Source organism: Bradyrhizobium sp. HKCCYLS3070, from assembly GCF_051167575.1.
In the GTDB taxonomy this organism is placed as follows: Bacteria; Pseudomonadota; Alphaproteobacteria; order Rhizobiales; family Xanthobacteraceae; genus Bradyrhizobium.
The window spans coordinates 1-57671 of the sequence record NZ_JBNPTI010000013.1 but is presented as its reverse complement, the minus strand read 5'-3'; the positions used below and the strand labels follow the sequence as shown (position 1 = coordinate 57671).

Sequence of the window (57671 nt, the reverse complement as noted above, 5' to 3'; positions counted from 1 at the left end):
AGGTCGATCCGAGGCGACACGATTAACCCAAAGCCGACGTTTGCGGCCGCATCAGCGGATTATCCGCTTTTGACCCAAAGCCGATCAGCGGCAGCATCCCCGGCGAAAGACTGGTTTTGGTCCAGAGACATCCGCACTTTGTTCAACGGCTCCTTAGCCCACGCGGACGGTATAGAGAAATTTTGGCGAATTAGACCAGCAATCGGTTACTATCACCAGACGATACTGAGCAGCTGCTTCCACACGCTATAGCCGCAACTCGCGAAGGCACTCTGCCAGCGAATGACGCACCCCAGCCTGTTCTAATCAATCCAGTTGCTGAATGTATTTGCAGCGCTGGGCCGAGCATATGCGCGATCAGAATTGCGATCTGTCTGGGCATCGCTGAGAGGACAAACAACCTGCGCCCGCGCTTCGTTGGTTGCGGATAGACGAGCTGTACGACGGGCTTGGCGTACGAAGGCCATAATCCTTCGCGCGCCCCGAGGTTGATGCATCCTGCGCTGACCCATCAGCACACAACCCGCCGTCTTCATTAGCGTCGCTAGGCCTCGAATAAGTTGATCCGTTTTGCGTCGATTACCGGTCGGCAGACTCGATAAACGCGGCCACCTCCCGCGGATGAGACAGCATCACTGCGTGGCTGCTATTTATTTCTTCCACTCGCGCACCGCTTCGCTTAGCCATCTTTCTCTGTGAACTGGGGGTTATCATGCGGTCCTGAGACGGGATCAGGAAGGAACTCGGCTTTGCCTTCCAGCCCACTTTTGTGGTCTTGGCTTCGACGGCTTTCAGTCCCCATGGCACTTGCGCGGCCGCCATGAACTCAGTCAGCGCCGCAGGGGAATCCGCCGCAAAGGAAGTCGGGAACTTCACGGGATCGACCAGCAGGTAACCGTCTTGCGGCGGCAGCAGGGGCGCCTTCGCCTCGCCAGGCTCTGCCGGCCAGTCATTCAGGGATGCGGCAGATTCGCCAGCGTCCGGCGCAAAGGCCGCGATGTAAGCCAGGCTCTTGACCTTCGGATTGTCGCCAGCCTGTGTGATCACCATGCCGCCATACGAGTGGCCAACCAGCACAACAGGGTATTTGGCTGCTGCGATCACGGCTTCCGTGGCGGCGACGTCACCCTCGAGCGTGATGGTCGGATTCTGGACCACCAGCACTTCGTATCCGCCCTTTTTAAGGAGATCGTATACCGCTTGCCAGCCTGAGCCATCGACAAACGCGCCGTGCACAAGGACGACCGATGTCGTTTTCTGTTGCTGAGCTCCCGCGGAGTTCGACGTGATAGCGAGCGCGCACATTGCCAGCAGAGATGCCAAATAGTTCACAGGAATTCCTTTCGTGTTGTGGGGCGTCGTGATAGATCGGCTACCTTTAAGTTCGTGCGAAAGTCTTGCGTCAGGGCCGTTCATTCGTTCGGTCGAGGAAGTCGCTGATCAGCGGCGCCATCACGTCGAGTTGGTCCTCAAGTGCGAAGTGACCGGTGTCGAGGATGTGTAACTCGGCGTCTGGCAAGTCGCGCAAATAGGAATGTGCGCCGGCTTCAGCGAAGACCTTGTCGTTCTTGCCCCAGAGGATTAGAGCGGGCGGCTTCCTTTCGCGGAAAAACGCTTGGAACGCCGGATAAAGCGGGATATTGGTCGCGTGGTCGTAGAGCAGGTCGAGCTGAATGTCCTTATTGCCGGGACGATCCAGCAGCGCTTGGTCTTGCACCCAATTGTCAGGACTTATGCGCGTCAGATCGCGGACGCCATCGGTGTATAGGAATTTAGTCGCGCGGAGAGAGACGAGGGATGAAAGCGCATTCCTCCGCTCCTCCGTTCCTTCCCTCCAATACGCCTTGATCGGGTCCCAAGCTTCCCGCAATCCTTCTTCGTAAGCGTTGCCGTTCTGGATGATGAGGGCAGTCACGCGCTCCGGATGCTTGAGGGCGAGGCGATAGCCGACCGGTGCGCCGTAATCCATGACGTACATGGTGTAGCGTTTCGCTCCGAGTTGATTCAGCAAGGCGTCGATCATCTCGGCATAGTTCGCAAAACTATAGGAAAAGCGGTTGCGATCCGGCGCATCGCTTTGCCCGAAGCCGGGGTAATCCGGCGCGATGATACGGTATCGGTGGGCTAGATTCGGAATCAGATTGCGGAACATGTGTGAGGACGTCGGAAAGCCGTGCAGAAGGAGAACGACGGGCCCATCTGCTGGCCCAGCTTCGCGGTAGAACACGTTCACGCCGCTGATGGCGGCCGTGCGGTAATGAACGGTTAAATCGCCTACGCTGCCGCCGGGCATTGGCCCGCAACGATGAGCGGGCGTTGCCCCCGGTCCACATGCAGAAGCCGTGGACCTCCCGAGCGATGGATGTGCGCTTACAATGGTTAAGGCGATGAGAGTCGCGCAAGAAAGGCGCATGGCAACTCCTTTATACGGTACGTCGTTCCTCAAACCCGATTATCTCACGTCTACGGATTCCGCGATTACTGCCGTACGTTCGGCAAGTTCGGGAACCCTGGCCAAGTAGGCCTGGTAATGTTGCGAGGCGCGATGTGCTTCGACCGCAGTGATATCTCGGTAGAGCTCATCAAGGACGTAACGATGATCGTTCGAAGTGTCGCGCCAAACGTCCCAACGCAGATTACCGGGCTCTGCCCTGCAATGCGGCGCAAGGCCGACCAGAAGTTCTCTCAGCTCATCGCTTTTGCCGGGGTGAGCAACCAGAAGAGCAGTAATCTTCGACGGCATCGCGATCGACCAAAACTTTTCAGAGTGACTGCTGGCTTCAGTTCAGCCAGGCGATGTTCGGCTGCCTATCTTATAATTTTCTCAGTGCTGCCAGCAGCTCTTTTGCCAGGCGCCCGGCTGAGGCGGGATTCTGGCCGGTGATGAGACGTCCATCGACGACAACGTGAGGTTCCCAGTTTGCCACGGACGTATATTCGGCGCCCTCTGCCCGCAGGGCGTCCTCAAGTTCGTAGGGAACATCTTCGCGCGCGTAGTCGTACTCTTCCTTCTTCGAGAACGAAGTCAGCTTCTTGCCCTGCACGAATGGCTTGCCATCGCCAAGGTCCACCCCGAGAAGCGCGCACGGACCGTGACAAACGGCCGTCACGAATTTTCCCGTGCTCCAGGCGCGCACGACTGCATTTTGAACGATGGGGTTACGCTGGATGTCGACCATCGGCCCGAGCCCGCCGGGCACGAGAATGGCATCAAAATCCGCAGCATCCACCTCGGCAAGTTTGCGGCTGCGATTGAGGCGGCGAAAAGCCTTGCTTTCAAGAAAGGCCTTTTCCGCAGGATCTTTCTCGTCGTAGGCATCGTAGGGCGTCCATCCGCCTCTCAAGGAAGCGAACTCAACGGCGATGCCTGCCTTGTCAAGAACATCGAACGGATGCGCGACCTCGGCGAAAAAGAAGCCCGTCTTACGATTTTGCGGGCCGATCACCGCTGCGTTGCTGACGATAAACAGGACGTGTTGAGTCATGATTCGTTTCCTGGAGGTATCCATAAAGTCGAAGAGCGCCGCAACGACACTACCCGCGCGGCCCAGAACCGTATTTCCGAATCCTGCGGGATCATGAGCAATCCCTGCGGTACTCCGCATCGGAACGATCGGCATTCACCTCGATCTGGCCGCAGCACAACTCGCGATACTGCCCCGGCGTAAGGCTTGCGGCCTTGCGGAAGACGCGCGTGAAGTTTGCTTGCGAGCCAAAACCGAACTCCAGGGCGATTTCGACCAGCGACAGTCGGTTGCGCGCGAGCTCGTGCCGCGCAGCCTGGACGCGCCGATCGGTCACGTATCGGTGCGGTGACAATCCCGTCGCCTCGCGAAACAGCCGGGAGAAATGATAGGGGCTGAGACAGGCCTGAGCCGCCAGATCCTCGAGTCTGATTTCGTCTCCCAGAGACGACTCGATATAATCGAGCACGCGCTGCAGGCGCCGTGGATCGAGCGACGGAGACCTGTCGGGCGCACGCCAGCGGTCGATCGTATAGTTGCCCAGGAGATGCGCTGCAAGCGCGACTTGAATTCCCTCCACGAACAGCGCGTCAGTCGACTGGCGCGGACGATGAAGCAGATCCCGAAGCGGCGAGCAGATGTGGAAGAGCACCTGGTCCGTCAGACCGTGGGCGTAGGCGATCTCGATCCTTGCCGGATCGATATTGAAGTCCGCAAGCGCGCTCTGGTCCAGCAGCGCCGGCGGGAGGTAGAGGTGAAGACACTCCATCCGGTCCGAAAGCTCGAGATGGCTCTCCTGCGTCCCGACCGGAACGAGGTAGCTCATGCCGGGGCGCGCGAGGCTTTTCTGGACTTCACCGTTGCCGGTGCGACACACCATCCCGCCGCCGGACAGTAGCATTACCAGTTCGGTGCAGATAGGCACCGGCGTCGCCTGGCGCCCCGCTTCGAACTTGCGATGTTCGATGCTCAGCCCTGGCCAATCGTTGGCCGCCGCGAGCTTCTCGCTGTTCTGGTACTTCTGATCTCCATGAGTCACGAGTGCCATCACGACCTCCGCAAGTTGCGGCGAATCCCGGCCCCGTATCGCAAGAGAGCGATCATTCCATCCGGTAAATGAGTGCAGCCCCGGCCCGCTGCCACGCCGATCCTGAATTTCTCACAAGGACCGATAGCGAAGTCCAGAGGCGGCACGGTTAAAAGAAGTAAAAGGCAAGCAAAGCAAAAGGTTGGAGCACGCGCACCGCCGCTTCGAAAGCTGCTCTCATCGAAGATGAGCAAGATGCGTCCATCGTCGCGCAGGAATCGGGAATACCGCAACTTCTCAGCTGCGCTAATGAAGCTCATCAAACGGCAATGTCGCCGTATCAAGGATCGGAGCCTGCTATGAAGCCGCTTATTTCCGCGCTTGTTGCAATGTCGATCGCAACGGCCGTCCCCGCGGTGGCCGCCGAGAAGACCGTTTCCATCGTCCTTGTCCACGGCGCTTTCGTCGACGGCTCGGGCTGGAAGGACACCTACGACATTCTCTCGAATGCGGGCTATGAAGTGCTCGTCGTCCAGCAGCCGACGATCTCGCTTCGTGACGATGTCGCGGAGACCGAACGCGTGATCGCCAAGGCGCGGCATCCGGTCATCCTCGTCGGACATTCCTATGGTGGCATGGTCATCACGGAGGCCGGCGACAATCCGAAGGTTCAGAGCCTTGTCTATCTCGCGGCATATGCTCCCGACGCCGGAGAGTCTGTCAGCACGCTGTCGGAAGGCTCAGTGCCCGCCGGCGAGCAAAAGGGTCCGCTCGTCGTCGAAGGCAACTTTATCTTCGTCGACCGCGACAAATTCCCGACCTCTTTCGCCGGCGGCGTCGACGCTGCGACCGCGCGCTTCATGGCTGCGGCGCAATTGCCGTTTGGATTGCAGGCGGTGCAGTCCAAGGTCGACCGCGTGGCCTGGAAGACCAAGCCGACCTATTACATGGTCACGATGGAGGATCACATTATCCCGCCGACCTGGCTGCGCACCATGGCCAAGCGCTCGGGCGCGAAGGTGACGGAGATCAAAAGCGGCCACGCGGTGATGCTGTCGCATCCGCGCGAGGTCGCGGCCTTCATCAGAAGCGCGGATACCTCCGCGACCGAATGAGACGGGCGGCGCCGCGCACGGGCGGACTTGCCTGTCGCAGACGAGGACACGCAACATGGCCCTCAAGAATATTCTGCCGGGAAGATTGGGCTTCGGCGCGGCGCCGCTCGGCAACATGTTTCGCGACATCCCGGAGCAGGAAGCGCTCGCGACGGTGAGTGCGGCCTGGGACGACGGCATCCGCTATTTCGACACCGCGCCCTTCTATGGCGCGGGTCTTGCCGAGATCCGCATGGGCGCCGCGCTCGCCGACCGGCCGCGAAGCGATTATGTCGTCAGCACCAAGGTCGGAAGATTGATCCTGGACGAGATCGAGGATGTCGGCGCCCGCGACCTCGGCGAGAAGGGGGATGTGTTCAAATACGGGCGTCCGAACAAGATTGTGAACGACTATTCCGAAGACGCGACGCTGCGCTCGATCGAAGACAGTCTGAAGCGGCTCGCGACCTCCCACATCGACATCGCCTTCGTGCATGACGTGGCGCAGGACTTCTACGGCGACGAATGGCTTTCGGTGTTCGAAAGCGCACGCAAGGGGGCGTTCAAGGCGCTCGACCGGCTACGCGACGAAGGCGTGATCAAGGCGTGGGGCCTCGGCGTCAACCGGGTCGAGCCGATCGAACTGCTGCTGGCGCTGGAAGAGCCGCGCCCCGACGGCTTCCTTCTCGCGGGCCGCTACACGCTGCTCGACCATGCGAGGGCGCTTCAGCGTGTGATCCCGATGGTTGCGGAGCATGAGCTCGCGATTGTCGTCGGCGGCCCCTACAGTTCGGGCGCGTTCGTCGGCGGCCCGAATTTTGAATATGCGCCGGCGCCCCCGGAAATCATCGACAAGGTGGGGAGGATCAAGGCAATCGCCGACCGCTACGGCATCAGCATGAAGGCGGCGGGCCTCCAGTTCGTGCTGGCTAACCCGGTGGTGGCTGCCGTCATTCCCGGCGCGAGCCGTCCAGGCCGCATTGCCGAGGATCGCGCCGCGCTCGAGGAAGTCGTCCCCGTCGATTTCTGGCGCGAGCTGCGCTCGCAGGCGCTCGTCAACTCCGCAGCTCCGCTCCCCGGTTGAAGTGGGTGTGAGAGGGTGGTTCGCCGAGGTTCCGACCAATGAAGCGTCGAGATTGTGAGCACAGCGGTTCTTCGCAAGCCAAAAAAATAGCCACACCCGCGTGGTTTTGCGCAGCGGTCGTGAAAGTCAGAACGGCTCACTTCAACAAGTTTGCAGTGCATGATAATACCAAGCGATCTCTTCGATCGATTGGCAATGCGAAATGCGGACGGCCAGACGGCAACGGGGCGCACCTCGACAGAAGCTGACATTCAGCTTCGGCCCGTTTCGACTGGTCCCCGGCCGTCAGTTGCTTCTTCTAGACGAGCGCCCCGTCAAGATTGGCGGACGCGCCTTCGAGCTCTTGCGGCTGCTGGTGCAGCGCCGCGGCGAGCTGGTCAGCAAGAACGAGCTGATGGCGGCAGCCTGGCCGGGCACGTTCGTCCACGACAGCAATCTTAAGGTCAATATGTGGAGCTTGCGGCGCTCGCTGGGAGATACCCAGATCGAGCCCATCTACATCGCGACCGTGGCGCGGCGTGGGTACAAGTTCATCGCCGATGTCCGGGTCGGCATCGGCGAGATCGAGGGGGAGCCTGCGCTGGCCGATCCGCTCCCGCTTTCGCATGCGCCATCGCCGCGCGGCATCGTCGGCCGCGAAGCCGATATCGTTGAAATCGCCGATCTGCTCGCCGAGGACAGGCACGTGACCCTGACCGGCGCAGGAGGGATCGGTAAGACGACCGTAGCCCTGGCCGTCGCCCAGGCGTTCGTGTCAAGGTATCGCGACGGCGTCTGCTTCATCGATCTCGCGACAATCTCCGATCCTACTCTGTTCGGCGCGGCGCTCGTGACGGCACTCGGTATCCGAGGCAATACGGACATGGGGCTGGCTGCTGTCCTCGACTATCTGAGGCCGCGGCAGATGCTGCTCATCCTCGACAATTGCGAGCATGTGCTGCCAGCCGCCACGATCTTTGCCAGCAAGTTCATGACGGACACATCGCCATCCCGGCTGCTTGCCACGAGTCGCGAGCCGCTCGGCACCACCACTGAGCACGTCGTGCGGCTTGGCTCTCTATCTGCTCCGAGTTCAGGCCTTGGGCTGTCGGTGGATCAGGCCGTCAGATTCCCGGCGGTGGAGTTGTTCGTTCGACGCGCCGCCGAATGGTCGGATTACGAGTTCGTCGACGAGGATTGCGACGCCATCGCAGCGGTCTGTCATTCGCTGGACGGGCTTCCCCTAGCCATCGAATTGGCTGCCGCCCAGATCGGCAGGTTCACCCCGCGGGAGCTGTTGGTCGTCCTCGATCAGAGGCTTGGCTTTAGCGCGACCGGGGCCGCCGCCGGGCCGCCGCGCCATGAAACCCTGATGGCAACGATCGATTGGAGCTACCGGCTGCTGTCGCAGACGGAAGCCAGGCTCTTCGCCCTGCTGTCAGTGTTCAGTGACGGGTTCGAGCACGAGGATGCGGTCTTCGTCGCGGAAGCGGCAGGTCTCACGCCGATCGACGTCGCGACCGCACTCGGCAGTCTCGTCGCCAAATCACTGTTGAGCGCGCAGGCGCGGGGCGCGAGCCTGCGCTACCGGCTGCTCGATAGCACGCGTCGCTATGCCGCCGAGCGGCGTCGGGGCGATCCGGCGTGCAGCGGGGCGATGCGCCGCCATGCGGAGCGCATGGCTGCGCTGTTCGAGCAATCCGAGGAGGATTGGAAATGGCGCGAGCCGACCGATTGGACCGAGCGCTACCTTGGCCGCATTGCCGATTTGAGAAGTGCGCTTTCATGGTCGTTCGGCGAGCAGGGCGATGACATCCTCGGAATCAGGCTTGCGGTTGCTGCGATCACCCTGTGGTCGGAGACCTCCATCCTGTCGGAGGCGCAAGCGCGGTTGGAGGTCGCACTCGCGTTGGCCAAGCGCGTTCCATGCGACGATCTGTCCAAGGCAAAGCTCGCCTGTGCCCTCGGATGGAGCCTCTTCTACGCCCGCAAGAGTTCGAACGAGAACGAAGTCACCTGGCTTGACGCAATCGCATTCGCAAGGCGTGCTGACAGTGTCGACCTTCAGCAGCGCGCGCTGACGGGTTTTGCGTTCTATCTGCTCCAGATCGGCGAGATCGCACGTGCCATCACTTATCTCGAGGAGGCCACCTCGCTGGCCGACCGAGACCCCGATTCGACGGCGACATCCGAAGCCGACAAGGCCCTGGCCTGGGCCCACGCCTTCGCCGGCGAATTAAGCAAAAGCCGGCCGGTTCTCGATCGTCTCGCGTCAACCCATTCGCTAGTCCGGGGGCGTTCGCGCAAGGATGCGAATGAGGTCTACCGCTTCATCACCGTCCGCACCAACATGCCTTTTGTAGTGTGGATGCAGGGGCAGGCCGACTACGCCGCTCGACTGGCGCGTGAGGCCGTTGATGCTGCGGACCGCGGTGGCCATTGGGTGTCGCAGTCGAACGCACTTGGGCTCGCCGCACTTCCTATCTCGCTTGAAATCGGCGATCTTGACGCGCTCGATATGTTCACGGAACGCCTGCGTCGCAATCTGGAACGCGAGCGCATCTGGCGCTGGGTTTCGGTCGAGCGCTATTTCTCCGCCTGCCTGCGCGAATTGCGCAGCGATCCGCGCGCGGTGGAGGATATTCGGGCCGCGATTGACGAACTGATCGAATGCCGCTTTCTGATGCGGATCGGCAGCTATCTGGCTTTCCTCGCTCGTGCTTATCTGCGGCAAGGGCGGATCGCGCAAGCGCGTGACGCCGTCACGCGCGCCATCGACTATCAGGAAAGGCAGGGCGAGCGCTGGTGCCGCTCGGAACTTCAGCGAGTCAATGCATCTATCCTTCTTGAGGATGGCGAAACAGTCCGCGCTGAAAAGCTATTAAAGGAGGCGCTGGCTGAAGCTCGCGCTATCGGCGCGTTAACTTTCGCGCTTCGGATCGCCACCGACCTCGCCGCTCATTGGGCGGCGACAAACCGCGAGATAGACGCGGTTCAATTGCTCGCTCCGATTTTTGGCGAATTCACCGAAGGGTTTGGTACGCAAGACCTTGTTCGTGCCTCCCGATTGTTGGCTCAGATAGAGAACCGTACAAGTGGCGTAGGACTCTAAAAACATGCCCCCGAGCACAAGTTGGTGCAACTGGCAAGCCATCGGTCAGAAGGGCTACGAGTTCTGATTGGATTTTTACTCGACTTCTGGAGCGCGGCAAATGCCTCGGGCATCCGCTACTCTCGCGGATACTTCCGCTTCTGGTCCATCTCTGACCTTGCCACCGACGCCGGCTGCGTCCGGTGTTGGAGGGAAAGCGGACCAAAACGCGATTGCGCTGTGACGGTCGCTTTTGACCCTAACTCTGTGAAAACGCCGCGGGTCCGAGTTCCGAGCTCGATCCGGGCTGACGAGAAGGATCTTCCGGAGGTCCTTCGGCTCGAGCATGTCCTTCGTGATTTTCACGTGCTCGATCTCGTCGAAATATTCGGCTCGATCTCGGGTTGACGTGGACGATACGCCTTTGCGTGGCCGTTAGCCTTCTCTTTCACTATCGACAATGCATCCAGCTTCCGAGAGCGGTCAGGACCGTGAATTACTGAATTCATGGTCGCGTGATCGGGAGTGCGGCAATGGACGATCGAAAATATCTGACGCCAGAGGAAGTCTCGGAGCGCTACCGTGGCGCGGTCAGCGTCGGGACCCTTCGCAACTGGCGAGCGATGCGCGTCGGACCCGCCTTCGTCAAAATCGGGAAAGCGGTCCTATATCCGGTTGGCGAACTCGATGCTTGGGACAAGAGAAACATGGTGTCCTGCCGTGCGCCAGGACGATCACCGATGACTGGGCCTGATCAGGCGTGATGATCACGATTTGGCGTGCACTACCGTCCCCACTCTCCGTCCCCCGCTTGATGGTCGGCCTGCTAAATCCGTTATTCTTCAATTACATAGCTGCGGCGCTACGCTCATGCACAATCACCCTTCGGGCGATCCGACGCCGTCGCAGGCCGACATCCGGATGACCAAGACGATCGTGGAGATCGCCAAGCCGCTGGGCATCACGGTTCACGACCACATCATCGTCGGAAGGAATGGCCACACCAGCCTGAAGAGCATCGGGGTGATGTGAAGGCGCGACGCCGACGAGACGACGCATGCAGCGTGCTGCGGTCGGAGCTGCCAAAAGATCGCCGCGGGATGGACGAAACGTCGGGCCGGTTTGAACCGGACGTCTTCCCGCGCCGGCTAATGCGGGCGAAGCGTGGAGAGGAATGACGGATGCGCGCGCCCTTCATCGGACTGATCCTGAGCGTCCTGACCGTCACGGCGGCGGCTGCCTACGACGCCAACGATCCCGCCAATTGCAATGGCATCGGCTGGGACGATGCGCGGCCGCTCGTCGTCGCCAAAGTGAGCGGCCAGCCACGCGTGAACTTCGTCAAGAGCCCCTATGACGATGACTTCAAGGCCGCAGGCTGTCCCGCTGCGACCGACGCCTGCCGGAAGAAGGCTTACCTCGTCCGCGACGACCTCGTGCTGATCGGAAGGACCCGCGGCGATTTCGTCTGCGTCAGCTACCAGCAGCCGCATGCGAAGGCCCAGATCTGGACCACCGGCTGGTTGCCGCGCGCAGCCCTCACCGCTGTCGAGCCGATGGCCGCGCCGGCGACGGCCGACTGGTCCGGAAGCTGGGAGCACCCTGGAGGGGGACTGACGATCAGGAAGGAGGCCGGCAACCGGCTCAGGATCGAAGGCGATCAGGTGTTGCCGGCCGGGCGCGAGTTGCGCAACGGATCGCTCGGCGCGACGGCAGAGCCCAAGGGCGGCCTGATCGCCTTCGTCGACGACGGCAGCACACCGTTCGAGCGGCCGAATGCCGGCGACGAGTGCCGCGTGCGCCTGCAGCGAATCGGCGCGCTTCTGCTGGTCGAGGACAACAATGATTGCGGCGGTGCCGGCGTCAGCTTCACTGGACTCTATCATCGCAAATAGCCGCCGACGGCTCATGCCCAGCGGCGCGCCATTGCCACACAGAGGACGACGATTCCGGCTGCGGCAATCATCGTTGCCGACACCGGCTCATGCAGCAGCAGGCTCGCGAAACCGAGGCCGAGGAAGGGCTGCAGCAGTTGCAGTTGGCCCACCGTCGCAGTGCCGCCGCGCGCGAGCCCGCGGTACCAGAAGGCGAAGCCGACGAACATGCTGAAGACGGAGACGTAGGCGAGGCCCAGCCACGCCGCGGCCGTGATGTCGTGTGACGCGCCGGGCAGCGTCAGCACCGCCATCGACAGCATCAGCGGTGCAGACAACAGCAGCGCCCACGAGATCACCTGCCAGCCGCCGAGCCGGCGCGTGAGCATGGCGCCCTCGGCATAGCCCAGGCCGCAGACGACGATCGCAGCGATCATCGCGAGATCGCCGATCGGCGCCGCGACGCCGTCCCGCGACAGGGCGAAGCCCGAGACCGCCGCAGCGCCAAGTGCTGCGAACAGCCAGAACAACGGCCGCGGCCGCTCGCCGCCGCGCAGCACGCCGAACAAGGCGGTCGACAACGGCAGCAGACCGACGAACACGATCGCATGGGCCGAGGTGATGTGCTGGAGCGCCAGGGCGGTGAGCAGCGGAAAGCCGATGACGACACCGAGCGACACGACCGCCAGCGACATCAGGTCGCGCCGGCCGGGAAGCGGCTGCCGCAACAGCGTGAGACAAAGCGCGCCCAGCACGGCCGCGAGTGTCGCGCGTGCGCCCGTCAGGAACAGCGGCGAAAAACCCTCCAGTGCCGCCCGCGTCGCCGGCAGCGAGCCGCTGAAGATCGTCATGCCGATGATGCCGCTCCCCCAGCCTTCGATCGATCCCTTCATGCACGGCTCCTCCTTGCAGATCCCATAGCCCGATCGGGCTTGTTGCGGCAGCGACAGACCGATACAATTTTGACAATCTGTACTGATGCAAAGGGCAACACACTTGGGACCAGGGACGCCCGATTCCCGCCGAGGCGGCTCGCGGACCATCGCCGTGGTCGATGCGATCCGGCAGCGTCTGGCGACGCGCGCGCTCAGCGCCGGCCAGCGCCTGCCCTCGATCCGCGCCTTCGCCGCGGCGATGGGCGTGTCGCCGGCCACGGTGGTCGAGGCCTATGACCGGCTCGCCGCCGAGGGCGTGATCCGTGCCCGGCGCGGCTCCGGCTTCTATGTCGCCGACACGGCGCTGCCGCCGCTGGCCCTCGCCGATCGCGAGCCGCGCCGTCCGCGCGCGGTCGACCCGTTCTGGGTGTCGCGGCAGTCGCTCGACGCCGGACCGGGAACGCTGACGCCCGGCTGCGGCTGGCTGCCGGCCGAGTGGATGCCGCAGGACGCGCTGCGGCGCGCGGTCCGCGCGCTGGCGCGCAGCGCCGGCCCTGTTCTGAGCGATTATGGCGGAGCGCGAGGATCGCCGGCGCTACGACGGCTGCTGCAGGGCCGCCTTGCCGGCATCGGCATCGACGCGTTCAGCGAGCAGTTGGTGCTGACCTCGTCCGGCACGCAGGCGATCGACCTGATCTGCCGCATGCTGCTGCGTGCCGGCGACGCCGTGCTGGTCGACGATCCCTGCTATTTCAACTTCCTCGCGCTGCTGCGCGCGCATCAGGCGCGGATCATCAGCGTGCCGATGACGCCGGGCGGACCCGACATCGCGCAGTTCGAGGCGATACTCGCGGCCGAGCGCCCGCGGCTCTACATCACCAATTCCGGCCTGCACAATCCGACCGGGGCGACGCTGTCGCTGCAGACGGCGCACCGGCTGCTCAACGCCGCGTCGGCGCATGACACGATCATCGTCGAGGACGACATCTACGGCGATTTCGAACCCGAGCCGTCGCCGCGGCTCGCCGCACTCGACGGGCTGACGCGGGTGATCCTGGTCGGCAGCTTCTCCAAGACACTGTCGGCCTCGGTGCGCTGCGGATACATCGCGGCGCGCGCGGACTGGATCGAACCGCTGATCGACCTGCAGATCGCGACCGGCTTCGGCGGTCCCGGACAATTCGCCGCGGAGACCCTGACCCAGGTGCTGACCAGCGGCAGCTACCGCAAGCACGTCGAGGAACTGCGCGCACGGCTTGGGCGAGCACGGCCGCGCGTGGCGGCACGGCTGCAGCGCATCGGTATCGCCCCATGGCTGATGCCGCGCGGCGGCTTTCATCTGTGGTGCAGGTTGCCGGACGGCTGTACGGCAATCGAGGTGGCCCAGGCCGCGCTCGATGAACACGTGGTGCTCGCGCCCGGCGACGTCTTCAGCGCGGCGCAATCCGCCGCGACGATGATGCGCTTCAACGTCGCGCATTGCGAGGATCCGCGCGTCATCAACGCGCTGGAGCGCGCGACAAAGCCACCGGCCGCGCGTTCGTCGCGCCACCAGGCGGTCAATTCAGCCGACCGATAAGACTTAGTAGCAGTAGCGCGGGTGTGCGCGGACCCATGAGCCGTCGCCGCGCTGCAAATAGCAGCCATTGCGATAGGAATAATAGCCGCCACGACGGCGCTCGCCATCGGCCGCGATTGCAGCTCCGGTACCGGCCCCGATCACGGCGCCGATCGCAGCGCCCCGGCCGCCGCCGATCGCGCCGCCCAGGATCGCTCCGCCGGCGCCGCCGAGGATCGCTCCGCCGAGTACGTCCTGCGCGGCAGCCTGATGCACCGGCGCGACGACGGCGAGCGTGAGCAGCGCCGCAGCGCCGAGGCGGGTAGCAAAGGGAATCCCCAGACGTCGGATCATGGACAGGCCTCCGTTCCGGGCACGCTAGTCCGCCCGGCGTGGCCGTTCTTGATGCAGATCAAGGCGACGTCAAGGCAGGGCAATCCACGGCCTTGCCACGTGACGCATCATGCCGCCACGCGCTGATCCTGGGTGCGGTCCTCGATGATGCTGAGGAGATATTTCGGCTCGCCCTCGCCGATCGAGACCGGCAGCCGGCGCACGACGATGTCGCGCGGACCGTTCCCGGGTGTGAGGATGCTATGGGCTCGCGGCTCATCGTCGCCGCGCCCTGCGAGCTGGTCGCGGGCGGCTTCCTCGAGGATTGCGCCGGTCGGCGCGGAGAACAGTTCGCCCGGCGTGCGGCCGATGATGTCGGTGCGTGGCACGCCGAACAGGCGCTCGGCGGCGCGATTGACGAACATGTAGCGCAGCGACTGCGCATCCTTGGCCAGCACCGCCTGCGGGATGTTCTCCAGCAATGCGGCGAGGAAATATTCGGCGCGCGCGAGCTTGCGCTCGGCACGGCGCTGCGCGGTGAAATCCTCATGAGTGGCGATCCAGCCGCCGCCGTCCATCGGACGCTCCGAGATGCGGATGATGCGGCCGTCGGCGAGCTCGACCTCGACGATCTCGGCCCGTCGCTCCTTCATGCGCTCCCGTAGCGCGGCGAGGAACTCCGACGGCTTCTCGCGCAGCAGGCCCAGCTTGGCGCGATGTGCGAGAATCTCGCGTACATGCGCACCGGGCTTCGCAACCGAGGCAGGAAGGCCGTAGAGCATGCGGTACTGCTCGTTGACGATCAGCACGTAGCCGAAGCTGTCGAGCATGATCAGGCCCTGGGCCATGTTGGCGACCGCGGCATCCAGACGCTGCTGGTTGCTGAGCGCGCCCTGCTCCAGCCGCTCGTGCTCGCGCAGGATGTCGGCGTGCTGGCGCTCGATCTCGACCTCGTGCTGCTCGAGCTCCTGAATCCGGAAGGCGCCGTTCTGGAAAGTCTCCACCGCATGGGCGACCCGTCCGATCTCGTCATGGCGCCGCGCATGGGGAATCTTGAGCTTGATGCGGCCGGCGGCGATGCGGTCGGTGACGCGGGCGATGTCCAGCAGCGGCATCAGCACGCCCCAGCGCAGCGCCAGCGCCGCGGCCGCGATCAGCACGATGATCACCGCCCCGAGCGCGCCCAGATAGAACGCGGCCATGCCGCGCGCGTCGGCCGCCTCGCCGAGCTCGCGGGTGCGGTCGGCATAGAGCCGCGACAATTTCTCGAGGTCCTCGTTGAGCGCGGTGCGCACCGCGCGATTCTCGTCATTGTCGCCGAGCTCGCGCGCCGCCGACGATCCGACCGAGATCGTCTGCCGCGCCATCTCGGTGCGGAATGCGACGAACTGATCGATCCGCTTCCTGAACGGGGCGAACAGCGCGGCGTCGTCATCTGTGACCCGGCTTTCCCATTCGTCGACCACCTTGCTCAGCTGCGCGATCTTCGCAAGCTGCGAATCGGCGTAGCGCCGCGCGACGGTGCGGTCCAACGACATGTAGATGCCGCGCGATTCCATCACGACCGCGTAGATCAGCGCGTTGGTGCGCTCGATGTTGCGGGCTGCAATGGAAAGCGCTTCGAGCCGATCGTAGAACAGGCGCTGCTCGCGCAGCGCCGACAGCGCGCCCAGTGTCGACAGCATCACCAGGACGGCGAACGCGGCCGCAGCCGCAGAGATCTTGTCGTTGAGGCTGAACGACGGCAGCGACCTGTTGAACCGGCGCAACAACTCACGCATGGCGGTCCCCCTCGATGGAGTACAACCATCAGACGCAAGATGCGTAAACAACAAGTTCCAATCAGTGGAACAGGCGTGTAACCGGCCGTTAACCAAATCCGATGCCGGAAGAAGCTTGCCCGCCGCGCGGCAAGGGCGCTCAACGGCGCGCGTCTCGTCCTACTGCCTGAGCATGATCAGCGGATTGGCGCTGTCGGGCACCAGCCGCCACTGCGCATTGTCGTCCGCCTCGAACCGCCAGGTCTCGCCGCGGTCCGACATCAGCATCATCTGGCCGTGCTCGAGCCGCCACTGGCTCGGCGCGAACGCTGCGATCATGGGGTCGCATTTCGGCTTCACGAACACTTGGAAATTGTCGTGGCCGGCGTCGTTGTTGGTCAGCACCAGGCTGCAGATCGTGGCGCCATTGCCGCGGACCATCGCCCAGTCGCCGATCATCTGGTCCATCGATTTCGCCAGCGACCGCGCCGCCGCCAGGTTCTGCAGGATGTAGACGCCTTCGCCCTGGCGCAGTCCCTCGAAGATGCCGGCCTCGACCTCGGTGAAGTCGATCACCGCTTCGCCATTGGCGGCCTGGAGACTGACGATGTCGAGGCCCTTCACGTTCCAGCCGGCGATGTCCTTGGTGAAGGGCAGCGCGGCGGCGCAGCTCGGCTCCAGCTCGAGCTTCTGCCCGCGCGGCGCCGCGTCCGGCTTCAGGGTCACGACACAGGTCTTGCTGCGCTCGGTGGTCGCAAGCTCCCACTGCCCGATCATCGCTTTCTTCAGGCCGGCGGCGTCCTGCGCGACGGCAGGGACGCTCGCCACTGACGACAGCAGCGCGATCAGCATTGGGAGCGAGCGTTTCATCAGCGGCCTTTCACCGGCGTTTCCGGAACGGGCGTCAGCGGCGGCTTGCCGGCAAACCAGACCTTGAGATTGTCGACCACCAGCTGATCCATCGCGTTGCGGGTTACGATGGCAGCCGAGCCGATGTGTGGCAGCAGCACGACATTGTCCATCGCCTTGAGCTCGTCGGGTACCGCCGGCTCCTTCTCGAACACGTCGAGGCCGGCCCCGAGAATCGTGCCGGACTTCAGCGCCGCGACCAAAGCCTGCTCGTCGATCACCGAGCCGCGGGCGACGTTGACGACGACGCCCCGCGGCCCCAGCGCCTTCAGCACCTCGGCGTTGACGATTTTGTTGGTGCCGGCGCCGCCGGGCACGATCACGATGAGCGTGTCGACGTCCCTGGCCATCGCGAGCAGGTCGGGATAGTGCTTGTTGGTGACGCCCGCCGCCGGGTTGCGCGAGTGATAGACCACCGGCACCAGCGAGGCTTCGAGCCGGCGCGCGATCGCCTGGCCGATGCGGCCCATGCCGACCATGCCGACGGTGCGGTCGCGCAGCGAGCCGACGCTCAGCGGATAGGGCTTCGACGTCCACTCGCCGGAGCGCACGAAGCGGTCGGCCTTGATGAACTCGCGGCAGGTGGCGATCAGCAGACCGAGCGCGACGTCGGCGACCTCCTCGGTCAGCACGTCCGGCGTGTTGGTGACAATGATGCCGTGCTGGCCGGCATGGGCGGCCGCGATATGGTCATAGCCGACGCCGAAGCTTGCGATCATCTCCAGCTTCGGCAGCATCGCCATCACGGCGGCATCGGTCTTCACGGTGTGGAAGGTCACGGCGACGCCGCGGATCCGCCCTTTCACGTCCGCCGGCAGCGCTTCGAGATCGGCCTGCGTCGTCGCATGGTGCACGGTGAAGCCGTCCGGGAACCCTTTCTCCAGGATCGGCCGCAGCGGCCCATAGATCAGAACATCGATCTTGTCAGACGAAGTAGCCGCCATCAGTTGTCCTTTCCAAGCGCGCTCTCGTGCCAGCGCCGCAAAACGAGGTGCGAAACTAGCGCCAGCAAGCCATAGATGACAATCCCGGCGACCGACAGCAGCACCAGCGCTGCGAACATGCGGGGTATGTTGAGACGATAGCCGGATTCGGCGATGCGATAGGCGAGCCCTGAGCCCGCGCCGGCGCTGCCCGCGGCGATCTCGGCGACGACGGCGCCGATCAGCGACAGGCCGCCGGCGATGCGCAGACCGCCCAGAATGTAGGGCAGAGCGGCGGGCAATTTCAGATAGCGCAAGGTCTGCCAGCGCGAGGCGCCGTAGAGCTGGAACAGGCCGGCGAGATTGCGATCGACCGAGTTGAGCCCGAGCGCGGTGTTGGACAGCACCGGGAAGAAGCCGACGATCCAGGCGCATACGACCACCGCGGTCTGCTGCGGCAGATAGATCAGGAGCAGCGGCGCGACCGCGATCACGGGGGTGACCTGCAGCACCACGGCATAGGGAAACAGCGCCCATTCCAGCCATCTCGACTGGTTGAACAACAGCGCCAGCGCGATGCCGCCGAGCGCGGCAGCGATGAAGCCTTCGAGCGTGGTGACCAGTGTCGTCAGCAGCGACTGCGCCAGAATGTCCCAGTCGGCAACCAACGTCTTCAGGATGAGCAGCGGGCCCGGCAGCACATAGGGCTGGATGCCGTTGACGCGCACCACCAACTCCCACGCCGTCATCGCTGCGACGAAAACCAAGGCCGGAAAGGCGAGGCTCGCCAGCCGCTCGCCCGCAACGGATGTCGCTCGCTCGGAGGCACCGCTCACAGCGCATGCACTCCGGTGTAGGCCGGCGCCAACGCGTCGGAGACGCGACGGCAGTATGCGGCGTAGTCCGGCGAGGCCCGGAACGCATCATCGCGCGAGTCGACGTCGATCCGGATTTCGGCACTGAGCCGGCCGGGCCGCGCCGTCATCACCAGCACGCGCTGCGACAGGTAGACCGACTCGAACACCGAATGGGTGACGAACAGGACGGTCATGTTCAGGCTGCGCCACAGCGCCAGCAGGTCGTTGTTGAGGCGAAAGCGCGTGATCTCGTCGAGGGCCGCGAACGGCTCGTCCATCAGCAGGATGTCGGGCCGCGTCACCAGCGCCCGCGCCAGCGAGGCGCGCATCTTCATGCCGCCGGACAATTCGCGCGGGAAAGCATCGGCAAAATCCGACAGGCCGACCTGCGCCAAGGCCGCATCGATCCGCGGCCGCGCCTCCATGGCCGGGACGTGCGCAAGCTTCAACGGCAATCCGACATTGTCGCGCACGCTCGTCCAGGGCATCAATGTCGGCTCCTGGAACACGAAGCCGATGCGATGGCCCGGATGCGTCTCGGACGCGGACGCCGCGACGTCGACCGCACCGCCGCTCGGGCGCGCGAGGCCTGCGATCAGCCGCAGCGCCGTCGACTTGCCGCAGCCGGAGGGGCCGAGCAGCGAGACGAACTCGCCTTTGGCGATGGTCAGATCGATCGGCCCCAGCGCGGCGACGCCGGACTCGTACACCTTGGTGACGCCGCGCAGGCTTACCGCGGTCGCGACGGCGCGCTCGGACGAAAGGGGGGAGCTCATTTGCTGAAAGTGCCGCTCAAGCGTCCTACTTCTTCGGCCGGAGATCGATGCCGACGCTCTTGTTGACGAAACGCAACGTGTAGGACTTGCGATAGTCGATCGTCGACTTGACCACGCCGGCCCGCACCATCTTGTCGAAGAAGCTGGCGATGCGCTCCTCCGTCATGGCGCCGATGCCCTTCTCCACGCTGTCGCCGGAATCGACGATGCCGTACTCCTTCATCTTGGCGACCGAATAGGCCAGCAGGTCGTCTGTCATCTCCGGGTTCATCTTCTTGATCAGCGCATTGCCCGCGGAATTGTCGCCGTAGATGTAGTTGTACCAGCCGATGATCGAGGCATCGACGAAACGCTGCACCAGGTCCGGCTTGCTCTCGATCAAGTCGCGGCGCGTCTCGATCAGGGTCGAATAGGTGTTGAAGCCGTTGTCTGCGAGCAGGATCACGCCGGGCTTGAAGCCGGCGGCGCGCTCGACCGCGAACGGCTCCGACGTGACATAGCCCTGCATTGCGCTCTGCGGCGTGGCGATGAAGGGCTGCGGATTGAACGTGTAGGGGCGGACGTTCTTCTCGGAGAAACCGTATTCCGATTTCAGCCATTGATAGTAGCTGGAGATGCCTTCCTTGGAGACGAACAGGGTGAGCGGCTTCAGCTCGTCGAGCTTGGTGATCCTGGACTCCGGGTGGGTCAGGAACACCTGCGGGTCCTTCTGGAACATCGCCGCGATCGACACCACCGGCACGTTGTTGGCGACCGCGTCGAACGACATCAGCGTGTTCGCGGCCATGAAGAACTCGATCTTGCCCGAGATCAGCAGCATGCGGTTGTTCTCGTTCGGACCGCCCGGCACGATCGTCACGTCCAGACCGTAGCGCTTGTAGGTGCCGTCGGCGACCGCCTGGAAGAAGCCGCCGTGCTCGGCCTCGGCAACCCAGTTGGTGCCGAACGAGACCTTGTCCAGGGTCTGGGCATGGGCCGCCGAAATCATCCCGCCCAAAGTCCCGCCGAGGACCAGCAATGCCGCCATTAACGTTCGCGGCAGAAGCGCCTGCGCCATGTCTGGTCTCCCCGGTTCTTTCTGGCTGAACATGTTAAGATCGTTCGGGTGATACCTACCCTGCCCCACGGACGAAGGAAACTGCCCGCGCGATGACCCTGCCGCCCCGCGACTGGACCGAGCTGCACTGGCCCGCTTTGGCAACGCCCGACGCGGGAACGCCCGAGAGCGCGCGCTGGATCGCAGTGCTGCCGCTCGCCGCCACCGAGCAGCACGGCCCGCACCTGCCTCTCGGCACCGACGTCTACATCGCCGAGGCCTATCTCGCCCAGGTGCGCGCGCTGCTGCCGCCGGCGCTGCCGGTGACGGTCCTGCCGGTGCAGCCAGTGGGGATCTCGACCGAGCATATCGACTATCCGGGCACGCTGACCATGCCGACCGAGGTCGCGCTGCGGAGCTGGCGTGCGCTCGGCGACAGCGTCGCGCGCGCCGGGATCAGGAAGCTCGTGATCGTCTCCAGCCATGGCGGCAACAGTGCCGCGATGACCCTGGTCGCACAGGATCTGCGCGCTGATCACCGCATGCTGGTGGTGACGACGTCGTGGTCGCGCTTCGGTGCGCCCGACGGCCTGTTCTCGCCCGATGAGCTGCGGCACGGCATTCACGGCGGCGCCGTCGAGACCTCGATCATGCTGGCCCGCCATCCCACGCTGGTGCGCAGCGATGCCATCGCCGCTTTTCCCTCGCGGGGCGCTGAGATGGAAACGACCTACAAGGTGCTCTCGACGCAGCGGCCGGCGCCGATGGCCTGGCAGACGCAGGACCTGAATGCGGGCGGCGCGGTCGGCGATGCCACGCAGGCGTCGGCGGAGAAGGGCGAGCGCGTGCTCGACCACGGCGCGCGGGCGTTCTGTGCGCTGCTGGAGGACGTCGATAACTTCGACGTGAATACGCTTCGCCGCGGCCCCCTGCCGGGCGGCTGAGCCAAAGATAACACTCTGGATCTTCTGATGAATCTTCGAACGGCGTCGATCGCGATCAGGCGGTTCGAACCGGTTTCGAAAAGGCTCCGTCCAATTTGGCAAGCGGCCGACGCCGGCTGCCGCAACAACAAACAGGAGCCTTCACCATGTCGATCAAGACCAAGATTGCCGCCCTCGCGCTGACCGCTCTCGCCGTGACCGGCAGCATCGCCGCAACGTCGACGCCTGCCGCGGCCAACGGCTTCCATCATCACCATTGGGGCTGGGGCGTCGGTGCCGGCCTCGTCGGCGCCGCCGTCGTCGGCAGCGCCATCGCCGCCAGCAACGACGGCTACTACTATGGCGGTGGCTATCGGTACTGCCGCTGGGTGCCGCAGTACAACGTCTACGGCCAGTATGTCGGCCGCGTCAGGGCCTGCGGCTATTGATGCTGGGCTTTCGTCGCGCCCCGCCCAGCCGCGGCCACGGCTCGCCTCGCCAAATTCGCCAAGGCCGGGCGTCTACCTGCCCCGATCTGCGATCTCGACAGCCCGGCCGCCCGGGCGGGCTGATTGTTGCATGGACGCCACACCCTCGATCAGAAACCAGGTGAGATCGCCCGACGCTTGCTGTTGCGAATTAATCGCAATATAAATCATCCCTAAATTGCCGCGCGTCATCCACACTTCCGATCGAACATCGACGACTCCGTAATCTTCTCGTGACTGTGCGCGGGCAATCAGTTGTGACGTTGCCTGTGTCGTTTGCCTTGCCTTGGGAATCCGCCGCCATGATCCGTTCGAACTGCACCCGGGAAATGATCGCGGCCGGCGCCATGATCGCCGCGCTCGCTGCCCCCGCCGCTGCCGCCGACCTGCCGGTCAAGGCCCGGATGACGCAGACGGTGTTCGACTGGACCGGCGTCTATGTCGGCGTCCATGCCGGCTATACACGTGACCACGGCCGGGCGACCCTGACCGACCCGAGCGGCACGGTCAGCACCGGCAGCCCGTTCAGCGGTCTCACTGGCGGCGTGCAGGCCGGCTACAACTGGGTCAGCCGCTCCGGGCTGTTGCTCGGGCTCGAGGGCGATTTCAGCTTTCCGAACTATCTCACCTCCAACCACACCGTCGCGATGCTCGGCACGCCCATCTCGAACGTCTCGGAGCTGTGGGACTATGTCGCCACCGCCCGCGGCCGCGTCGGCTACGTCAAGGGCGACTGGCTGGTCTACGCCACCGGCGGCCTCGCCTGGACCGGCGGCCGCTTCATCAACACCAATGCGGCCGGCGACACCGAGAAGCTGCTGACGACGCGGCTCGGCTGGGCCGCCGGCGCCGGCATCGAGCGCAGCTTTGCGCCGCATTGGAGCTGGCGCCTCGAATATCTCTACAGCCATTTCGAGAACGGCGGCGTCCGCTTCTCCAACGGTGCCAGCTACAATTCGCAACTCGACTTCCAGACCTTGCGGGTCGGGCTCAACCGGAAGCTCGACTTCGCCAGCGGTCCTGACCTGAAGCTCAAGAGCGATCCGTCCGATCCCGAATCCGACCGCTGGGAGATCCACGGCCAGGCGACCGTGATCGGCCAGGGCTATCCGGCGTTCCGCGCCGCCTACACCGGCGCCAACAGCCTGACACCCGCGCGCCAATTCCAGGAGACCTGGAGCAACAGCCTGTACATCAACGCGCGGCTGTGGGACGGCGGCGAGGTCTACTACAATCCCGAGCTGCTGCAGGGCTTCGGCCTCAGCAACACCGTCGGACTCGGCGGCTTCCCCAATGGCGAAGCGCAGAAGTCCGACTTCCCCTATCCGCACTACAACACCTCGCGGCTGTTCCTGCGCCAGACCTTCGGCTTCGGCGGCGAGCAGGAGCAGCTCGGCAGCGGCCAGCTGCAGCTCTCCGGCAAGCAGGACATCTCGCGTCTCACGATTCAGATCGGCAAATTTCCGGTGCTCGACGTGTTCGACGGCAACGCCTACGCCAAGGATGCGCGCAAGGACTTCATGAACTGGTCGATCTGGGCGCCCGGCGCCTTCGACTACGCCGCCGACAAGCTCGGCCTGACCTATGGCGCCACCGCCGAGCTGAACCAGAAGAACTGGGCGCTGCGCGCCGGCTATTTCCTGGTCGACGCCACCTCGAACTCCAACAATTTCGACACGAACGTGTTCAGGCGCGGCAGCTATGTCGTCGAGCTGGAGACGCGCTATCAGCTGTTCTCGCAGCCGGGCCACCTGCGCACCATCGGCTTCTTCAACAACACCTTCTCCGGCAGCTACCGCGAGACGCTGGACAATCCCGCGCTCAATGCCGACATCACCCAGACCCGCCGCGGCCGCCCCAAATACGGCTACGTTGTCTCTTTCGACCAGGCGCTGTCGGACGAGCTCGGCCTTTTCGGCCGCTGGAGCTGGAACGACGGCAAGACCGAGATCATGGCCTTCACCGACATCGACAACAGCCTGTCGTTCGGCACCTCGATCAAGGGCACGCGCTGGGGCCGTCCCGATGATACGATCGGCCTCGCCGGCGTGACCAACGGGCTGTCGCGCGACCACCGCGCCTTCCTCGCCGCCGGTGGCCTCGGCCCGCTGATCGGCGATGGTGCGCTGAACTATCGGCGCGAGAACATCATCGAGGCCTACTACGCCTACTCGATCAACAAATACCTGACCTTCACGGCGGACTACCAGTTCGTCAGCAACCCCGCCTACAACGCCGACCGCGGCCCGGTGTCGATCTTCTCCGGGCGGTTGCACGGGGATTTCTGAGGGCGACAGGCTGCGCCGCCGTCGAGGCCTGCAGTCGAGCGCCGATGAGAGCCGCAACGCGCGCCACAAATGGGTGTCGTCCCGGCTCAAGGCCGGGACGACAGCGGAGGATGATGCGCCCGTCGGTGCGCCAAGCTGACCTGCCGCCAGGGTGCAGTCCCCCATGCGCTTACCGCAATGCGGCATTGGGCGCTTGCCGTCCCCATATGCTAGGACCTGTCTCCATTCCCCGCCCCTTCGGGCGCTCACAGGTCGAAATGCTCTCAGTCGAACTCGCCATCATCGTCGTCCTCATCGTCGTCAACGGGCTGTTGTCGATGTCCGAACTCGCGATCGTCTCGTCGCGGCCGGCCCGGCTGGCCATGCTGGCCGAGAAAGGCGTGTCCGGCGCGCGGCGGGCGCTGACGCTGGCGTCCGACCCGGGGCGATTCCTGTCGACGGTGCAGATCGGCATCACCCTGGTCGGCGTGCTCTCCGGCGCGTTCTCCGGCGCCACGCTCGGCCAGCGTCTGACGCAATCGCTGCTGGAGCTCGGCCTGTCGGCTTCCGTCGCCGACATCGTCGGCGTCGGCCTGGTCGTCACCATCATCACCTATGCCACGCTGATCGTCGGCGAGCTGGTGCCGAAGCAACTCGCGCTGCGTGATCCCGAGGCGATTGCCGTCCGCGTCGCGCCGGCCATGCAGGTACTCGCCAAGGTCTCGCTGCCGCTGGTCGTGCTGCTCGACCTTTCCGGCAAGCTGATCCTGACGCTGCTCGGCCGTTCCGGCGAGGCCGAGGAGAAAGTCTCGGAGGCCGAGATCCATCATCTGGTGCGCGAGGCCGAGACTGCCGGCGTGCTAGAGCCGGGCGAGAAGGAGATGATCGCGGGCGTGATGCGGCTCGGCGACCGCCCGGTCGGCGCCATCATGACGCCGCGCCCCGAGGTCGACGTCGTCGACCTCAACGACGATCCCAAGACCATTCGCGAGCTGCTCGCCAAGAGCCCGCATTCGCGCCTGCCGGTGTCGGACGGCGAGCGCGACCGTCCGATCGGCGTGCTCCAGGCCAAGGACCTGCTGGCGGCCTATCTGCGCGACGAGACGCCGGACCTGCGCAGTCTGGTGCGCGAGGTGCCGATCATTCCCTCCACCGTCGATGCGCGCGACGTGATCGCGATTCTCAAGGTGGCGCCCGTGCATATGGGGCTGGTCCACGACGAATACGGCGCGTTCGAAGGCGTCGTGACCGCGGCGGATATCCTGGAGTCGATCGTCGGCGCGTTCTCCTCGGAGGAAGGTCCGCCGGAGCCCGCCTGCGTCCGCCGCGACGACGGCTCGCTGCTGGTCTCCGGCTGGATGCCGCTCGACGAGTTCGCCGACGTCCTCGCCATCGAGGTGCCGCCACATCGCGGCTATCACACCGTCGCCGGCCTGGTGCTGCAGCACTTCGGCAGCGTGCCCGAGGTCGGCCAGAGCTTCGAGCTGCAAGGGTGGCGCTTCGAGATCATCGATCTCGACGGCCGCCGCATCGACAAGATCCTGGCGACCAGGCTCGCCCCGGAGGGCGGCGAGCCGAATGTGGGGTAGTTGAGCCCGTGCTGTCGCCGCAACGACAGTGCGCCCCGCCCCCGCCGGCGGCGGAGGGCCGGGGTGGGGCGCACACGAGCCGTCCCGCCGGAGCATTCTCCCACCCGCACCGCATCTGCCATGCGATGCGACCTCCCTCGCACGCGGCCGAGGCGCAGATCGAGCGAGCGGCGCGCGATCAGGCATACCCCGGACAGCCGATGTCGCGGGAACGTGAAGACGCGGCCTGCGTATCCTTTGATAGGCCGGGCCAAGAGGCCGGATCCCCGGCCGCCACTTGAAATCAAATCATCACACAGCGCACCTAGGGTGCGGATTCGGCCGGCCGCCCTGCCGGCGCGAGCCAGCCCCAGCGCCACGACGAGGACACGTCCGCAGCCATGACCGAGGGCTGCGGACGACGAGACGAGACACGCGGATGATGCTTCAGGACCTCCGGACCACCGTTCTGCGCGACGCCGTGCGCCCCAATGTCTGGGACGTCGTTGCGCTGATCATCGTGGTCGGGACGATGGTCCTGATCGTCTATGGCGGCGAGCAGACCACGCTGCCGCTGTCGGCCCTGGACACGGCGCCGGTCTCGCTCGATCCGTCCAACCTGCCGCTCTACGCGCTGCGCACCACCTTGCGCATGCTGCTCGCAATCGTGTGCTCGCTCGTCTTCACGTTCGTCTATGCGGCGCTCGCGGCCAAGAGCCGGCGCGCCGAGATCGTGCTGATCCCGCTGCTCGACATCCTGCAATCGGTGCCGATCCTCGGCTTCCTGACGTTCACCGTCGTGTTCTTCATGAACCTGTTCCCGGGCAAGGTGCTCGGCGCCGAGCTCGCCTGCGTGTTCGCGATCTTCACCAGCCAGGCCTGGAACATGACCTTCAGCATGTACCAGTCGATGCGCAACGTGCCGAAGGATCTGGAGGAGGCGACGCGCAGCTTCCACCTCTCCGGCTGGCAGCGCTTCTGGCGGCTCGACGTCCCCTATGCGATGCCCGGCCTGATCTGGAATGCGATGATGTCGATGTCCGGCGGCTGGTTCTTCGTCGTGGCCTCCGAGGCGATCACGGTCGGCAACACCACCGTCACCCTGCCCGGCATCGGCTCCTACGTCGCGCTGGCAATTCAGCAGAAGGATCTCGCCGCGATCGGCGCCGCGCTGCTGACCATGCTGCTGGTCATCACCGCCTACGATCAGCTGCTGTTCCGTCCGATCGTGGCCTGGGCCGACAAATTCCGCTTCGAGCAGACCGCCTCGGGCAATCCGCCGAGCTCGTGGATGCTCGACCTGTTCCGGCGCACCCGTGCGCTGCGCTCGCTGTCCGTCCCGTTCGCCGCGGTCAATCGCGCCGTCTCGAACCTGCGGATCAACTGGCCTAAAACCTGGAGCGGCCCGGTGCGGCACGCGCCACCGTCGCAGCTCGTCGACGGCCTCTGGCTCGCCGTCGTCGTTCTCGGTTGCGCCTATGCCGGCTGGAAGACGTACCTCTACCTCTCGGCCACGCTGGCGCCCGCCGATGTCCTCTCCGCCATCGGCTATGGCCTGATCACGCTGATCCGCGTGGTGGTGCTGATCGGGCTGGCGTCGCTGATCTGGGTCCCCGTCGGCGTCTGGATCGGGCTGCGGCCCAAGCTCGCTGAGCGCATCCAGCCGCTGGCGCAGTTCCTCGCCGCCTTCCCGGCCAACCTCGCCTTCCCGGTGTTCGTCGTGCTGATCGTGCGCTTTCGCCTCGACGCCAATGTCTGGCTGAGCCCGCTGATGATCCTGGGCACGCAATGGTACATCCTATTCAACGTCATCGCCGGTGCCAGCGCCTTCCCGACCGACCTGCGCGAGGCGGCCGCGAGCCTGCACCTGACCGGCTGGCGCTGGTGGTTCAAGGTCGTGCTGCCCGGAATCTTCCCCTATTACATCACCGGCGCCATCACCGCCTCGGGCGGCTCATGGAACGCGGCGATCGTCGCCGAGGTCGCGAGCTGGGGCGACACGCATCTGACGGCGTCGGGGCTCGGCGCCTACATCGCCGCGGCGACGGAGCGCGGCGACTTTCCGCGCGTGGTACTCGGCATTGCCGTGATGTGCATCCTCGTCACTCTGTTCAACCGGCTGCTGTGGCGGCCGCTGTATGCCTTCGGCGAGCGCCGGCTGCGGCTCGGCTGACCGGGAGAGATCATCATGCGCGACCAGGTCAAGGACACATCGCTGATCGAGATCAAGAGCGTCAGCCGGCTCTTCCCAAAGGGCAGCGGCGAGGATCTCGTCGTGCTGGAGAAGGTCGACCTCACGATCCGAGCCGGCGAAATCGTCGGCCTGCTCGGACGCTCCGGCTCGGGCAAGTCGACCCTGCTGCGGATCATCGCCGGCCTGGTGTCGCCATCCTCAGGCGAAGCACGATGCCGCGGCGAGATCATCGCCGGCCCCCCTGTTGGCGTCGCCATGGTGTTCCAGTCGTTCGCGCTGTTTCCCTGGCTCACCGTGCTGCAAAACGTCGAACTCGGCCTGGAGGCGCTCGGTGTCGACAGTGCCGAGCGGCGCAAACGCGCGCTGGCCGCGATCGACCTGATAGGTCTCGACGGTTTCGAATCGGCTTTTCCGAAGGAGCTGTCCGGCGGCATGCGCCAGCGCGTCGGCTTTGCCCGCGCGCTCGTCGTGCATCCTGACCTCCTGCTGATGGACGAGCCATTCTCCGCGCTCGACGTGCTCACCGCCGAGACGCTGCGCACCGACCTCGTCGATCTCTGGACCGACGGCCGGCTGCCGATCAAGTCGGTGCTGATGGTGACGCATAACATCGAGGAAGCGGTGCTGATGTGCGACCGCGTCCTGGTGTTCTCGTCCAATCCCGGCCGCGTCGCCGCCGAGTTCAGGATCGACCTGCCGCATCCGCGCAACCGGCTCGATCCCGCGTTCCGCCAGCTCGTCGACAGTCTCTATGCCCGCATGACGCAGCGGCCCGAGCCGAAGCTGCCGAGCACCGCCAGCGCCGGCGTGGGCATGGTGCTCAACCACGTGTCGTCGAACTCGATCTCCGGCCTGATCGAGACGCTAGCCGGCGAACCCTATAATGGGCATGCCGACCTGCCGGTGCTGGCGGGCCATCTGCAGCTCGAGGTCGACGAGATCTTTCCGCTGGCCGAAGCGCTTCAGCTCTTGCGCTTCGCCCAGCTCAGTGAAGGCGACCTGACCTTGACCGAGGACGGACGGCGGTTCGCCCATCAGGAGACCGACGAGCGCAAGAAGCTGTTCGCGAAGCATTTGATGGAGAACGTGCCGCTGATGGGGTTGATCCGCCGCGTGCTCGACGACCGCCCCTCGCACGCCGCTCCGGCTGCGCGCTTCCGCATCGAGCTCGAGGACTACATGTCCGAGCACTACGCCGACGAGACCTTGCACACCATCGTGTCATGGGGCCGCTATGCCGAGCTGTTCGCCTATGACGAGCAGTCCGAGACCTTCAGCCTGGAGAACCCGCATTGAGGCCAACGGCGTCACGGCGCGATGGTCAGTGTCGCCTTCATGTTGGGATGAAAGCGGCAGTAGTAGTCGACCGTGCCCGCCTTCTTGAGGACCGAGCTCACCGTCTTGCTCGGCGGCAAAGTGACATCGAAGGCGCCATCCCGCGCCGTGGCCGTATGAGCCAGCGCATCCTTGTTGACCCATTCGACGGTATCGCCGACCTTGGCCGAAGCCGCGGCCGGCGAGAATTCGAGCTTGTCCACCAAGATCCGGATCGTGGCAGCGCGCGCCGGAACGCTCATGGCGGCGAGCACAACCACACTCACGAGAGTGATGCGTCCTAACAGCATCGGATCGTCCTACTTCAGATCCGCCGCGACATGCTCGGCGTGCTGCTCGTGGCCCTGGAAGAGCTTCAAGCCGGTCTGCAGCAACTCCTTCAGCTCGGCGTTGGTTGCGGACGGAATGAGCTGCGTCTCCAGCGCGCCGTTCACCGTCTTGTGGTAGGCGACCTCGTTGGCGATATAGGCCTTGTCGAATGCCGCGCCCTTGAGCTTGCTGAGCTCGTCGAGCTTCTCGCTCGCCTGCTTCGACAGCGCGCGGCTGGTGTCGTTGTCTTCCGGCGTCACTTTCAGCTTCTTGACCAGGGCGAGCGCCTGCTTGTTGACCGCCTCGTGGTCCCGCACCATGCCTTGCGCGAACTCCTTGACCTGCTTGCTGCCGGACTTGTCCAAGGCCTGCTTCGCCGCCTTGATGTCGATTTCGCCGGCGGTGTAGGCGATATGCGCGATCTGCGGATCGCTGAGCTTGGCGCCCTGCGACAGGGCGACGCTGCTCGTGAGGCAGAGCGCGAGGGCGATCGTACCGATATGCTTGAACATGGTTCTCATCTCCTGTGCCGCCGGACCTCGTGGCCGGCGGGTGAATGACTGCACAGGGATTGGATGAAAAGCGGGAGCCGACGTTCCCGAGAATCTTCAGGTCGGACGTCGAAGACGATCGAGCACGGCCTCGGTCAGCCGCTCGCAACGCGGGCCGGCGAAGGGAAACGCGTCCAGAAGGACGGGACCGATCTCTTTTTCGACGTTCTCGCGCAGCATGCCGCGGGCGCGATGCAGGCGCGTCTTCACGGTCTCGGGCTTCAATCCGAGCAAGTCCGCCGTCTCGTCGATGCTCATCTCCTCGATCACGCGGGCGATGAACACCAGGCGAAACGGCTCGGACAGGTCATCGATCGCCCGCTCGACGACGGCCTGGATCTGGCGCTGTGCCACCGACTTCTCCGGATCGCTCGACGTGGCGGGAAATTGGATCACCTCGGCCCGAGGCTTGTTCTCTCGCTCTGCATCCAGTTGCAGTGCCGGTCGCCGCCCGCGCAGCCGCCCCATCGCCTCGTTCATCGCGATGCGAACCAGCCACGTCGACAGGCTGGACTGGCCGCGAAACGCGTCCAGGTGGGTGAGTGCGCGGACATAGGTTTCCTGCACGACGTCCTCCGCCTCGCTGTCGTTGCGCAGGATGCCGCGGGCGATCCGGAACAGGCGGCGGTTGTTGGCCTGCAGGATGGCCCGAATGGCCGCCTCGTCGCGGGCCTTCGCCCGTCGGATCAGGTCATCCTCGCCGCTCGTCGCCGCGGAGACTGTGGTCGCTGTGGTCCAAGGCATTGTCGATCATCCAAGCTGAGTACACGTGGCTTAGATGGAATTGGAGCCGGAAGGTTCCCAAGAACGATCTCGCAAGGCGTTTCACTGCACCGCCGCAAACGTATCGGCTCGCGCCATCGCCCAGGCGTCGCGGAAGCGGACGTCCTGGGTGCCCTCGAGCAGTTCGCCCGGCCGCAGCGATGGATACAGCTTGGCAAAGGAGGAGACATCGGTGGTCGACGTCCGCTGTGAGAAGTGGATGGGCCGCAGATCCTGCGGATGCTCGAGGCCGGCTGCGGCGAGCAGTTCGGCCAGCGCATGCAGGGTCGCGTGATGATAGTTGTAGACGCGATCGATCTTGTGCGGAACGACCAGCGCGCGGGCGCGCGTCGGATCCTGCGTCGCGACGCCCGTCGGACAGCGGTCGGTGTGGCAGCTCAGCGACTGGATGCAGCCGAGCGCGAACATGAAGCCGCGCGCCGAGTTGCACCAGTCGGCGCCGATCGACATCGCGCGCGCCATGTCGAAGGCGGTGGCGATCTTGCCGGAGGCGCCGATCTTGATACGATCGCGGACGTTCAGCCCGACCAGCGCATTGTGCACGAAATTGACGCCCTCGCGCATCGGCATGCCGAGGTGGTCCATGAACTCCAGCGGCGCCGCGCCGGTGCCGCCCTCATTGCCGTCGACCACGATGAAGTCGGGATAGATGCCGGTCTCCAGCATCGCCTTGCAGATCGCAAGGAACTCCCAGGGATGGCCAATGCACAGCTTGAAGCCGGCCGGCTTGCCGCCCGACAGCCGCCGCATCTCGCCGATGAACTGCATCATCCCGATTGGCGTCGAGAACGCGCGGTGCGCCGCCGGCGAGATGCAGTCCTCGCCCATCGCGACGCCGCGGATCTTGGAGATCTCCTCGGACACCTTCGCCGCCGGCAGCACGCCGCCATGGCCGGGCTTGGCGCCCTGGCTGATCTTGAGCTCGACCATCTTGATCTGCTCGGCGGCTGCGACCCGCGCGAACGCGTCGGGGTCGAACGTGCCGTCATGGCGGCGGCAGCCGAAATAGCCGGATCCGATCTCCCATATGATGTCGCCGCCCATCTCGGCATGGTACGGGCTGAAGCCGCCCTCGCCGGTGTCGTGCGCGAAGCCGCCGCGCTTGGCGCCACCATTGAGTGCGCGCACCGCATTCGGGCTCAGGGCGCCAAAGCTCATCGCCGAGATGTTGAACACCGAGGCGGAATAGGGTTTTGCGCAGTCGGGGCCGCCGATGGTGATGCGGTATTTTTCCTCCGCACGCGGCTTGGGCGACATCGAATGGTGCATCCATTCATAGCCCTCGCGGTAGACGTCTTCCTGGGTGCCGAACGGGCGCTTGTCGAGCACCATCTTGGCGCGCTGATAGACCACCGCACGGGTGTCGCGCGAGAACGGCATGCCGTCCTTCTCGCTCTCGAAGAAATACTGCCGCATCTCAGGCCGCATCTCCTCGAGCAGGAAACGCAGGTGTGCCGCGATCGGGTAGTTGCGCAGCACCGCGTGGCTCTTCTGCATGAGGTCGCGCACGCCGAGCAGGGTGAGCGCGCCGAAGATCAACAGCGGGATCAGGACGAGATCGAAGATCTTGCGGTCGTAGATGCCGAGGATCAGCAGCAAAGCGGTCGCCGTGGCGCAGATCGTCAGGACGATGAAGCGCGGCGAAAACGGGAGCAGCAGCGTATCCATGGAAGGCCTCGGGGCGGCGCGTGGGAGGTCTGGTGTCACCATACTACGCGTATCGCGAAGCAATCGTTACACAAGCGCGCGCAATCGGCCATCGATCATATCACAACGTCGATAGCCGCCTTCTATCGACTGCCGCGCTGCGGGATCGAGCCGCAGCGCCGGGCCGGCCTCCGGGACTCCCGGCGCCGCTACGCGTTGCTCGACGACGGCAGCCGCTTACCCCTGCGCAAACAGCCCCGAATGCGTCTCGCGCAACTGCCGCTTCAGCAGCTTGCCACTGGGGTTCTTGGGCAGCGCATCGACGAACACGATCCGCTTCGGCGTCTTGAACGAGGCCAGCCTGGCCGAAGCCTGCTCAAGCACGGCCTCCTCGGTCAGCTCACAGCCGGACTTGACCACGACCATCGCCACAACGGCCTCGACCCAGCGCGGATGCGGCAGGCCGACGACGGCGACCTCCGACACTTCCGGGATCAGATAGAGCGCCTCCTCGACCTCGCGGCTGGCGACGTTCTCACCGCCGGTCTTGATCATGTCCTTCTTGCGATCGACGATGGTGATGTAGCCCTCGTCGTCGATGGTCGCGAGATCGCCGGAGTGAAACCAGTCGCCCTGGAAGGCGGCGGCGGTACGCTCGTCGTCATGGAAGTAGCCGAGCATCAGATGTGGCGAGCGGTGCACGACCTCGCCGACCTCGCCTGGTGCTACATCATTCATGTCGTCATCGACGACCCGGGTCTCGACGTTGAGCACGGCGCGGCCGCAAGAGCCCGGCTTGCGCAGTTGATCCTCGGGTCCGAGCATCGTCGCCAGCGGAGCGATCTCCGTCTGGCCGTAGAGATTCCACAGCCGCACCTTGGGCAGCCGCTGCGCCAGCTCGCGCAGCACCTCGACCGGCATGATCGAGGCGCCGTAATAGCCCTTGCGCAAAGTGGATACGTCGGTGGTCTCGAACAGCGGCGAGCGCAGGATCGAGATCCAGACGGTGGGCGGCGCGAAGAACGATGTGATCCGATATTTCGCGATCAGCGGCAGCAGATTGTCGGGCGTCGGAAACGCCGTGATGATGTTGGTCGCGCCGACATAGATCGAAGGGCCGAAGAACACGTCGAGCTGCGCGCAATGATACAGCGGCAGCGCGTGCAGGGTGACGTCATCGGCGGCGATGCCAGCATCGACGATACAGCTCACATACTGCCAAATGACGGCGTCATGGGTGAGCATGGCGCCCTTCGGCAGCGACTCCGTACCAGAGGTGTAGACGATCTGCGCGACGTCGCTTCCGGCGATCTCGACGGCAGGCATCGTCGCCGTCGACGCCGCGAGCTCCGCAAAGTCGATCATGTCGCTTTGCCGCTCGCTCGGACCTTCCGACGGCAGCCAGATCATCTGCTCGACCGCCGGCACCAGCGTCTTGGCGGCGCGGGCCACGCCGGCAAAGCCGCTGTCGGTCGCCAGCAGCCGCGCGCCGGCATGCTTGAGGATGTAGGCAACCTCCTCGGGCTTGAGCATGAAGTTGATCGGCACCAGCACGGCGCCGAGCCGCGCCAGCGCGAAGCGCAAGGCCGCGAAGGCATGCGAATTGCGGGCGAGGATGGCCACGCGCTCGCCCTTGCCGACACCGCGGATGGCGAGGCCGGCCGCGAGGCGGTCGACGATGGCATTGAACTCGGCGTAGGTCCAGCTGACCTCGCCGCAGATCACGGCCGTCTTTCCCGGCGTGCGCGCCGCGCTCCGCCGCAGGAGGTCACCGAGCGTCTGTCTGCGAACGGTGGAATCCATGGCCGTACCCCTTATTGTATCGGGGATGGCCGCCGCTCAGGCAATCCAAGTCCCCTCCCTGTGTCGCGCCGGACGTCTGCAGGTCCGGTCTTGCTGCCGAAAATCGCACAGCCGCTTCGAAACGCGCAAGGAGGATATTGCCAACGAAAAGAGCGCCCCGATTGCGTCGAGGCGCTCTTTCAGAAAAGTCGGAGACGAAGGGGCGATGGCTCAGCGCTCGACGAAGGCCTTCTCGATCACGAAATGGCCCGGCTCGTTGCCGCTGCCTTCGAGGAAGCCGCGCGACTCGAACATGGTCTTGAGCTCCTCCAGCATCGCCGGGCTGCCGCACATCATGATACGGTCCTTGGCGATATCGAGCTCATGCTGGCCGATATCGTTGAACAGCTGCTGCGACGAGATCAGGTCGGTGATGCGGCCACGGTTGCGGAACGGCTCGCGTGTGACGGTCGGATAATACTGCAGCTTGCCGTCGAGCAGTTCTCCGAACAACTCGTCCTCGCGCAGCTTCGCGACGACGCTCTCGCCATAGGCGAGCTCGGCGACCTGGCGGCAGCCGTGGACCAGCACGATGCTCTCGAACCGCTCGTAGACGTCGGGGTCCTTGATCAGGCTGACGAACGGGGCGAGGCCGGTGCCGGTCGACAGCAGCAGCAGCCGGCTGCCGGGCAGCAAATTGTCGGGGATCAGCGTGCCGGTCGCCTTGCGGCCGACCAGGATGGTGTCGCCTTCCTTGATCTTCTGCAGCCGGGAGGTCAGCGGACCGTCCTGCACCTTGATGCTGAAGAACTCGAGTTCCTCCTCATGATTGGCGCTGGCCATGCTGTAGGCGCGCAGCAGCGGGCGGCCCTCGACCTCAAGGCCGATCATCGCGAACTGACCATTCTGGAAGCGGAAGCCCGCATCGCGGGTGGCTCGGAAGGAGAACAGGGTGTCCGTCCAGTGGTGAACGGAAAGAACTTTCTCTTTATAGAACGCGCTCATGTCGTTTGTTTTTTCACGTGGGCTGAAGTTGGAAGAAACAAGTCGTGACGGAGGCAGGACCGCAAAACCCCTATAGATCCAGCGATTTCGGCGCCTGATGTACGTGAAAACAGCGAATAATCAACCCGCATGGACGCACCATTGATCACGATCAAATGCATGCCGGCTGATGTCCGGATTCGCCTCGATCGGCTGTTCGTTCGTACACAAACGATATGGGTAATTTACTTGCCGATATTCCGATTTTCCAGCACTTTAATTCCGCATCCCTGGCCCAATCCTTGAGCAATGATTAACCATCCGCAGGCCCAGCTCGCCGCCATCACCCGCTACTGCGCTGAACGAGGCATCGCGCTCGACGTGCGGGAGGACGGCTGGCTGCTGGTGCTCGAGGACGCCACCCGGCGTCACCTGATCTTCGGCTATGATCTCGGCCTGAACAGTGCGGTGGCGCACAGACTGGCCTGCGACAAGGCGGCGACCTCGGCGCTGCTGAGAGCCGACGGGATTGCCGCGGTTCCACACGCATTCTTTCTGGCGCCGGCCCTTGGCGGCCAGCCCGGGCGGACGGCCGAGGCCGCGCTGGCGCTGCTCGAAACGCATCCGCGCGGGCTGGTGGTCAAGCCCAACGAGGGTACCTCGGGACGGTCGGTGGTCCGCGTCGCGGGAAAGGATGACCTGCTGCGCGCAGTGAACAGCATCTTCGAGACCGGCGCGAATGTCGCGATCGCGCCGCTCATGGACATCGTCGACGAAGTCCGTGTCGTGCAGCTCGATGACGCGTCCCTGATCGTCTACCGCAAGCAGCGGCCCATCGTGACCGGCGACGGCGTGCAGCCGCTGCTCGCCCTCGCGCTGGCGGCCACTCCGGCCACGGGGCACGCCCAGCTCCTGCGGCGCCTCGATGCGGAATTTGACGCGTCGGCCTTGCGCGCCGTCGTGCCGCGCGGCGCACAGCGCCTGCTGAGCTGGCGGCACAATCTCGAATTCGGAGCTCAGCCCGTGCTGCTCGAACCAGGCGCGCAGCGGGACCTCTGTGCCGCACTCGCCACCGCGGCGGCGCGCGTCATCGGCATCCGCTACGCATCGGTCGACCTCGTGCTGGCCGATGGACGCTGGCAGGTGCTCGAGATCAATTCGGGCGTGAAGATGGAGGCGCTCGGCCAGCATGCGCCGGAGCTGGTCGAAAGCACATATTTCGCCGCGCTCGACGCGATCTTCGGCAGAGGCCGGTCGGGATGACTTGCGGCCGCCGGCCCGATTTCCAGCAATAAGATTTCCCTGGCCTCGATCGAGATGAGGGATTATTCTCCGATCCAAAATAAACAGTATACTGTCAATGTGGAGGACGCCCTTGCGCATCGCCGTGCTCGGCGGCGGCCCTGGCGGGCTGTATTTCGCCTATCTCTGGAAGAAGCGGCACCCCGCCGCCGTGGTCGATCTGTTCGAGCAGAATCCGGCCGGGGCGACCTGGGGCTTTGGCGTCGTGTTCTCCGATCAGGCGCTCGAATTCCTGCGCGCCGACGATCCCGACACCGTGGACGCGATCGCGCCGCACATGGAGAGCTGGCGCAACATCACGCTCAATCTGCGCGGCGAGACTGTCGAGATCGACGGCGTCGGCTTTTCCGCGATCGGCCGGCTCGAGCTGTTGAAGCTGCTGCAGGCCCGCGCCGAGAGCGTGGGCGTCGTCGCCCGCTACGGCACGACCATCCAGTCGCTGGACCAGCTCGCAGGCTACGACCTCATCGTCGCTGCCGACGGGCTGAACTCGCTGGTTCGCCGCAGCTTCGAAGGCGATTTCGGCTTCTCCGTCTCCTACTCCAGCAACAAGTTCGCATGGTACGGCACGTCGAAGACCTTTGCCACGCTGTCGCAGACCTTCGTCGCGACCGACCGCGGCAGCTTCAACGCGCACCATTATCGCTATTCGCCGGACATGAGCACGTTCCTGGTGGAATGCGATCGCGCCGCGTGGCACGCCCATGGCTTCGCCGAGATGTCGGTCGATGAATCCCGGCGCGTCTGCGAGCAGGTGTTCGCCGCCACGCTCGACGGTCACGCGCTGGTCTCCAACCGATCGGTATGGCGCAATTTCCCTTGGGTCTGGAATGAGCACTGGTGGCACCGGAACATGGTGCTGATCGGCGACGCGCTGCATACGGCGCACTTCTCGATCGGCTCCGGGACGCGGCTGGCGATCGAGGATGCGATCGCGCTCGCCAAGGCGCTCGATGCCGAGACCAGCCTCTCGGACGGCCTCGCCCGCTATCAGGCCGAGCGCCAGCCGATCGTGAAGAAGCTGGTGACGGCGGCCCGGACCAGCAGCGACTGGTATGAGTCCTTCCCGGCTCACATGACGCTCGGCCTGTTGGATTTTGCCTACAGCTACATCACCCGGTCCGGGCGCATCGACGAGACCAGGCTGCGCGCGATGGCTCCGCGGTTCATGGCCCGCTACGAGGCATCTCGGAACACGGGAGCACGCGCATGACGAGAGAGATCGCCGACCAGGTTCCGCGCGACAGCGCCGGCGCGCGCGAGATCGGCTTCGCAATTCCCGCCCGCTACAATGCCAGCCGCGTGCTGTTCGACAACCTCGCCAAGGGCAACGCCAACAAGACTGCGCTGATCGGTCCGGCCGGCCAGCGCAGCTATGCCGAGCTGTGTGCCGACGCCTGCCGTTGGGGCAACGGCTTCACCGCGCTCGGGCTCAGCCGCGGCGACCGGGTCCTGCTGTTCCTCGACGATACACCGGCCTATCCGGCCGCGTTCTTCGGCGCAGTGCGCGCCGGCTTCGTGCCGCTGCTGATCAACACATTGACGCCGCCGGATCTGCTGCAATTCTATCTCGCTGATTCCGGCGCCAAGATCGCGGTCGCCGACGCCGAGTTTGCCGCACGGTTCGACGCACAGGCCTGCGCCGAGACCGCGCTGCGCACACTGGTCGTCGTCAATGGCGAGGCGCCGGCCACCGCCGTCGCAACGACGGTCGCGGTCGATGCGTGGCTGCCCAACTTCACCGATCAGTTGGCGGAGGCCGACACCCACCGCGACGAGATGGCATTCTGGATGTATTCGTCCGGCTCGACCGGACGCCCCAAGGGCATCGTCCATCTGCAGCACGACATGGCCTATAGCGAGCAGGCGTTCGCCCGCAACGTGCTGCGGCTCAAGCCGGACGACATCTGCTTCTCGGTGCCCAAGATCTTCTTCGCCTACGGCTTCGGCAATGCGATCACCTTTCCATTCTCGGCCGGAGCGACGACGCTGCTGCTGCCCGGCCAGCCGAAACCCGCCGCCATCTTCGATGCGATCGGCCGCTTCCGACCGACCGTGTTCTTCGGCCTGCCGACGCTCTACACCGCGCTCACCAAGGCCGAGCGTGCGAAGCAGGCCGACGTCTCGTCACTGCGGCTCGCGGTTTCCGCGGCCGAGGTGCTCTCGGCCGAGGTCTTCAACGGCTGGAAGAGCCTGACCGGCTTGGAGATCGTCGAAGGTCTCGGCTCGACCGAGGTTCTCCACGTCTATCTCTCGAACCGCGAGGACCGCAAGAAGCTCGGCGCCGCCGGACTGCGCGTTCCCGGCTACGAGATCGCGCTGCGCGACGGCGAAGGACGCGAGGTCGCCACCGGCGAAGAGGGCATTCTCTGGGTACGCGGCGACTCCAACACGCCGCTCTACTGGAACCGTCCGGACAAGACCGCGGAGACGATCCGCGATGGCGGCTGGATCTACACCGGCGATCGTTTCGTGCGCGATGCCGACGGCTTCCATTTCTTTCGCGGCCGCGCCGACGACCTGGTCAAGATCTCCGGCCAATGGGTCTATCCGCTCGAGGTCGAGCTCTGCCTCGCCGAGCATCCCGATATCAGAGAATGCGCCGTGTTTGCGCACGAGCTGCCGGATCGTCGCATGAGCCTGAAGGCCGTGGTGGTCACCAACGGCGGATCCCCCGACCAAATCCCGACCGTCAAGGCGCTGCAGGACTACGTGAAGGCGAAACTGCTGCCCTACAAATATCCGCGCGAGATCGTCTTCATCGACGAATTGCCGAAGACGGGCACCGGCAAGATCGATCGTCAGGCGGTGATGCGGCTGTGAGCCTACGCCTTGCGCCCGACAACCGCGGAGTTCCGCGATCAGCCGGTTTTGCCGAGATGCTCCAGCGCATCCTCGGCGCGCAGCGGCACCCGCGACACCTCGTTGTTGAGATCGACGAGCTGCGCCAGCAACGCCATCAGCATCTTGCGATCCGCGGCCTTCAGCGGCGCCAGCATGCGTGCCTGGGCGCGATCGACCGCCGGCATGATCGCACGGAGCAGTGCTCCGCCCGCCCTGGTCAGATAAAGCAGCTTGACGCGCTTGTCCTCGGCCGACGGCCTGCGCTCGATATGGCCCTTGCTCTCCAGCCGCTCGATCACGCTGCCGAGCGTCGAACGGTCGAAGGCGATCACCGCCGACAGCCTGGTGGCATCGATGCCCGGATGCGTCTGGATCGCGACCAGCGCTGCATATTGCACCGGCGTCAGGTCGAACTCGCGGCACTCCTCAACGAAGATGGACACGGCAATCTGCTGCATCCGCCGGAACAGATAGCCCGGCTTGGTGTAGACTGCGTCCATGGTGATGTCGGGCGGCCTACTCGGCATCGGGCTGACGCTCCGGAGCAGCAGCGGCGAAGGCCGGCAGCGCCTTCGCCGCGGCTTCGGCCTGCAGCAGGCGCGGAAACGCTGCGACATCGACGCCAAAGCGGCGTGCATTGCCGAGCTGCGGCACCAGGCAGAGATCGGCCAAGGTTGGCGCCGCACCGAAACAGAATGGGCCAGGCTCATGCTTGATCAGCGCTTCGCAGGCAGCGAGCCCCTCGCGGTTGGCCCAGCCGGCCCAGGCCGTGACCTTGTCCTCGGGCAGGCCGAGCTCCCGGAGCCGCGCCAACACCTTCAGGTTCTGCACCGGATGGGTGTCGCAGGCGAGCACCTGCGCGAAGGCGCGGACCTGGGCGCGTCGCAACGGATCCTTCGGCAGCAGCGGCGGCTCGGGATGAGTCTCGTCGAGCCATTCGATGATCGCAAGCGACTGGATCAACGTGGCGCCGCTGTCGTCCTCGAGCGCCGGGACCAAACCCTGCGGGTTGAGCGCGAGATAGGCGGGCGCGCGCTGCTCGCCCTTGCGGAGGTGATGCGGCAGATGCTCGGCCGTGAGACCCTTGAGGTTGAGCGCGATCCTGACGCGATAGGATGCGCTGCTGCGGAAATAGCCGTGCAGCTTCATCATGGCAGTCCTCCCGATGCGACAGCTCTGGTTGTATTTGACGGTAATCAAATTGGCAGTATACTGTCAATCAAGAACGACATCTGATCATGGGAGGCGCGCATGGCCGCGGTTTCGACACCGGAGCGCGAGGCGTTCTACAAGAAGATCGACGGCGAAAACATGACGGCGCTGTGGACCGTGATGAGCGATCTCATCACGCCCGAGCCGAAGAGCGCCTGCCGCCCGCATCTGTGGCAGTTCGCGGCGATCCGCGACTACATGGTCGAGGCCGGGCGGCTGATCACGGCGAAGGAAGCCGAGCGGCGCGTGCTGATCCTGGAGAATCCGGGACTGCGCGGGCAGTCCAAGATCACCACCTCGCTCTATGCCGGCGTTCAGATGGTGATCCCAGGCGATGTTGCGCCCGCCCATCGGCACAGCCAGTCCGCATTGCGCTTCGTGCTGGAAGGCAAGGGAGCCTTCACGACCGTCGAGGGCGAACGCACCCTGATGGAGCCGGGCGACTTCATCATCACCCCGTCGATGACTTGGCACGATCACGGCAATGAGACCACCGAGCCGATGTTCTGGCTCGACGGCCTCGACATTCCCCTGGTGCAGTTTCTCGACGCGTCGTTCGCGCAAGGCGCGCAGGAGGACCAGCAGAAGGTCGCGCGCCCCGCGGGCGACAGCTTCGCCCGCTACGGCCACAATCTGCTGCCGGTCGATGCGAAGCGCAAATCCAGGACATCGCCGATCTTCAACTATCCCTACGCCTATACGCGCGAGGCGCTGGAGAACGCGAAGCGGAGCGAGGAATGGGACGCCTGCCACGGGCTGAAGCTGAAATTCTCCAACCCGGAGACCGGTGATTTCGCGATGCCGACGATCGGCACCTTCATCCAGCTGCTGCCGAAGGGCTTCAAGACTGCGCGCTATCGCTCGACCGACGCGACCGTGTTCACCGCGATCGAAGGCAGGGGCCGCAGCCGCATTGGCGACCAGACCTTCGAATGGGGCCCGCGCGACCTGTTCGTCGTTCCGAGCTGGCAATGGGTCAGCCATGAGCCGGACGAGGATGCGGTCCTGTTCTCGTTCTCGGATCGCCCGGTGCAGGAGAAGCTCGACTTGTTCCGGGAAGACCGCGGCAACGCCTGACACCGCCGGATCAGCGCCAGCGCAGGAGCCGCGCTTCGAGCATGCTGATCAGCCGGCCGACGGCGAGACCGAACAGCGACAGGATCAGGATCCCCGCCATCAGCTGATCGGTCTGCATCAGATTGCCGGCCTGCAGCACGAAGGTGCCGATGCCGGTCTCGGCGCCGATCATCTCCGCCGAAACCACGAGCATCAGCGCGACCGACGCGGTGATGCGGAAACCGGCGAGGATCGACGGCAGCGCGCCGGGCCAGATCACGCGGCGGACGATGGTCGGGAACGGCACGTTGAAGCTCTGCGCCATGCGGATCAGGTTGCGCGGCACCGCATCGACGCCGCTATAGACCGAGATCGTGGTCGAGAAGAACACGCCCAGCGCGATCGTCGCGATCTTCGGCTGCTCGCCGATGCCGAGCCAAAGAATCAGCAGCGGCAGCACGGCGATCTTCGGAATCGGAAACAGCGCAGAGACGAAAGTGATGCCGATGCTGCGCGCAATGCGCCAGAGGCCGATCGCGAAGCCGACGACGATGCCGGTGGCCGTGCCGAGCGCCCAGCCGGATACGATGCGCACGAACGATGCCGAGACATGCTGCCAGAGCGCGCCGCTTTCGGCCAATCGATACAGGGCGCGCAAGATCGTCAGCGGCGCCGGCAGGAACAATGGGTTGACCAGTGCGGGGCTGCCGATGAGTTGCCACAGGCCGAGAGCCGCCGCGAGCGCGAACCAGCCGGCCCATCGGCTTGCGGCCGGCGTGAAGCCGCCGCCCCGGAACGGCACTTTCCGGCTCTGCTTGCCGACGACCTCAGGCAGTTCAGCCGGGGAGCGCTCAAGCATTCTGAACCTCGCGCTCGGCATCGATTGCCTCGGTCCGGATCAGCCCCCAGAGCTCGTTCTGCAGGTCCAGCAGTTGCGTGCGTACTACGGCATCGCCGCGGCTGCGCCGCGTCGCCGGGATGCTGACGACCTTCCGGATGCGGCCGGGACGACGCGACAGCACGACGATGCGGTCGGCGAGCCGCACGGCCTCCTCGAGATTATGCGTGACATAGACCGCGCCCATGGTGCCGTCGGCGAGCAGATCGACGAAGTCCTCCATCAGCAGCTCGCGGGTCTGCGAGTCCAGCGCCGACAACGGCTCATCCATCAGCAGGATCGCCGGGCGGACCGCCAGCGCCCGGGCAATCCCGACCCGCTGGCGCATGCCGCCCGACAACTGCTTGGGATAGACGGTCCGGAAGTCTGCCAGGCCGGTTCGCCGCAACGCATCGTCGACGGCGGCGGCGCGCTGCTGCGTCGACAGAGATGTATGGAGGAGCGGAAAGGCAACATTGTCGGCGACGCTTGCCCACGGCAGCAGCGCGAAGTCCTGGAACACGAACGTCAGGGGATTGAGGCTGCCGGGCGGCGGAGCTCCGCGCAGCACCGCCTGTCCCTTGCTTGGCTGCAACAACCCTCCGAGGATTGCCAGCAGCGTGCTCTTGCCGCAGCCGGACGGCCCAACGAGGGCGACCACCTCGCCGGCTCCGACCGTGAACGACACGCCATCGAGCACATCGAGCGCGTCGAAACGGTGGCTGATGGTCTCGGCGATCAGGTCCATATCAGGCGATCCCGCTGCAGGCCCGCGCTGCGCCTGCCTTCATCAATCCGGCTTCACAAAGTCTTTGACGATGATCGCGGCCGCATCATAGCCCTGGTCCGCGAACCCCTGAGCCTGCAGCCATTTGATCTGGCTGTCGATGTTCTTCACATCGAGCTTGCCGTCGGGATCGATATAGGCGCAATTGCCCACGACCTGCTCGACCGGCAGGTTCGTGTACTTGCCGATGATCTCGAGCAACGGTTTGGTCTTGTCGTCGATGGCGGCGGTGCCGTCCTTGACCGAGGCGAGCACGACATCATGATACTCGCGCTCGGCGCGCTGAAGCGACGCCAGCAGCTTACCGACCAGCGCCGTGTTGGCCAAGATTTTCGGCCCCGCGAACACGCCGCTGACCTGCCACGGCGTCTCGTCGCCGACCCAGCCAAGATGCTTGACGGCGCCCTCCTCCATCAGCTTGCGCGCCACCGAAACCGGCATCAGCGCCGCGTCGACGGTTTCCCCTTTGATGGCCGCCGACATGTTGGACATCGACTGCAGCGGCACGATCTTCACGTCGGCGAGCTTGAAGCCATATTTATCGGCCAGCAGCCCCACCGAATAGTGAAAGCTCGACCCGACCTGGGTCATCGCCACGCGCTTGCCGGCAATGTCCTTCGGCGTCCTGAGACCTGCCTCATAGGCCTTGTTGCTGGCAAAGTAGCCAATCAGCGGAAAGCCCGGGCGGTCACGGCTCATACCGGCGATGATCTTCAACGCGCCCTTGCCTGCGAGGTTATACAGTCCTGCGGTGAAGGCCGTCACCCCGACGTCGACGTCGCCGGTGGCCGTCGCCACGGCGATCGGTTGCGCTGCATCGAAAAACTTCAGCTCGACGTCCAGTCCAGCTTCGCGGAAGTAGCCTTTGTCCAACGCGATGAACACTGGCGCGGACGAGGACAGCCGGAGAACGCCGATCCGGAGCTTGGCGTCGTCGGACAGCGCGGTGCTGATCGATACGAGGCTCCAGAGCAGCCCCAGGACGACGCCAACGTATCGGAACATCACACTCTCCAAGTTCTGCGACCCGCACACCCGGCCTCACCCCACGACGCCGACTTGTTGCAATATTTCGAGCTTGATGTCGCGCCAAATTTTCAGGAGTCGGGAGATCGCAGCCTCAGAGGCCGGGCGTCTTGCTCCAAGCCGCCTCGTCCATCACTGTAACGCGTGTTGCGCTAAACGCCCTTGCAATCGGCGGTCCGGTCCTTTGCCGCGACCGTGAGCTTCCTGCAGGGGCCGTGAAACGTCTCGATCCCTTTCAATCCGTCCTCTGCACGGACCGACATGGCCGGCAGGCTCGCCGCGCCGAGGGCCAGCAGCCAAACGGATGAAGCTGTCTTTCTCATCGCGATCTTCTGACAAAGTGGATATTGCCGAGCGGGCCGGATTTGCCGCGTGGACTGTACGATGGCGAGTGACGACCGGCGACGCCGCGACGAACTCTCCTGCTGGCCCATCCTGCTTGTGCACAGGGGTCACGGCCTCAGAAGGTCTGCATCACCGGCTTCTCGCCATTGGACAGAAATAGCCCTTCAAAACGGCCGATCTCGCTGTCGGCTGTGCATTCGAGCAGGTCGGGTCCCTTGAATGGATTGCCGTGGCGGCATTGCCCCTTGGCCGTCACCTTGTTGATCGTCTTGCGACTTTGGCCAATGATCATCATGTCGACCGGCGTGACGAACTTGTCAGGCCCCGGTTGCTCTTGCAGATCGCCGCGGTTCGAGAACGTGACCACGCTGCCGTCGAGCAAGGTGAAGTAGAAGCCGGTGCGCTGATCGTCATAGTCGGTATTGAGCAGCGCGCCCTTGCATTCCGAGCTACGATCCTTTCCCGCGACGATGAGCTTCTGGCAAGTTCCCTTCACGACCACCATGCCGGTCAGCCTGGCATCGGCGAGCGATGGAGCTGCAGAGATCATCAGCACGCCAAGCGCGCACACCGATAGCGCCACCACTGCTGACTTCATCGAACCCCCTCCCTACCTTTCAATATGACTATGCCTCAACCTCCGGTGACAGAAAAGTTCTGTTTTTGTTCTCATGCCATTTTTCTCCGAAGGAGGCGCTCGGCGCGTCAGCCGGCACACGCTTCGAGAGTCTCCAGCCACGCCGCAAACGCCTCCGTCAGGTCCTCCATGACGGCCTGATCATTCCGGCCGGAGCGCGCAGGCACGTGGAAGGCGTGGTCGGCCTGATCGATCCAATGCAAGGTCGCGCGCGGTCCCAGCCGCTTCACGACGGGCGCGAGCAGCTCCATCTCCGCCAGCTTGTCGCGCGTCCCCTGCAGGAACAGCATCGGGACCTCGATCGCATCGAGATGATCGGCGCGCGCGATGGAGGGCTTGCCGGCGGGGTGAAGCGGAAAGCCGAGAAAGGCGAGCCCGGCCACGCCTGGCAGCGGCGCTGCACTCTGCGCCTGCGACGTCATGCGCGCCCCGAACGACTTGCCGCCCGCAACGAGCGGCCCCCCCGGACAGAGCCGCGCAGCCTCCGCCACGGCAGCCCGCACCGCGGCGTGGGCGAGCGCGGGCGGATCAGGGCGCTTGCTGCCCTTCTCCATATAGGGAAACTGAAAGCGGAGCGTCGCGATGCCGCGCGCGGCAAGGCTTGCGGCCGCTTGGTTCATGAAGACGTGGGTCATGCCGGCGCCCGCGCCATGGGCGAACACGAAACAGGCGCGCGGCCGCGGCGGGGCCATGAACAGCGCGGACACGATGTCCGCGCCGTCGACGGGAAACGCAAGGGAACGCGGCTGGTGCTCGGTCATGCGCCAGAGTGTGAGCCTGCGTCCCCTGCGTCAACTCCACTCGCCACCGGTTTGCGGCTCACGCCGCCGTTCGGATCGTCTGCAGGAAGTCGGCGACATTGCTCTTCAGCGAAGCGGCCTGCTGCTGCAGCGCCGCGGCCGCCGCCAGCGCAGCTTCAGCGCCGGCATCGGTCTGCCCGGCCACGTTGCGCACGTCGCCGATCTCCTGCGTGACCGCCGCCGTACCGCTGGCCGCCTGCTCGACGTTGCGTGCAATCTCGCTGGTCGCCGCTCCCTGCTGCTCCACCGCGGTGGCGATCGCATTGGAGATCTCGGCAATCTCCCGCACGGTCGTGCCGAACTGGGCGATCGCGCCGACCGTCTCCTGCGTCGCGCTCTGGATGGTCGCGATCTGGCTCGAGATCTGCTCCGTCGCCTGCGCGGTCTGCGACGCCAGGTTCTTCACCTCGCTAGCGACGATCGCAAATCCGCGGCCGGCCTCGCCGGCGCGCGCCGCCTCGATGGTGGCGTTGAGCGCCAGCAGGTTGGTCTGGCTCGCGATCGCCTGGATCAGCTGCACGATGGTGCCGATCCTCTCCGCCGCGCTGGACAGCCCGTCGATCAGCTCGGATGTCCGCTGCGTCTCGTGCGTCGCCCGGGTCGACACCGTGACCGAGCGCTGGACCTGGGAGGAGATCTCCCTGATCGAGGCCGCGAGCTCCTGGGTCGCCGAGGCCACGGTCTGCACATTGACGGAGGCCTGCTCGGCCCGGCTGGCGACCGCTTCCGCAAGGCCACGGCCGCGTTCGGCGACGCGCGCCAGCTCGCTGGCGCTCTCGCCCATCTCGGTCGCACGCCCGCCGACGCCGGTGATGACACCCTGCATGCCCTGCTCGAATCGACCAGCCAGATCGGACATCATGCGGGCGCGCTCGGCCTCCGCAGCTTCACGCTGTGCCGCGGCCTCCTGCTCCATGCGGCGCACGGCAAGCGCATTGTCACGGAAAATCTCCACGGCGCGCGCCATCCGGCCGATCTCGTCGCGCTGCTCGCCGCCGGGAATCGGCTGATCCAATTCGCCGGCCGCCAGCGACTGCATGCGGTCGGTCATGCCGCGGATCGGGTTCGACACGCTGGCGCCGATCAGCCAGGCCAGCACCGCTCCGAATATCACCGCTGCGGCTGCGGTCACGATCACGGTCTGCTTGGTATCTTCGACCGCGACGCCGGTCCTTGCGGCCTGCTCTGCACGCGCGGTACCAAGCTGCCGGTTGATCTGGCTGACCTGGGTATCGATCGAGGCACTCGCCTTGGCGAGCTCCGCCTGCTTGGCGCGCAGGTCAGCGGCCACCTTGATCACCTCCTCGAGCGCGGCGGCATCCGCCGTGAGAGCCTCTTTCAGCGCAGCAACCAGCGCCTTCAGCTTGGCATCATCGACACCCGCGATCTCGGCCTCCGTATCGGCAATCGCGAGCTTCGCATAGACGAAGGTGAGCCTGGCATCGTCGGCATCGCCATTCGATAACGTGTTAGTATAGCGCATCATCGCGATGCGAACCGCGTCGACGACGCTGGCCAGGCGTAACGGATTCATCAGCGGCTCGCTGCCCGCACGATTGGCAAGGGCAACCTGGATGCCGCCCATGTTGATGCCGGCAACGGCGCCCAATGCGTCGGTCTTGGTCGTCGCCGCCCGCAGGCGGTCCACGGCCTCGGCCGCGGCGACGAACGATGAGCGGTAGGCCGCCAGCGCGCTCCGTACCGGCCCCACGCCGTCAGCCAGCACCTTCAGGCTGCCGGACTGCTTCTCGACCTGATCGGCGAGACCGCCGACAGCGTCGATGGCCTTGCTGGCCGCATCCTTGTCACCGACGTTCCAGGTCCGGACGAATCTCTCGACCGCGCCGTTGGCGCCGAGCAGCGCGGCACGCACCTGCGACATGCCGGCGTCCCCGGCCGCGCTGGTAACGAGTTCATCCACGGTGCCGCCGATGCGGCCGACCTGGACCATGGCGAAGCCGCCGAGCAACACCAGGAAGCTCAGGATCAGGGCGAATCCGCCGAAGATGCGCGGGCGGACGCCGATCCAAGACATCAGAGAAGACAATTTCATCGATTTGCCCGGCTGTTTCACGGAGTGGACCTGATGGTGGCGAGCAGCTCCTTGCCGAAGCGCTTCTCGAAGTCGGCATCGAGCGGCCTGACCGCATCGACGAAGGTCTTGCGGTCGAACGTCTCGATCACCTCCATGCCGGTCTTGCGCAACTCATCGAGCTTCTGCGCATCGAGCTGGGCCTGCCAGGTGACCTCCGCAGCCGCCTTGGCGGCGGCAACCAGCGCATCACGATCCGCCGCATCGAGATGGTCGAACATCGCGCGGTTGGCGACGAAGGCGATCGGCGCGAAGAAATGCCCGGTGAGCGTCAGATATTTCTGCACCTCGTCGAAGCGATTGGCCGCGATGGTGGCAACCGGATTTTCCTGACCGTCGAGCCGACCGTCCTTGAGGGCGGCATAGACCAGCGGGAAATCCATCGGCATCACGTCGGCGCCGAGCGCCTTGAAGGTCATCTGGTAGACCGGATTGGGGATCACGCGGATCCTGAGTCCCTTGACGTCATCGACGGTACGGACCGGGCGCTTCGAGTTGGTGAGATTGCGAAAGCCCTGCTTGCCCAGCGCCAGCAGCACCAGTCCCTTGTCGGCGAACTTGGCGCCGATCGCGGCGGCGACCGGCCCTTGCGCAACCGCCTTGGCATGCGCAGTGTCGCGGAACAGGAACGGGATGTCGAAGACGCCAAGCTCGGGGACCACCGCGCTGGCGATGCCGCCGGACACCACGGCCACGTCCACTGCGCCGCTCCGGGTTGCAGCCAGCACCGCCGCCTCGCTGCCGAATGCGTTGCCCGCACGCTCATCAATGATGAGCCGCTTGCCGGCCAACGCCTGCAGCTTCACGCGAAATTCGTCCGACCCGACCTGCTGCGGGTTCTGAATCTGCGAGTTGTAGACCAGCGACACCATTCGCGGAGACGCCGTCGCCGCTTGGGATCCGAGCAGGGTTCCCATCAATGCCAAGAAGCAAAATTCAAGCAGCTGTCTGCGCATGAAACACCGGGCTGTTTTTCCTCGATGCACAACTAACAGCGAGATATGGTTAAGATGTTAAGATGCGATTCCCGTCTTGCCCGCTCCAGCCATTCACTCGCTGATAGTCGCATGCGAGAGAGCCGTAAAACTACGGGGCGGGTGTGTCGACCAGTCGATCCGAGCTTGAGGCGCGGCGCGATATCAGATTTCGATTTATCGTAAATAGCGAGACCGGGCCGCTACGCAAGAGCCGCAGGCTCGATCATCGGCGCATGGCCCCTGACAGCATCACTCGCTTGCCGGCAACCGTAGGAACAGCCATCAGCAGCGCGTTGGCGACGTCCGCCGCCGCGATGGGCTTGTAGTTCGCCGGGATCAGGAAGCCGATGATGTTGTTCAGCCTGTTGCCCCATTCCTCGCCCGGACGACTCGGCTGTCCGAGCTCCGCCCGCGGGCCGACCAGCAGCGAAGGCCGCGCGATCACCAGTCCCTCGAAGGGCAACGCGGTCAGATCGTCCTCGAGCTCGCCTTTCACCCGGCTGTAGAAGACGCGCGACCTGCTGTCGGCGCCCATCGCGCTGACCAGACCAACGCGCCTGGTGCCGCTCGCGAGCGCGGCCTTGGCGACGGCGAGGTTGGCGTCGTGATCGATGGCGCGGAAGGCGGCCTGGCTTCCGGCCACCTTGATCGTGGTCCCGAGAGCCAGATAGAGCTCGTCGGCCGGCGGCAGAGGCGGCAGCGCGGTGAAATCCACGACATGCGCCGTCAGCTTGGGCGAATGGTCAGGCGGCGCGCGGCGGCCGACGACATGCACATGATCCACGGCCGGGTCGGCAAGCAGACCGCGAAGCAGCTCCCGTCCCACCAGCCCAGTCGCGCCGGCAATGATCACGGTCCGGTTCGTCATGCGCGGTCCCCACTCACAACTCGCCGCCCAAGGTAAGCATGGCCGCGGAGATAGGGAAGACGGCAACGACACGACGCCGAATGCCATGGCGCCGCAGATATGACGCCGCAGACGAGACATTCCCTCCGCAGCGCCTCGTCACCATCCGCCTCAGGCGCCCTTGCGCCGCTCTGCGGCCTTGGCCATCGCCGCGGCGAACGCGCCGCCGCCAGACGGCTTCTCCTCACGCGAGGTCATGCGCCCCGCGGGCGGCCGTGCGCTGGTCCGCTTCTCGCCCTTGGCCGGCAGCGGATCGGACAGCCGAAGCGTCAGCGAGATGCGGTTGCGCGGCACATCGACGTCGAGCACCTTGACCTTCACGACCTGCCCCGGCTTCACCACCTCGCGCGGATCGTTGATGCGCTTCTCGGACATCGCCGAGATGTGGATCAGGCCGTCCTGGTGCACGCCGATATCGGCGAAGGCGCCGAAGGCCGCGACGTTGGTGATGGTCGCCTCCAGGATCATGCCGGGCTTGAGATGGGTGATCTTCTCGACGCCCTCCTGGAAGGTCGCGGTCTTGAACTCCGGACGCGGATCGCGGCCGGGCTTCTCCAGCTCCTTGATGATGTCGGTCACGGTCGGGACGCCGAAGCGCTCGTCGGCGAATTTCGCCGGATTGAGCGTCTTCAAGGTTTTGGTGTCGCCGATCAGCACCTTGATGTCGCTCTTGGTCGTCTCGAGAATCTTCTTCACGACCGGATAGGATTCCGGGTGGACGCCGGAGGCATCGAGCGGGTTGTCGCCATCGCGGATGCGCAGGAAGCCGGCGCACTGCTCGAACGCCTTCGGTCCGAGCCGCGGCACCTCCTTGAGCTTGTCGCGGGTCGGGAACGGACCGTTGGCGTCGCGATGCGCGACGATGTTCTGCGCCAGGCTCTCGCCGATGCCCGACACCCGCGCCAGCAGCGGCGCCGAGGCGGTGTTGAGATCGACGCCGACGGCATTCACGCAGTCCTCGACGGTGGCATCGAGCGCGCGGGCGAGCTCATACTGGTTGAGGTCGTGCTGATACTGGCCGACGCCGATCGAGGCCGGCGGCACCTTGACGAGTTCGCCGAGCGGATCCTGCAGGCGGCGCGCGATCGAGACGGCGCCGCGGATCGAGACGTCGAGATTGGGGAATTCCTTCGCAGCGAACTCCGAGGCCGAATAGACCGACGCGCCGGCTTCCGACACGATCGCCTTGGTCAGCTTCAGATCCGGCTTCAGCTTCATCAAATCGTTGACGAGCTTCTCGGTCTCGCGCGACGCCGTGCCGTTGCCGATCGCGACGAGATCGATGCCGTGCTTCACGCAGAGCTGCGCCAGGGTCAGCATGCTCTCGTTCCACTGCCGCTGCGGCTCGTGCGGATAGATCGTGGCGTGATCGACGAACTTTCCGGTGCGGTCGATCACCGCGACCTTGACGCCGGTGCGGAAGCCGGGATCGAGCCCGAGCGTGGCGCGGCCGCCGGCGGGAGCTGCGAGCAGCAGATCGCGCAGGTTCGCGGCGAACACGCGGACCGCCTCCTTTTCCGCCTCCTGCCACAGCCGCATGCGGATATCGAGCGCCAGCGAGGTCTTGATGCGGGTGCGCCAGGCCCAGCGCACGGAGTCCGACAGGAACTGATCGGCCGGGCGGCCCTGGCGCGAAATGCCGAAGGTCACGGCGATACGGTTCTCATACAGCGTCGGATCCTTGGAGTCCTCCGGCTCGCCATCGCCGAAATCGAGCTGCAGCACCTCTTCCTTCTCGCCACGCAGCATCGCGAGGATGCGGTGCGACGGCAGCTTGGTGAACGGCTCGGAGAAATCGAAGTAATCGGCGAACTTCGCGCCCTCGGTTTTCTTGCCATGGCGAACGGACGACTTCACGGCGCCGCGGGTCCACATCTCCTCGCGCAGCGAGCCGACGAGGTCGGCATGCTCGGCGAAACGTTCGACCAGGATCGCGCGGGCGCCGTCGAGCGCGGCCTTGACGTCCTTGACCGGGTTGTCGCCATCCTTCTTGATGAAGGCCTTAGCCTCGACCTCCGGCGCCTTCATCGGATCACCGATCAGCATGTCGGCGAGCGGCTCGAGCCCGGCTTCCTTCGCGATCTGCGCCTTGGTGCGGCGCTTCTCCTTGAACGGCAGATAGATGTCCTCGAGCCGGGCCTTGGTATCGGCGGTCGCCAGCGCCAGCTCGATCTCGGGCGTCATCTTGCCCTGCGCCTTGATGCTCTCGATGATCGCGGTGCGCCGTGCATCCATCTCGCGCAGATATCGCAGCCGTTCCTCCAGCGTACGCAACTGCGTGTCGTCCAGCATGCCGGTCGCCTCCTTGCGATAGCGCGCGATGAACGGCACGGTCGCGCCGCCGTCGAGCAGGTCGATCGCGGCCTGGACCTGGGCATCCTTGACTGAGAGCTCAGCAGCGATGATGGAGGCAAAATTCGACACGGTGTTCTTCCGAGATTCGTGACGGGGCTGATTGGATAGGAGTGCAAGCGCGCCAGCGCAAGCGGCTGGCAGACGCTCTGTGGGCAACCGTGACAAAAAAGACCGGTTGCGAATCATGTAAAACGCTGCCGCGACCGGGCCATCGCGTTGCACATGCGGCGCAAATCACTGATTCTTGCAGGCTGAGGGACGATTCGTGCAGGCCACGGCTGCGACATATCTCGACGATCTCAATCCGGAGCAGCGCCGCGCCGTCGAGCATGGCGGCGCCTGCGCCGCGCCTGGCCCGCCGCTGCTGATCATTGCCGGCGCGGGCTCGGGCAAGACCAACACGCTCGCGCATCGCGTCGCACATCTGCTCGTCAATGGCGCCGATCCGCGCCGTATCCTGTTGATGACGTTCTCGCGCCGCGCGGCGAGCGAGATGAGCCGCAGGGTCGAGCGCATCGCCCGCAAGGTGCTGGGCGGCAAGGCCGAGCCGATCACGGCCGCGCTCACCTGGGCCGGCACGTTTCATGGCCTGGGCGCGCGGATGCTGCGCGACTACGCCGAGCGCGTCGGCCTCGACCCTGTGTTCACGATCCACGATCGCGAGGATTCCGCCGACCTGATGAATTTGGTGCGGCACGAACGCGGCTTGTCCAACACGCAGCGACGCTTCCCGACCAAGGGTACCTGCCTTGCGATCTATTCGCGCTGCGTCAACGCCGACATGCCGCTCGACGAGGCACTGGTGCGGCATTTTCCGTGGTGCGCGGAATGGGCCGGCGAGCTGAAGGGCCTGTTCGCGGCCTATGTCGAAGCCAAGCAGGCCAATGCCGTGCTCGACTACGACGACCTGCTGCTGTACTGGGCGCAGATGATGGCGGACGAAACCATCGCACGCGAGATCGGCGATCGCTTCGACCACGTGCTGGTCGACGAATATCAGGACACGAACCGGCTGCAGTCGCAGATCCTGCTCGGCTTGAAGCCCGACGGCGCGGGACTGACGGTGGTCGGCGACGACGCGCAGTCGATCTACGCCTTCCGCGCCGCCACCGTGCGCAACATCCTGGAATTTCCCGATCAGTTCAGTCCGCGCGCCGACATCATCACGCTGGACCGCAACTACCGCTCGACGCAGCCGATCCTCACGGCGGCCAACGGCGTGATCGGGCTGGCGCGGGAGCGCTTCACCAAGAATCTGTGGACCGACCGCACGAGTTCGCGCAAGCCGCAGCTCGTGACTGTCAGCGACGAGACCGATCAGGCGCGCTACATCGTCGAGCAGGTGCTGGCGAAGCGCGAGGAAGGCATTGTGCTGAAGCAACAGGCCGTGCTGTTCCGCACGTCGTCGCACAGCGGTCCCTTGGAATTCGAGCTCACGCGCCGCAACATCCCGTTCGTGAAGTTCGGCGGGCTGAAGTTCCTCGATGCCGCCCACGTGAAGGACGTGCTGGCCTGCTTGCGCTTCGTGGCCAATCCGCGCGACCGCATCGCCGGCTTCCGCATGCTGCATCTGATCCCGGGCATCGGTCCGGCGTCGGCGCAGCGTCTGCTCGATGCCATCAGCGCCAGTGCCGATCCGATCGCGCGCCTCTGCGAGCAGTCCGCACCGGCGCGCGCCGGCGATGACTGGACCGCGTTCGTGCGCACACTGGAGCAGCTGCGCGTCTCGGAATGGCCCGGAGATATCGAGCGTATCAGGCACTGGTATCAGCCGCATCTCGAGCGCGTTCATGAGGATGCGGAGGTGCGAACCGCCGACCTGCTGCAGCTCGAGCAGATCGCGAGCGGCTATCCGTCGCGCGAGCGTTTCCTCACCGAGCTGACGCTCGACCCGCCCGACGCCACCTCCGATCAGTCCGGCGTGCCTTTGCTCGACGAGGACTATCTGATCCTCTCCACCATCCATTCCGCCAAGGGCATGGAGTGGAATTCCGTGCACGTCCTCAACGTCGTCGACGGCTGCATGCCGTCCGATCTCGGCGCCGGCTCCAGCGCCGAATTGGAGGAAGAACGGCGGCTGCTCTATGTCGCCATGACCCGCGCCAAGGACGATCTGCATCTCCTGGTGCCGCAGCGGTTCTTCGTCCACGGCCAGCCGGTGCGCGGCGATCGTCACGTCTATGCCTCGCGCACGCGGTTCATTCCGGAAGCGCTGGTGCCGCTGTTCGAACGCGCCAGCTGGCCGCGGGCGCAGCCGGGGTCGGCATATGCGCGCTCCGGGCCGCGCATCGATCTCGGCGCGCGGATGCGCGAGCGATGGCGGTGAGCCAGCGTCGCTGCGACCATATCAACACGACGCCAATCACTGCACTTCTCCCACAAGGGGCGTGCCGGGAGGACGCGCACCGGTCGGGCACGATGGCTTGCTGACATCCCTGGCGACGTGGTCGGTCTGCGCCTCCCCCGCTTGCGGGGGAGGTCGCATCGCATCGAGAGATGCGATGCGGGTGGGGGATGCTCTGGAAAGACTGCCGTTGTGGCGCCCCCACCCCAGCCCTCCCCCGCAAGCGGGAGAGGGAGCGCACCGGCCGAGCGGCGATAACTCGGATCCAAACTCATCATGGATGAGACTTCGTTTCCTTCCACTGCGCGCGAAACCACGCCCAGGTCTGCCGCGTCACGGCGACGTAGCCCTGCCCGCGATACTTGATCTCGCCGTCGACGATCGCGTGCAGCTTCGGCAGCGCATGGAACGGCACCGCCGGATAGGCATGGTGCTCGACATGATACGGCATGTTCCAGGCGAGCCAATGCACCGCCCGCGTGGTGAAGGTGGTGCGGGTGTTCTGGAAGGCGCTCCTTGTGTGATCGCAGCCGGTGTGCTCGGCGTAGAGATAGGGCCGCAGGATCAGTTGTCCGACGAGCAGCGGCAGCACCCAGACCCACAGCAGCAGCGCGCTGTGCAGCGCCAGCGAGGCGATGAGCAGCAGTGCATAGCCCGCGACATAGGCGCGCGCCTCCCGCACGACGATCGCCCGGCGGCCCGCGGGGACCCACGGCACCGTCACCTCGCCGGTCACCGCATGCTTCAGCAGCAGCCTGAGACGGCCGGCCACCTGGACCAGGCCGGAATAGGCAATCGCGAGTTGCGTCTCCGAGCGCGGTTTGGGGCCGACGATCAGCTCCGGATCGCGCAGGGGATCCTGGGTGTGGCGGTGATGCTCCCAATGGAACAGGCAGTAATATTCGTAAGGCAGTCCGATCAGGAAGCCGGAGAGATAGCCGACCGCGAGGTTGAGTCTGCGGCTGTCGAAGGCGGTCTTGTGCGCGGTCTCGTGCACCGCCATGAACAGGAACGCGATGAGCACGCCCTGCACTGGCAGCAAGGGCAGCGCCCACAGCACACCATGCGTCGATGCGATCGCTCCGATCAGCGCACCCACGCCGATGATCGCGCCGTAATGGCTGAGCGTGCGTAGCGCGCCCTGCATGTTGGAGCGCGTGCAGAGCTGCTGCAGCACCGGCGGTGTCAGCAGCTTCGGACGGGGCGCGAATTCGTCGGTGGGCACGTCGGTCATGTCGAACTCAAGTGTCAGCTCTGGAGAAGGGCGGAAACGTTGGCGTTGATGAAGTCGCGATCGGCCGGGATGCGGACAGGATTGCCGGCCCGGTGGCCGTGGATCGACGGAATCGGCCGCAGCACGGCGGAGCGCGCGTTGACCAGCCCGGGCAGTTCGCGCTCATTGTCGCGCCAGTCGAAATAGCGGTCGGTCCGGCCCGGCATCAGCAGCATGTGCGCGGCGATTGCCGACAGCGCCCGATCCAGATCGCCGCCGAACGCCGCGCAGTTGCTGATATCGCCGCCCTGCCAGATCGCGATCTGCGCCAGCAGGTTGTCGGCATCGCGATGCGCGAAGGCTAAGTCCCAGGTGGCGGCGAGATAGTCCTCCTGCGAGCCAAAGCCCTGCTCGCGCCAGACCTCGTCGCGGTAGAACTCGTAGGACATCGCCCAGCCCGCATAGATCCGCCCCATCGCGCGCAGGCCGGCCACCGGCTTCTCGGCGAAGCGGCCGTTGCGAAACGCGGGATCGGCCGTCAGCGCCGCCTTCACCGCGTCGAGAAAGAGGTGATTGTAGGGCGAGCAGCGCGCGCTGCCGCACACCACCGCCGCACGCTCCACCATGTCCGAATGACAGGCGGCCCAGTGATAGGCCTGCATGCCGCCCATCGACCAGCCATAGACCAGCGCGATCCGGCTGATCCCGAACTGTTCCTCAACGAGCCGGCGCTGCACCGCGACCGCGTCGTGATAGCTGATGGCCGGGAACGGCGCGTCGCCGAACAGCTCGCGCGTGTTCGAAGGCGACGACGACAGCCCATTGCCGAACAGGTTGGGAATGATGATGAAGTAGCTGCTCGGATCGAGCGCGCCGCCGGGCGCGATCAGCCACTCGGTGTCGACATGCTGGGCGCCGAACGAGGTCGGATAGAGGATGACGTTGTCCTTGGCCGCGTTCAGCGTGCCATAGGTCTTGTAGGCGAGCCGCAGCGACGGGAACGTCACGCCCGATTGCAGCACGACGTCGCCCGCCTCGAAGATCTGATAGTCGCTGCCCGCCGCCATGCACGTCATCCCGTGTAATCGATGAACGGAGCCTAGGTGATGCGCGGCCGGGCCACACGCCCATTTTTTGGCATGGCATGACCGCGCAAGAGGCGCGGGCGGCAATCGCATCGGCCGAGGCCATGGGGTCGTACCCTCGCGGCCGCTCAAGCCCGAGCTTTGTCCGGATCGCGTGCCCTCTGAAACGTGAGGGCGCAGGGAAGACCGGGAGCTCGCCGCCCCCATGGCCCGCCTGCGAAAAAAAAATGCAGGCGGCAGGAACCACAGGTTCGGCTGGGACATCCCGGCGGGCTCAAGCGGTGGTCGCAACACCAAGTGTTTTCATTCGTGACAGCAGCTCGTCAAGCGCTTCTGCTGGA

Annotated in this window: 50 protein-coding genes; 18 read left to right on the top strand and 32 right to left on the bottom strand. The window is 65.1% G+C overall.

All coding sequences use genetic code 11. From position 1 onward, the window contains the following. Positions 1-579: 579 nt before the first annotated feature. The 5 genes from ACQR03_RS28370 to ACQR03_RS28350 all read right to left on the bottom strand — a co-directional run bounded on the left by ACQR03_RS28370 (position 580) and on the right by ACQR03_RS28350 (position 4512). Positions 580-1305 carry an alpha/beta hydrolase gene (locus ACQR03_RS28370; protein WP_042340409.1) on the bottom strand — a complete coding sequence of 242 codons (726 nt, stop codon included), beginning with the start codon at positions 1303-1305 and terminating at the stop codon, positions 580-582. A gap of 97 nt (positions 1306-1402) precedes the next feature. Next, positions 1403-2293 carry an alpha/beta fold hydrolase gene (locus tag ACQR03_RS28365; RefSeq protein ID WP_015669963.1) on the bottom strand — a complete coding sequence of 297 codons (891 nt, stop codon included), beginning with the start codon at positions 2291-2293 and terminating at the stop codon, positions 1403-1405. A 159-nt stretch (positions 2294-2452) separates the two neighbouring features. After that, positions 2453-2743, bottom strand: a complete 291-nt coding sequence (locus tag ACQR03_RS28360) for a putative quinol monooxygenase (RefSeq protein ID WP_315706373.1) — start codon at positions 2741-2743, stop codon at positions 2453-2455. Positions 2744-2813: 70 nt separating this feature from the next. Continuing rightward, positions 2814-3485 carry a type 1 glutamine amidotransferase domain-containing protein gene (locus tag ACQR03_RS28355; protein WP_015669964.1) on the bottom strand — a complete coding sequence of 224 codons (672 nt, stop codon included), beginning with the start codon at positions 3483-3485 and terminating at the stop codon, positions 2814-2816. Between the two features lie 91 nt (positions 3486-3576). Next, on the bottom strand, positions 3577-4512 hold the full coding sequence (locus ACQR03_RS28350; RefSeq protein WP_015669965.1) for a helix-turn-helix domain-containing protein: 936 nt from the start codon (positions 4510-4512) through the stop codon (positions 3577-3579). Between the two features lie 338 nt (positions 4513-4850). Between ACQR03_RS28350 and ACQR03_RS28345 the strand changes: the two genes are divergently transcribed. From ACQR03_RS28345 to ACQR03_RS28320, 6 genes are all read left to right on the top strand, one after another. After that, entirely contained in the window at positions 4851-5606 is a 756-nt protein-coding gene (locus tag ACQR03_RS28345; RefSeq protein WP_015669966.1) for an alpha/beta fold hydrolase, read from the top strand. A gap of 55 nt (positions 5607-5661) precedes the next feature. Next, complete coding sequence (locus tag ACQR03_RS28340; protein WP_316159289.1) at positions 5662-6669, top strand: aldo/keto reductase; 1008 nt, start codon at positions 5662-5664, stop codon at positions 6667-6669. 202 nt (positions 6670-6871) lie between these two features. Then, positions 6872-9760, top strand: a complete 2889-nt coding sequence (locus ACQR03_RS28335; RefSeq protein WP_315706375.1) for an ATP-binding protein — start codon at positions 6872-6874, stop codon at positions 9758-9760. A gap of 512 nt (positions 9761-10272) precedes the next feature. Continuing rightward, positions 10273-10503 (top strand): helix-turn-helix domain-containing protein, encoded by a 231-nt coding sequence (locus ACQR03_RS28330; RefSeq protein WP_083938734.1) that lies wholly within the window; start codon positions 10273-10275, stop codon positions 10501-10503. Positions 10504-10576: 73 nt separating this feature from the next. After that, on the top strand, positions 10577-10771 hold the full coding sequence (locus ACQR03_RS28325; RefSeq protein WP_315752322.1) for a JAB domain-containing protein: 195 nt from the start codon (positions 10577-10579) through the stop codon (positions 10769-10771). Between the two features lie 149 nt (positions 10772-10920). Beyond that, complete coding sequence (locus tag ACQR03_RS28320; RefSeq protein WP_315752254.1) at positions 10921-11634, top strand: hypothetical protein; 714 nt, start codon at positions 10921-10923, stop codon at positions 11632-11634. Between the two features lie 11 nt (positions 11635-11645). Here the strand turns inward: ACQR03_RS28320 and ACQR03_RS28315 are convergent, their stop codons facing one another. Next, on the bottom strand, positions 11646-12506 hold the full coding sequence (locus ACQR03_RS28315) for a DMT family transporter (RefSeq protein ID WP_315715304.1): 861 nt from the start codon (positions 12504-12506) through the stop codon (positions 11646-11648). A gap of 85 nt (positions 12507-12591) precedes the next feature. Between ACQR03_RS28315 and ACQR03_RS28310 the strand changes: the two genes are divergently transcribed. Continuing rightward, the gene (locus tag ACQR03_RS28310) at positions 12592-14067 is read left to right on the top strand and encodes a PLP-dependent aminotransferase family protein (RefSeq protein ID WP_434842054.1); all 1476 of its coding nucleotides are present in this window, start codon (positions 12592-12594) and stop codon (positions 14065-14067) included. Between the two features lie 3 nt (positions 14068-14070). Here the strand turns inward: ACQR03_RS28310 and ACQR03_RS28305 are convergent, their stop codons facing one another. The 7 genes from ACQR03_RS28305 to ACQR03_RS28275 all read right to left on the bottom strand — a co-directional run bounded on the left by ACQR03_RS28305 (position 14071) and on the right by ACQR03_RS28275 (position 20631). Beyond that, the gene (locus tag ACQR03_RS28305; RefSeq protein WP_315715302.1) at positions 14071-14400 is read right to left on the bottom strand and encodes a hypothetical protein; all 330 of its coding nucleotides are present in this window, start codon (positions 14398-14400) and stop codon (positions 14071-14073) included. 107 nt (positions 14401-14507) lie between these two features. After that, the gene (locus tag ACQR03_RS28300; RefSeq protein WP_434842053.1) at positions 14508-16160 is read right to left on the bottom strand and encodes a PAS-domain containing protein; all 1653 of its coding nucleotides are present in this window, start codon (positions 16158-16160) and stop codon (positions 14508-14510) included. Positions 16161-16319: 159 nt separating this feature from the next. After that, on the bottom strand, positions 16320-16916 hold the full coding sequence (locus ACQR03_RS28295; protein ID WP_315715433.1) for an AprI/Inh family metalloprotease inhibitor: 597 nt from the start codon (positions 16914-16916) through the stop codon (positions 16320-16322). Between the two features lie 92 nt (positions 16917-17008). Beyond that, positions 17009-17992: a 2-hydroxyacid dehydrogenase gene (locus ACQR03_RS28290; RefSeq protein WP_315825482.1), complete on the bottom strand. Its 984-nt coding sequence runs from the start codon at positions 17990-17992 to the stop codon at positions 17009-17011. Continuing rightward, on the bottom strand, positions 17992-18720 hold the full coding sequence (locus ACQR03_RS28285; protein ID WP_315715432.1) for an ABC transporter permease: 729 nt from the start codon (positions 18718-18720) through the stop codon (positions 17992-17994). Before ACQR03_RS28285 ends, ACQR03_RS28290 begins: the two co-directional genes overlap by 1 nt. Before the next feature lie 83 nt (positions 18721-18803). Then, positions 18804-19604, bottom strand: coding sequence for an ABC transporter ATP-binding protein (locus ACQR03_RS28280; protein WP_434842052.1), 801 nt, complete (start codon positions 19602-19604; stop codon positions 18804-18806). Between the two features lie 25 nt (positions 19605-19629). After that, on the bottom strand, positions 19630-20631 hold the full coding sequence (locus ACQR03_RS28275; RefSeq protein ID WP_315752323.1) for an ABC transporter substrate-binding protein: 1002 nt from the start codon (positions 20629-20631) through the stop codon (positions 19630-19632). 122 nt (positions 20632-20753) lie between these two features. Between ACQR03_RS28275 and ACQR03_RS28270 the strand changes: the two genes are divergently transcribed. The 6 genes from ACQR03_RS28270 (at position 20754) to ACQR03_RS28245 (ending at position 29376) form a co-directional block, all read left to right on the top strand. After that, positions 20754-21584 carry a creatininase family protein gene (locus tag ACQR03_RS28270; RefSeq protein WP_434842051.1) on the top strand — a complete coding sequence of 277 codons (831 nt, stop codon included), beginning with the start codon at positions 20754-20756 and terminating at the stop codon, positions 21582-21584. A 146-nt stretch (positions 21585-21730) separates the two neighbouring features. Beyond that, complete coding sequence (locus ACQR03_RS28265) at positions 21731-22012, top strand: hypothetical protein (protein WP_315752260.1); 282 nt, start codon at positions 21731-21733, stop codon at positions 22010-22012. A 341-nt stretch (positions 22013-22353) separates the two neighbouring features. Beyond that, a complete protein-coding gene (locus ACQR03_RS28260) occupies positions 22354-24339 on the top strand; it encodes a carbohydrate porin (protein ID WP_434842050.1) in 1986 nt (661 codons plus the stop codon). Between the two features lie 257 nt (positions 24340-24596). After that, positions 24597-25907, top strand: a complete 1311-nt coding sequence (locus tag ACQR03_RS28255; protein ID WP_315715295.1) for a hemolysin family protein — start codon at positions 24597-24599, stop codon at positions 25905-25907. Between the two features lie 418 nt (positions 25908-26325). Further along, positions 26326-28059: an ABC transporter permease gene (locus ACQR03_RS28250; RefSeq protein WP_434842049.1), complete on the top strand. Its 1734-nt coding sequence runs from the start codon at positions 26326-26328 to the stop codon at positions 28057-28059. A 15-nt stretch (positions 28060-28074) separates the two neighbouring features. Beyond that, positions 28075-29376 carry an ABC transporter ATP-binding protein gene (locus ACQR03_RS28245; protein WP_315752264.1) on the top strand — a complete coding sequence of 434 codons (1302 nt, stop codon included), beginning with the start codon at positions 28075-28077 and terminating at the stop codon, positions 29374-29376. Positions 29377-29387: 11 nt separating this feature from the next. Here ACQR03_RS28245 and ACQR03_RS28240 read toward each other — a convergent pair whose 3' ends face one another. From ACQR03_RS28240 to ACQR03_RS28215, 6 genes are all read right to left on the bottom strand, one after another. Continuing rightward, a complete protein-coding gene (locus tag ACQR03_RS28240; RefSeq protein ID WP_316203037.1) occupies positions 29388-29705 on the bottom strand; it encodes a cupredoxin domain-containing protein in 318 nt (105 codons plus the stop codon). A gap of 9 nt (positions 29706-29714) precedes the next feature. Then, positions 29715-30236: a DUF4142 domain-containing protein gene (locus ACQR03_RS28235; RefSeq protein ID WP_316203038.1), complete on the bottom strand. Its 522-nt coding sequence runs from the start codon at positions 30234-30236 to the stop codon at positions 29715-29717. A 96-nt stretch (positions 30237-30332) separates the two neighbouring features. Next, positions 30333-31019: an RNA polymerase sigma factor gene (locus tag ACQR03_RS28230; RefSeq protein ID WP_315752266.1), complete on the bottom strand. Its 687-nt coding sequence runs from the start codon at positions 31017-31019 to the stop codon at positions 30333-30335. Between the two features lie 81 nt (positions 31020-31100). After that, the gene (locus ACQR03_RS28225) at positions 31101-32726 is read right to left on the bottom strand and encodes an FMN-binding glutamate synthase family protein (protein WP_434842048.1); all 1626 of its coding nucleotides are present in this window, start codon (positions 32724-32726) and stop codon (positions 31101-31103) included. Positions 32727-32942: 216 nt separating this feature from the next. Continuing rightward, positions 32943-34508 (bottom strand): acyl-CoA synthetase, encoded by a 1566-nt coding sequence (locus tag ACQR03_RS28220; protein ID WP_434842047.1) that lies wholly within the window; start codon positions 34506-34508, stop codon positions 32943-32945. Positions 34509-34718: 210 nt separating this feature from the next. Beyond that, positions 34719-35492, bottom strand: a complete 774-nt coding sequence (locus tag ACQR03_RS28215; protein ID WP_434842046.1) for a ferredoxin--NADP reductase — start codon at positions 35490-35492, stop codon at positions 34719-34721. Between the two features lie 288 nt (positions 35493-35780). On the opposite strand from ACQR03_RS28215, the gene ACQR03_RS28210 reads away from it, so the two are divergent. From ACQR03_RS28210 to ACQR03_RS28200, 3 genes are all read left to right on the top strand, one after another. Next, positions 35781-36734: an ATP-grasp domain-containing protein gene (locus ACQR03_RS28210; RefSeq protein ID WP_434842045.1), complete on the top strand. Its 954-nt coding sequence runs from the start codon at positions 35781-35783 to the stop codon at positions 36732-36734. Positions 36735-36846: 112 nt separating this feature from the next. Beyond that, on the top strand, positions 36847-37986 hold the full coding sequence (locus ACQR03_RS28205; protein WP_434842044.1) for an FAD-dependent monooxygenase: 1140 nt from the start codon (positions 36847-36849) through the stop codon (positions 37984-37986). Then, entirely contained in the window at positions 37983-39596 is a 1614-nt protein-coding gene (locus tag ACQR03_RS28200) for a benzoate-CoA ligase family protein (RefSeq protein WP_434842043.1), read from the top strand. The genes ACQR03_RS28205 and ACQR03_RS28200 overlap by 4 nt, the downstream gene beginning before the upstream one ends. Before the next feature lie 38 nt (positions 39597-39634). Here ACQR03_RS28200 and ACQR03_RS28195 read toward each other — a convergent pair whose 3' ends face one another. After that, positions 39635-40144: a MarR family winged helix-turn-helix transcriptional regulator gene (locus ACQR03_RS28195; RefSeq protein ID WP_315825490.1), complete on the bottom strand. Its 510-nt coding sequence runs from the start codon at positions 40142-40144 to the stop codon at positions 39635-39637. Continuing rightward, positions 40134-40766: a maleylacetoacetate isomerase gene (gene maiA / locus ACQR03_RS28190; RefSeq protein ID WP_315752324.1), complete on the bottom strand. Its 633-nt coding sequence runs from the start codon at positions 40764-40766 to the stop codon at positions 40134-40136. The genes ACQR03_RS28195 and maiA overlap by 11 nt, the downstream gene beginning before the upstream one ends. Positions 40767-40868: 102 nt before the next feature. On the opposite strand from maiA, the gene gtdA reads away from it, so the two are divergent. Then, positions 40869-41906: a gentisate 1,2-dioxygenase gene (gtdA, locus tag ACQR03_RS28185; protein ID WP_315825491.1), complete on the top strand. Its 1038-nt coding sequence runs from the start codon at positions 40869-40871 to the stop codon at positions 41904-41906. A 10-nt stretch (positions 41907-41916) separates the two neighbouring features. On the opposite strand, the gene ACQR03_RS28180 is transcribed toward gtdA, so the two are convergent. The 9 genes from ACQR03_RS28180 to ACQR03_RS28140 form a co-directional block, all read right to left on the bottom strand. Then, positions 41917-42744, bottom strand: coding sequence for an ABC transporter permease (locus ACQR03_RS28180; protein WP_434842042.1), 828 nt, complete (start codon positions 42742-42744; stop codon positions 41917-41919). Continuing rightward, positions 42737-43510 (bottom strand): ABC transporter ATP-binding protein, encoded by a 774-nt coding sequence (locus tag ACQR03_RS28175; RefSeq protein ID WP_315752273.1) that lies wholly within the window; start codon positions 43508-43510, stop codon positions 42737-42739. Before ACQR03_RS28175 ends, ACQR03_RS28180 begins: the two co-directional genes overlap by 8 nt. A gap of 42 nt (positions 43511-43552) precedes the next feature. After that, positions 43553-44554 carry an ABC transporter substrate-binding protein gene (locus tag ACQR03_RS28170; protein ID WP_316203043.1) on the bottom strand — a complete coding sequence of 334 codons (1002 nt, stop codon included), beginning with the start codon at positions 44552-44554 and terminating at the stop codon, positions 43553-43555. 481 nt (positions 44555-45035) lie between these two features. Next, positions 45036-45518, bottom strand: a complete 483-nt coding sequence (locus ACQR03_RS28165) for a hypothetical protein (protein ID WP_315715276.1) — start codon at positions 45516-45518, stop codon at positions 45036-45038. A gap of 107 nt (positions 45519-45625) precedes the next feature. Next, a complete protein-coding gene (locus ACQR03_RS28160) occupies positions 45626-46318 on the bottom strand; it encodes an alpha/beta hydrolase family protein (protein WP_434842041.1) in 693 nt (230 codons plus the stop codon). 58 nt (positions 46319-46376) lie between these two features. Next, complete coding sequence (locus ACQR03_RS28155; protein ID WP_434842095.1) at positions 46377-48392, bottom strand: methyl-accepting chemotaxis protein; 2016 nt, start codon at positions 48390-48392, stop codon at positions 46377-46379. 35 nt (positions 48393-48427) lie between these two features. Then, a complete protein-coding gene (locus tag ACQR03_RS28150; protein ID WP_410051878.1) occupies positions 48428-49405 on the bottom strand; it encodes a TRAP transporter substrate-binding protein in 978 nt (325 codons plus the stop codon). Positions 49406-49649: 244 nt separating this feature from the next. After that, on the bottom strand, positions 49650-50294 hold the full coding sequence (locus tag ACQR03_RS28145; protein WP_316226105.1) for a nucleoside-diphosphate sugar epimerase: 645 nt from the start codon (positions 50292-50294) through the stop codon (positions 49650-49652). Positions 50295-50444: 150 nt separating this feature from the next. Continuing rightward, the gene (locus tag ACQR03_RS28140) at positions 50445-52757 is read right to left on the bottom strand and encodes a Tex family protein (RefSeq protein ID WP_315752276.1); all 2313 of its coding nucleotides are present in this window, start codon (positions 52755-52757) and stop codon (positions 50445-50447) included. Between the two features lie 196 nt (positions 52758-52953). On the opposite strand from ACQR03_RS28140, the gene ACQR03_RS28135 reads away from it, so the two are divergent. Further along, positions 52954-55014 (top strand): ATP-dependent helicase, encoded by a 2061-nt coding sequence (locus tag ACQR03_RS28135; protein WP_434842040.1) that lies wholly within the window; start codon positions 52954-52956, stop codon positions 55012-55014. 292 nt (positions 55015-55306) lie between these two features. Here ACQR03_RS28135 and ACQR03_RS28130 read toward each other — a convergent pair whose 3' ends face one another. Continuing rightward, positions 55307-56266, bottom strand: coding sequence for a fatty acid desaturase (locus ACQR03_RS28130; protein ID WP_434842039.1), 960 nt, complete (start codon positions 56264-56266; stop codon positions 55307-55309). 14 nt (positions 56267-56280) lie between these two features. Beyond that, positions 56281-57312 carry an alpha/beta fold hydrolase gene (locus ACQR03_RS28125; RefSeq protein ID WP_434842038.1) on the bottom strand — a complete coding sequence of 344 codons (1032 nt, stop codon included), beginning with the start codon at positions 57310-57312 and terminating at the stop codon, positions 56281-56283. Positions 57313-57671: the final 359 nt, after the last annotated feature.

Coding starts and splice junctions, on each gene's coding strand:
- ACQR03_RS28370 (WP_042340409.1), bottom strand. CDS start 1,305: ATGTGCGCGCTCGCTATCACGTCGAACTCCGCGGGAGCTCAGCAACAG.
- ACQR03_RS28365 (WP_015669963.1), bottom strand. CDS start 2,293: ATGCCCGGCGGCAGCGTAGGCGATTTAACCGTTCATTACCGCACGGCC.
- ACQR03_RS28360 (WP_315706373.1), bottom strand. CDS start 2,743: ATGCCGTCGAAGATTACTGCTCTTCTGGTTGCTCACCCCGGCAAAAGC.
- ACQR03_RS28355 (WP_015669964.1), bottom strand. CDS start 3,485: ATGACTCAACACGTCCTGTTTATCGTCAGCAACGCAGCGGTGATCGGC.
- ACQR03_RS28350 (WP_015669965.1), bottom strand. CDS start 4,512: ATGGCACTCGTGACTCATGGAGATCAGAAGTACCAGAACAGCGAGAAG.
- ACQR03_RS28345 (WP_015669966.1), top strand. CDS start 4,851: ATGAAGCCGCTTATTTCCGCGCTTGTTGCAATGTCGATCGCAACGGCC.
- ACQR03_RS28340 (WP_316159289.1), top strand. CDS start 5,662: ATGGCCCTCAAGAATATTCTGCCGGGAAGATTGGGCTTCGGCGCGGCG.
- ACQR03_RS28335 (WP_315706375.1), top strand. CDS start 6,872: ATGCGGACGGCCAGACGGCAACGGGGCGCACCTCGACAGAAGCTGACA.
- ACQR03_RS28330 (WP_083938734.1), top strand. CDS start 10,273: ATGGACGATCGAAAATATCTGACGCCAGAGGAAGTCTCGGAGCGCTAC.
- ACQR03_RS28320 (WP_315752254.1), top strand. CDS start 10,921: ATGCGCGCGCCCTTCATCGGACTGATCCTGAGCGTCCTGACCGTCACG.
- ACQR03_RS28315 (WP_315715304.1), bottom strand. CDS start 12,506: ATGAAGGGATCGATCGAAGGCTGGGGGAGCGGCATCATCGGCATGACG.
- ACQR03_RS28310 (WP_434842054.1), top strand. CDS start 12,592: ATGCAAAGGGCAACACACTTGGGACCAGGGACGCCCGATTCCCGCCGA.
- ACQR03_RS28305 (WP_315715302.1), bottom strand. CDS start 14,400: ATGATCCGACGTCTGGGGATTCCCTTTGCTACCCGCCTCGGCGCTGCG.
- ACQR03_RS28300 (WP_434842053.1), bottom strand. CDS start 16,160: ATGCGTGAGTTGTTGCGCCGGTTCAACAGGTCGCTGCCGTCGTTCAGC.
- ACQR03_RS28295 (WP_315715433.1), bottom strand. CDS start 16,916: ATGATCGGGCAGTGGGAGCTTGCGACCACCGAGCGCAGCAAGACCTGT.
- ACQR03_RS28290 (WP_315825482.1), bottom strand. CDS start 17,992: ATGGCGGCTACTTCGTCTGACAAGATCGATGTTCTGATCTATGGGCCG.
- ACQR03_RS28285 (WP_315715432.1), bottom strand. CDS start 18,720: ATGACGGCGTGGGAGTTGGTGGTGCGCGTCAACGGCATCCAGCCCTAT.
- ACQR03_RS28280 (WP_434842052.1), bottom strand. CDS start 19,604: ATGAGCTCCCCCCTTTCGTCCGAGCGCGCCGTCGCGACCGCGGTAAGC.
- ACQR03_RS28275 (WP_315752323.1), bottom strand. CDS start 20,631: ATGGCGGCATTGCTGGTCCTCGGCGGGACTTTGGGCGGGATGATTTCG.
- ACQR03_RS28270 (WP_434842051.1), top strand. CDS start 20,754: ATGACCCTGCCGCCCCGCGACTGGACCGAGCTGCACTGGCCCGCTTTG.
- ACQR03_RS28265 (WP_315752260.1), top strand. CDS start 21,731: ATGTCGATCAAGACCAAGATTGCCGCCCTCGCGCTGACCGCTCTCGCC.
- ACQR03_RS28260 (WP_434842050.1), top strand. CDS start 22,354: ATGATCCGTTCGAACTGCACCCGGGAAATGATCGCGGCCGGCGCCATG.
- ACQR03_RS28255 (WP_315715295.1), top strand. CDS start 24,597: ATGCTCTCAGTCGAACTCGCCATCATCGTCGTCCTCATCGTCGTCAAC.
- ACQR03_RS28250 (WP_434842049.1), top strand. CDS start 26,326: ATGATGCTTCAGGACCTCCGGACCACCGTTCTGCGCGACGCCGTGCGC.
- ACQR03_RS28245 (WP_315752264.1), top strand. CDS start 28,075: ATGCGCGACCAGGTCAAGGACACATCGCTGATCGAGATCAAGAGCGTC.
- ACQR03_RS28240 (WP_316203037.1), bottom strand. CDS start 29,705: ATGCTGTTAGGACGCATCACTCTCGTGAGTGTGGTTGTGCTCGCCGCC.
- ACQR03_RS28235 (WP_316203038.1), bottom strand. CDS start 30,236: ATGTTCAAGCATATCGGTACGATCGCCCTCGCGCTCTGCCTCACGAGC.
- ACQR03_RS28230 (WP_315752266.1), bottom strand. CDS start 31,019: ATGCCTTGGACCACAGCGACCACAGTCTCCGCGGCGACGAGCGGCGAG.
- ACQR03_RS28225 (WP_434842048.1), bottom strand. CDS start 32,726: ATGGATACGCTGCTGCTCCCGTTTTCGCCGCGCTTCATCGTCCTGACG.
- ACQR03_RS28220 (WP_434842047.1), bottom strand. CDS start 34,508: ATGGATTCCACCGTTCGCAGACAGACGCTCGGTGACCTCCTGCGGCGG.
- ACQR03_RS28215 (WP_434842046.1), bottom strand. CDS start 35,492: ATGAGCGCGTTCTATAAAGAGAAAGTTCTTTCCGTTCACCACTGGACG.
- ACQR03_RS28210 (WP_434842045.1), top strand. CDS start 35,781: ATGATTAACCATCCGCAGGCCCAGCTCGCCGCCATCACCCGCTACTGC.
- ACQR03_RS28200 (WP_434842043.1), top strand. CDS start 37,983: ATGACGAGAGAGATCGCCGACCAGGTTCCGCGCGACAGCGCCGGCGCG.
- ACQR03_RS28195 (WP_315825490.1), bottom strand. CDS start 40,144: ATGCCGAGTAGGCCGCCCGACATCACCATGGACGCAGTCTACACCAAG.
- maiA (WP_315752324.1), bottom strand. CDS start 40,766: ATGAAGCTGCACGGCTATTTCCGCAGCAGCGCATCCTATCGCGTCAGG.
- gtdA (WP_315825491.1), top strand. CDS start 40,869: ATGGCCGCGGTTTCGACACCGGAGCGCGAGGCGTTCTACAAGAAGATC.
- ACQR03_RS28180 (WP_434842042.1), bottom strand. CDS start 42,744: ATGCTTGAGCGCTCCCCGGCTGAACTGCCTGAGGTCGTCGGCAAGCAG.
- ACQR03_RS28175 (WP_315752273.1), bottom strand. CDS start 43,510: ATGGACCTGATCGCCGAGACCATCAGCCACCGTTTCGACGCGCTCGAT.
- ACQR03_RS28170 (WP_316203043.1), bottom strand. CDS start 44,554: ATGTTCCGATACGTTGGCGTCGTCCTGGGGCTGCTCTGGAGCCTCGTA.
- ACQR03_RS28165 (WP_315715276.1), bottom strand. CDS start 45,518: ATGAAGTCAGCAGTGGTGGCGCTATCGGTGTGCGCGCTTGGCGTGCTG.
- ACQR03_RS28160 (WP_434842041.1), bottom strand. CDS start 46,318: ATGACCGAGCACCAGCCGCGTTCCCTTGCGTTTCCCGTCGACGGCGCG.
- ACQR03_RS28155 (WP_434842095.1), bottom strand. CDS start 48,392: ATGTCTTGGATCGGCGTCCGCCCGCGCATCTTCGGCGGATTCGCCCTG.
- ACQR03_RS28150 (WP_410051878.1), bottom strand. CDS start 49,405: ATGCGCAGACAGCTGCTTGAATTTTGCTTCTTGGCATTGATGGGAACC.
- ACQR03_RS28145 (WP_316226105.1), bottom strand. CDS start 50,294: ATGACGAACCGGACCGTGATCATTGCCGGCGCGACTGGGCTGGTGGGA.
- ACQR03_RS28130 (WP_434842039.1), bottom strand. CDS start 56,266: ATGACCGACGTGCCCACCGACGAATTCGCGCCCCGTCCGAAGCTGCTG.
- ACQR03_RS28125 (WP_434842038.1), bottom strand. CDS start 57,312: ATGGCGGCGGGCAGCGACTATCAGATCTTCGAGGCGGGCGACGTCGTG.